At 55.8% G+C, this 56,518-nt stretch carries 56 protein-coding genes, 1 tRNA gene, 1 other RNA gene and 2 pseudogenes (2 of these 60 running past the window's edge); 24 read left to right on the top strand and 36 right to left on the bottom strand.

Annotated elements, in window-relative coordinates; all coding sequences use genetic code 11:
- The 3 genes from NY406_RS10575 to NY406_RS10585 form a co-directional block, all read right to left on the bottom strand.
- Positions 1 to 137, bottom strand: partial view of a cyclase family protein gene (locus NY406_RS10575; RefSeq protein ID WP_260534254.1) — the beginning only. 517 nt of this gene lie to the left of the window's left edge; the window shows 137 of its 654 coding nt (coding positions 1-137); its start codon is at positions 135 to 137; the stop codon falls past the left edge of the window.
- A gap of 23 nt (positions 138 to 160) precedes the next feature.
- The gene (locus NY406_RS10580; protein WP_260534256.1) at positions 161 to 757 is read right to left on the bottom strand and encodes an acyloxyacyl hydrolase; all 597 of its coding nucleotides are present in this window, start codon (positions 755 to 757) and stop codon (positions 161 to 163) included.
- A gap of 77 nt (positions 758 to 834) precedes the next feature.
- Positions 835 to 1,551, bottom strand: coding sequence for an alpha/beta hydrolase (locus NY406_RS10585; RefSeq protein ID WP_260534258.1), 717 nt, complete (start codon positions 1,549 to 1,551; stop codon positions 835 to 837).
- A 188-nt stretch (positions 1,552 to 1,739) separates the two neighbouring features.
- Here NY406_RS10585 and NY406_RS10590 point away from each other — a divergent pair, with 188 nt between their 5' ends.
- The gene (locus NY406_RS10590) at positions 1,740 to 2,255 is read left to right on the top strand and encodes a septal ring lytic transglycosylase RlpA family protein (RefSeq protein WP_260534260.1); all 516 of its coding nucleotides are present in this window, start codon (positions 1,740 to 1,742) and stop codon (positions 2,253 to 2,255) included.
- Between the two features lie 22 nt (positions 2,256 to 2,277).
- On the opposite strand, the gene NY406_RS10595 is transcribed toward NY406_RS10590, so the two are convergent.
- Together NY406_RS10595 and NY406_RS10600 are read right to left on the bottom strand one after the other, a co-directional pair.
- On the bottom strand, positions 2,278 to 2,982 hold the full coding sequence (locus tag NY406_RS10595; RefSeq protein ID WP_260534262.1) for a UPF0149 family protein: 705 nt from the start codon (positions 2,980 to 2,982) through the stop codon (positions 2,278 to 2,280).
- 26 nt (positions 2,983 to 3,008) lie between these two features.
- Positions 3,009 to 3,368, bottom strand: a complete 360-nt coding sequence (locus tag NY406_RS10600; protein WP_260534264.1) for a GNAT family N-acetyltransferase — start codon at positions 3,366 to 3,368, stop codon at positions 3,009 to 3,011.
- A 272-nt stretch (positions 3,369 to 3,640) separates the two neighbouring features.
- Between NY406_RS10600 and NY406_RS10605 the strand changes: the two genes are divergently transcribed.
- The 9 genes and pseudogenes from NY406_RS10605 (at position 3,641) to NY406_RS10645 (ending at position 14,755) form a co-directional block, all read left to right on the top strand.
- Positions 3,641 to 3,811 (top strand): hypothetical protein, encoded by a 171-nt coding sequence (locus NY406_RS10605; protein ID WP_260534266.1) that lies wholly within the window; start codon positions 3,641 to 3,643, stop codon positions 3,809 to 3,811.
- 57 nt (positions 3,812 to 3,868) lie between these two features.
- Positions 3,869 to 4,171, top strand: a complete 303-nt coding sequence (locus NY406_RS10610; protein ID WP_260534268.1) for a CsgG/HfaB family protein — start codon at positions 3,869 to 3,871, stop codon at positions 4,169 to 4,171.
- Positions 4,172 to 4,585: 414 nt separating this feature from the next.
- Complete coding sequence (locus tag NY406_RS10615) at positions 4,586 to 5,584, top strand: vWA domain-containing protein (protein WP_260534270.1); 999 nt, start codon at positions 4,586 to 4,588, stop codon at positions 5,582 to 5,584.
- Between the two features lie 35 nt (positions 5,585 to 5,619).
- Positions 5,620 to 6,594: a vWA domain-containing protein gene (locus NY406_RS10620; RefSeq protein WP_260534272.1), complete on the top strand. Its 975-nt coding sequence runs from the start codon at positions 5,620 to 5,622 to the stop codon at positions 6,592 to 6,594.
- A 126-nt stretch (positions 6,595 to 6,720) separates the two neighbouring features.
- Positions 6,721 to 7,008 carry a hypothetical protein gene (locus NY406_RS10625; protein ID WP_260534274.1) on the top strand — a complete coding sequence of 96 codons (288 nt, stop codon included), beginning with the start codon at positions 6,721 to 6,723 and terminating at the stop codon, positions 7,006 to 7,008.
- A gap of 192 nt (positions 7,009 to 7,200) precedes the next feature.
- Complete coding sequence (locus NY406_RS10630; RefSeq protein WP_260534276.1) at positions 7,201 to 8,529, top strand: Clp protease N-terminal domain-containing protein; 1,329 nt, start codon at positions 7,201 to 7,203, stop codon at positions 8,527 to 8,529.
- Positions 8,530 to 9,147: 618 nt separating this feature from the next.
- The gene (mnmG, locus tag NY406_RS10635) at positions 9,148 to 11,013 is read left to right on the top strand and encodes a tRNA uridine-5-carboxymethylaminomethyl(34) synthesis enzyme MnmG (protein ID WP_260534278.1); all 1,866 of its coding nucleotides are present in this window, start codon (positions 9,148 to 9,150) and stop codon (positions 11,011 to 11,013) included.
- A 45-nt stretch (positions 11,014 to 11,058) separates the two neighbouring features.
- Positions 11,059 to 13,455 (top strand): DNA polymerase domain-containing protein, encoded by a 2,397-nt coding sequence (locus NY406_RS10640; RefSeq protein WP_260633799.1) that lies wholly within the window; start codon positions 11,059 to 11,061, stop codon positions 13,453 to 13,455.
- A 77-nt stretch (positions 13,456 to 13,532) separates the two neighbouring features.
- Positions 13,533 to 14,755 (top strand): annotated as a pseudogene (locus NY406_RS10645) (FprA family A-type flavoprotein).
- Between the two features lie 63 nt (positions 14,756 to 14,818).
- Here NY406_RS10645 and NY406_RS10650 read toward each other — a convergent pair.
- The 4 genes from NY406_RS10650 to dnaA form a co-directional block, all read right to left on the bottom strand.
- Positions 14,819 to 15,112 carry a DUF721 domain-containing protein gene (locus NY406_RS10650; protein WP_260534280.1) on the bottom strand — a complete coding sequence of 98 codons (294 nt, stop codon included), beginning with the start codon at positions 15,110 to 15,112 and terminating at the stop codon, positions 14,819 to 14,821.
- The gene (gene recF, locus NY406_RS10655) at positions 15,109 to 16,221 is read right to left on the bottom strand and encodes a DNA replication/repair protein RecF (RefSeq protein WP_260534282.1); all 1,113 of its coding nucleotides are present in this window, start codon (positions 16,219 to 16,221) and stop codon (positions 15,109 to 15,111) included. Before recF ends, NY406_RS10650 begins: the two co-directional genes overlap by 4 nt.
- Before the next feature lie 11 nt (positions 16,222 to 16,232).
- Positions 16,233 to 17,357 carry a DNA polymerase III subunit beta gene (gene dnaN / locus NY406_RS10660; protein ID WP_260534284.1) on the bottom strand — a complete coding sequence of 375 codons (1,125 nt, stop codon included), beginning with the start codon at positions 17,355 to 17,357 and terminating at the stop codon, positions 16,233 to 16,235.
- A 273-nt stretch (positions 17,358 to 17,630) separates the two neighbouring features.
- Positions 17,631 to 19,112: a chromosomal replication initiator protein DnaA gene (gene dnaA, locus NY406_RS10665; RefSeq protein ID WP_260534286.1), complete on the bottom strand. Its 1,482-nt coding sequence runs from the start codon at positions 19,110 to 19,112 to the stop codon at positions 17,631 to 17,633.
- A 404-nt stretch (positions 19,113 to 19,516) separates the two neighbouring features.
- Between dnaA and rpmH the strand changes: the two genes are divergently transcribed.
- From rpmH to rlmD, 7 genes are all read left to right on the top strand, one after another.
- On the top strand, positions 19,517 to 19,678 hold the full coding sequence (rpmH, locus tag NY406_RS10670; RefSeq protein ID WP_260534288.1) for a 50S ribosomal protein L34: 162 nt from the start codon (positions 19,517 to 19,519) through the stop codon (positions 19,676 to 19,678).
- Positions 19,679 to 19,738: 60 nt separating this feature from the next.
- On the top strand, positions 19,739 to 20,179 hold the full coding sequence (locus NY406_RS10675) for a ribonuclease P protein component (protein WP_260534290.1): 441 nt from the start codon (positions 19,739 to 19,741) through the stop codon (positions 20,177 to 20,179).
- A gap of 80 nt (positions 20,180 to 20,259) precedes the next feature.
- Positions 20,260 to 20,595 (top strand): membrane protein insertion efficiency factor YidD, encoded by a 336-nt coding sequence (gene yidD / locus NY406_RS11350; protein ID WP_411267111.1) that lies wholly within the window; start codon positions 20,260 to 20,262, stop codon positions 20,593 to 20,595.
- Positions 20,501 to 22,258 (top strand): membrane protein insertase YidC, encoded by a 1,758-nt coding sequence (gene yidC / locus NY406_RS10685; RefSeq protein ID WP_260534292.1) that lies wholly within the window; start codon positions 20,501 to 20,503, stop codon positions 22,256 to 22,258. Before yidD ends, yidC begins: the two co-directional genes overlap by 95 nt.
- 6 nt (positions 22,259 to 22,264) lie before the next feature.
- Complete coding sequence (locus NY406_RS10690; RefSeq protein WP_260534294.1) at positions 22,265 to 22,864, top strand: phosphatase PAP2 family protein; 600 nt, start codon at positions 22,265 to 22,267, stop codon at positions 22,862 to 22,864.
- Entirely contained in the window at positions 22,861 to 23,781 is a 921-nt protein-coding gene (locus tag NY406_RS10695) for an ROK family protein (protein ID WP_260534296.1), read from the top strand. Before NY406_RS10690 ends, NY406_RS10695 begins: the two co-directional genes overlap by 4 nt.
- A gap of 20 nt (positions 23,782 to 23,801) precedes the next feature.
- The gene (gene rlmD, locus NY406_RS10700; protein ID WP_260534298.1) at positions 23,802 to 25,241 is read left to right on the top strand and encodes a 23S rRNA (uracil(1939)-C(5))-methyltransferase RlmD; all 1,440 of its coding nucleotides are present in this window, start codon (positions 23,802 to 23,804) and stop codon (positions 25,239 to 25,241) included.
- A 131-nt stretch (positions 25,242 to 25,372) separates the two neighbouring features.
- On the opposite strand, the gene fsa is transcribed toward rlmD, so the two are convergent.
- The 3 genes from fsa to ffs form a co-directional block, all read right to left on the bottom strand.
- Positions 25,373 to 26,041: a fructose-6-phosphate aldolase gene (gene fsa / locus NY406_RS10705; protein ID WP_260534300.1), complete on the bottom strand. Its 669-nt coding sequence runs from the start codon at positions 26,039 to 26,041 to the stop codon at positions 25,373 to 25,375.
- A 9-nt stretch (positions 26,042 to 26,050) separates the two neighbouring features.
- Positions 26,051 to 27,103, bottom strand: a complete 1,053-nt coding sequence (locus NY406_RS10710) for a 1,9-bis(guanidino)-5-aza-nonane synthase (protein ID WP_260534301.1) — start codon at positions 27,101 to 27,103, stop codon at positions 26,051 to 26,053.
- Positions 27,104 to 27,303: 200 nt separating this feature from the next.
- An RNA gene (gene ffs, locus NY406_RS10715) (signal recognition particle sRNA small type) lies at positions 27,304 to 27,402 on the bottom strand.
- Between the two features lie 220 nt (positions 27,403 to 27,622).
- On the opposite strand from ffs, the gene trpS reads away from it, so the two are divergent.
- From trpS to argS, 3 genes are read left to right on the top strand one after another with little or no spacing between them, the layout of a single operon-like run.
- Positions 27,623 to 28,657, top strand: coding sequence for a tryptophan--tRNA ligase (gene trpS, locus NY406_RS10720; protein ID WP_260534303.1), 1,035 nt, complete (start codon positions 27,623 to 27,625; stop codon positions 28,655 to 28,657).
- Positions 28,654 to 29,358, top strand: coding sequence for a beta-phosphoglucomutase family hydrolase (locus tag NY406_RS10725; RefSeq protein WP_260534305.1), 705 nt, complete (start codon positions 28,654 to 28,656; stop codon positions 29,356 to 29,358). Before trpS ends, NY406_RS10725 begins: the two co-directional genes overlap by 4 nt.
- A gap of 12 nt (positions 29,359 to 29,370) precedes the next feature.
- On the top strand, positions 29,371 to 31,026 hold the full coding sequence (gene argS / locus NY406_RS10730) for an arginine--tRNA ligase (RefSeq protein WP_260534307.1): 1,656 nt from the start codon (positions 29,371 to 29,373) through the stop codon (positions 31,024 to 31,026).
- Between the two features lie 34 nt (positions 31,027 to 31,060).
- Here argS and nadD read toward each other — a convergent pair whose 3' ends face one another.
- The 11 genes from nadD to NY406_RS10785 form a co-directional block, all read right to left on the bottom strand.
- A complete protein-coding gene (gene nadD / locus NY406_RS10735; protein WP_260534309.1) occupies positions 31,061 to 31,648 on the bottom strand; it encodes a nicotinate (nicotinamide) nucleotide adenylyltransferase in 588 nt (195 codons plus the stop codon).
- Positions 31,645 to 32,577 carry an outer membrane protein assembly factor BamD gene (locus tag NY406_RS10740; protein WP_260534311.1) on the bottom strand — a complete coding sequence of 311 codons (933 nt, stop codon included), beginning with the start codon at positions 32,575 to 32,577 and terminating at the stop codon, positions 31,645 to 31,647. The genes nadD and NY406_RS10740 overlap by 4 nt, the downstream gene beginning before the upstream one ends.
- Positions 32,578 to 32,832: 255 nt before the next feature.
- Positions 32,833 to 32,905 (bottom strand) — tRNA-Ala (locus NY406_RS10745).
- Between the two features lie 94 nt (positions 32,906 to 32,999).
- Positions 33,000 to 33,545, bottom strand: a complete 546-nt coding sequence (locus NY406_RS10750) for a F0F1 ATP synthase subunit delta (RefSeq protein ID WP_260534313.1) — start codon at positions 33,543 to 33,545, stop codon at positions 33,000 to 33,002.
- Positions 33,546 to 33,563: 18 nt separating this feature from the next.
- Positions 33,564 to 34,091, bottom strand: coding sequence for a F0F1 ATP synthase subunit B (locus tag NY406_RS10755; RefSeq protein WP_260534315.1), 528 nt, complete (start codon positions 34,089 to 34,091; stop codon positions 33,564 to 33,566).
- An 85-nt stretch (positions 34,092 to 34,176) separates the two neighbouring features.
- Complete coding sequence (atpE, locus tag NY406_RS10760) at positions 34,177 to 34,398, bottom strand: ATP synthase F0 subunit C (RefSeq protein WP_069811102.1); 222 nt, start codon at positions 34,396 to 34,398, stop codon at positions 34,177 to 34,179.
- 99 nt (positions 34,399 to 34,497) lie between these two features.
- Positions 34,498 to 35,535: a F0F1 ATP synthase subunit A gene (locus tag NY406_RS10765; protein ID WP_260534317.1), complete on the bottom strand. Its 1,038-nt coding sequence runs from the start codon at positions 35,533 to 35,535 to the stop codon at positions 34,498 to 34,500.
- Positions 35,536 to 35,544: 9 nt separating this feature from the next.
- Positions 35,545 to 35,937 carry a hypothetical protein gene (locus tag NY406_RS10770; RefSeq protein WP_260534319.1) on the bottom strand — a complete coding sequence of 131 codons (393 nt, stop codon included), beginning with the start codon at positions 35,935 to 35,937 and terminating at the stop codon, positions 35,545 to 35,547.
- Positions 35,934 to 36,233 carry an AtpZ/AtpI family protein gene (locus tag NY406_RS10775; RefSeq protein ID WP_317618653.1) on the bottom strand — a complete coding sequence of 100 codons (300 nt, stop codon included), beginning with the start codon at positions 36,231 to 36,233 and terminating at the stop codon, positions 35,934 to 35,936. Before NY406_RS10775 ends, NY406_RS10770 begins: the two co-directional genes overlap by 4 nt.
- 41 nt (positions 36,234 to 36,274) lie before the next feature.
- Positions 36,275 to 37,264: a UDP-glucose 4-epimerase GalE gene (gene galE / locus NY406_RS10780; RefSeq protein WP_260534323.1), complete on the bottom strand. Its 990-nt coding sequence runs from the start codon at positions 37,262 to 37,264 to the stop codon at positions 36,275 to 36,277.
- Between the two features lie 142 nt (positions 37,265 to 37,406).
- Positions 37,407 to 37,634: a DUF2188 domain-containing protein gene (locus NY406_RS10785; protein ID WP_260534325.1), complete on the bottom strand. Its 228-nt coding sequence runs from the start codon at positions 37,632 to 37,634 to the stop codon at positions 37,407 to 37,409.
- 117 nt (positions 37,635 to 37,751) lie between these two features.
- Here NY406_RS10785 and NY406_RS10790 point away from each other — a divergent pair, with 117 nt between their 5' ends.
- The 3 genes from NY406_RS10790 to pgeF are packed head-to-tail and all read left to right on the top strand — an operon-like array spanning position 37,752 to position 40,118.
- Complete coding sequence (locus NY406_RS10790) at positions 37,752 to 38,786, top strand: helix-turn-helix domain-containing protein (protein WP_260534327.1); 1,035 nt, start codon at positions 37,752 to 37,754, stop codon at positions 38,784 to 38,786.
- A gap of 12 nt (positions 38,787 to 38,798) precedes the next feature.
- The gene (locus NY406_RS10795; protein ID WP_260534329.1) at positions 38,799 to 39,299 is read left to right on the top strand and encodes a hypothetical protein; all 501 of its coding nucleotides are present in this window, start codon (positions 38,799 to 38,801) and stop codon (positions 39,297 to 39,299) included.
- 48 nt (positions 39,300 to 39,347) lie between these two features.
- Positions 39,348 to 40,118, top strand: a complete 771-nt coding sequence (pgeF, locus tag NY406_RS10800) for a peptidoglycan editing factor PgeF (protein WP_260534331.1) — start codon at positions 39,348 to 39,350, stop codon at positions 40,116 to 40,118.
- Here pgeF and NY406_RS10805 read toward each other — a convergent pair.
- Positions 40,102 to 40,311, bottom strand: a complete 210-nt coding sequence (locus NY406_RS10805) for a hypothetical protein (protein ID WP_260534333.1) — start codon at positions 40,309 to 40,311, stop codon at positions 40,102 to 40,104. The two genes, pgeF and NY406_RS10805, sit on opposite strands and share 17 nt — an antisense overlap.
- Before the next feature lie 217 nt (positions 40,312 to 40,528).
- Here NY406_RS10805 and bchU point away from each other — a divergent pair, with 217 nt between their 5' ends.
- On the top strand, positions 40,529 to 41,545 hold the full coding sequence (gene bchU / locus NY406_RS10810) for a bacteriochlorophyllide d C-20 methyltransferase BchU (protein ID WP_260534335.1): 1,017 nt from the start codon (positions 40,529 to 40,531) through the stop codon (positions 41,543 to 41,545).
- 157 nt (positions 41,546 to 41,702) lie between these two features.
- Here bchU and NY406_RS10815 read toward each other — a convergent pair whose 3' ends face one another.
- From NY406_RS10815 to NY406_RS10870, 12 genes and pseudogenes are all read right to left on the bottom strand, one after another.
- A complete protein-coding gene (locus NY406_RS10815) occupies positions 41,703 to 42,998 on the bottom strand; it encodes an acetyl-CoA hydrolase/transferase family protein (RefSeq protein ID WP_260534337.1) in 1,296 nt (431 codons plus the stop codon).
- A gap of 148 nt (positions 42,999 to 43,146) precedes the next feature.
- Complete coding sequence (ftsZ, locus tag NY406_RS10820; RefSeq protein WP_260534339.1) at positions 43,147 to 44,451, bottom strand: cell division protein FtsZ; 1,305 nt, start codon at positions 44,449 to 44,451, stop codon at positions 43,147 to 43,149.
- A 46-nt stretch (positions 44,452 to 44,497) separates the two neighbouring features.
- A complete protein-coding gene (gene ftsA, locus NY406_RS10825) occupies positions 44,498 to 45,823 on the bottom strand; it encodes a cell division protein FtsA (protein ID WP_260534341.1) in 1,326 nt (441 codons plus the stop codon).
- Between the two features lie 14 nt (positions 45,824 to 45,837).
- Positions 45,838 to 46,758, bottom strand: a complete 921-nt coding sequence (locus NY406_RS10830) for a cell division protein FtsQ/DivIB (protein WP_260534343.1) — start codon at positions 46,756 to 46,758, stop codon at positions 45,838 to 45,840.
- 36 nt (positions 46,759 to 46,794) lie between these two features.
- Positions 46,795 to 48,213: a UDP-N-acetylmuramate--L-alanine ligase gene (murC, locus tag NY406_RS10835; protein WP_260534345.1), complete on the bottom strand. Its 1,419-nt coding sequence runs from the start codon at positions 48,211 to 48,213 to the stop codon at positions 46,795 to 46,797.
- Between the two features lie 12 nt (positions 48,214 to 48,225).
- Positions 48,226 to 49,320 carry an undecaprenyldiphospho-muramoylpentapeptide beta-N-acetylglucosaminyltransferase gene (gene murG, locus NY406_RS10840; protein WP_260534346.1) on the bottom strand — a complete coding sequence of 365 codons (1,095 nt, stop codon included), beginning with the start codon at positions 49,318 to 49,320 and terminating at the stop codon, positions 48,226 to 48,228.
- A pseudogene (locus tag NY406_RS10845) lies at positions 49,317 to 50,545 on the bottom strand (FtsW/RodA/SpoVE family cell cycle protein). Before NY406_RS10845 ends, murG begins: the two are co-directional and overlap by 4 nt.
- The gene (murD, locus tag NY406_RS10850) at positions 50,542 to 51,939 is read right to left on the bottom strand and encodes a UDP-N-acetylmuramoyl-L-alanine--D-glutamate ligase (RefSeq protein WP_260534347.1); all 1,398 of its coding nucleotides are present in this window, start codon (positions 51,937 to 51,939) and stop codon (positions 50,542 to 50,544) included. Before murD ends, NY406_RS10845 begins: the two are co-directional and overlap by 4 nt.
- Before the next feature lies 1 nt (position 51,940).
- On the bottom strand, positions 51,941 to 53,047 hold the full coding sequence (mraY, locus tag NY406_RS10855; RefSeq protein WP_260534348.1) for a phospho-N-acetylmuramoyl-pentapeptide-transferase: 1,107 nt from the start codon (positions 53,045 to 53,047) through the stop codon (positions 51,941 to 51,943).
- 7 nt (positions 53,048 to 53,054) lie between these two features.
- Positions 53,055 to 54,479 (bottom strand): UDP-N-acetylmuramoyl-tripeptide--D-alanyl-D-alanine ligase, encoded by a 1,425-nt coding sequence (locus NY406_RS10860; RefSeq protein WP_260633800.1) that lies wholly within the window; start codon positions 54,477 to 54,479, stop codon positions 53,055 to 53,057.
- Positions 54,480 to 54,488: 9 nt separating this feature from the next.
- Complete coding sequence (locus NY406_RS10865) at positions 54,489 to 56,027, bottom strand: UDP-N-acetylmuramoyl-L-alanyl-D-glutamate--2,6-diaminopimelate ligase (RefSeq protein ID WP_260633801.1); 1,539 nt, start codon at positions 56,025 to 56,027, stop codon at positions 54,489 to 54,491.
- Positions 56,027 to 56,518 carry the end of a penicillin-binding protein gene (locus tag NY406_RS10870; RefSeq protein WP_260534350.1) on the bottom strand. It continues 1,464 nt past the right edge of the window, so only the last 492 of its 1,956 coding nucleotides appear in the window; its start codon lies off the right edge, out of view — the gene reads right to left on this strand; it ends in the stop codon at positions 56,027 to 56,029. Before NY406_RS10870 ends, NY406_RS10865 begins: the two co-directional genes overlap by 1 nt.

A 56,518-nucleotide genomic window follows, 5' to 3' on the forward strand; every position in this document is an offset into this window, starting at 1 on the left:
TGCGAGGAGAGTTGCAACCAGCGCTCGCCGAAGCCATCGCGACCGACCGAATGGAGATCGGAGAACTCTGGCCGGGGTGTCCCCGGCCAGAGCGGCATGGCAGGCGAAATCGGATGGCTCAGGTCAACGATGCGCACGGGATATCTGATCTGGTGATCCGTCAGTAGAGCAGCGAGTAGCTCAGCACTACGGCGTTGCTGTTGATGCCGCGGTTCGGTTCGCTGGTGCCCGCGTTTGACAGGTGGCGAAAACGGTAGCCAAGGGTGATGGCACTGTTCTCGGAAACGGCAACCTGAGCGCCAAGGCCGAACTGGTTCAGGAAGTTGAACCCGGCATCACCCTGCTCCCGGCTGTCGATACTCAGGTACATCGGACCGGAACCGATTTCGCCGACCAGCTTCACCGAAGGCGCGATCGGGTGAAGATAGCGGAAGAAAACATTCAGACCGGTCTCGACTCCTGATTCAGGTTCGGTGACGGGATTGCAGAATGGTTCGAGCGCAAGCTGGAGCGTCCCCTTGCTGTCTCTCATGCCGAACACGGAGTTCATGTTGAAGCCAAAGCGCACAAAGATCGGCACCGCGTTGAAATCAGCGTGGGTGAACTTCAGATGCCCCCATGCGTAGCCGGAGCCGATGGCGATTTCGTCGAGATAGACGCCGTCGTGAGTATCAGCGGGCGCGGCATCGAGCTTGACGGGGATGAAACTGCACGCGAGCAGCAGAGATATGAATAACCGGAACAACTTTTTTTGCATGGCGTTATGAGTTTAGTCGTTTTAGGCGGATACGGTTGGCGACAAATCTGACGACGGCATCGACGGCGGTGTTACGTTCACAATCGCAGAAAATCTGATGGTCGGTTTTTTTCAAACCAGATGATGGTCTTGGCCTCATGCGGAGTCGCGATTGCGCGCGTCAGGATTTCGGCGCTCTCGGGAAGCACGACGCTTTCGTGGCGGGCTTGCAGAATCAGCGCTGGCGCGTGGACGCGACCGGTGATCCGCATCGTCTCTTCCTGGAGATCGAACATCGACAGAATGGTTTTTGTGGGAGCCCATTCATATTGTTCCGGAGTGATTGCATTATCGGGATCGGCAAATTTCGCCTCCAATTCCCAGCGGTCAACAAAATGACTGACGAGCGGAGCGAGAAAGCGGAACGGCCGTCCGGGGCTGAGCAGAGAGTTCAGCCTGATTGGCGGCGTGGCAAGAATGATCGAATCGACCTGCTCCGGATGCCTCGCGGCGAGGTGCAGTGCAAGCAGCGCACCCATGCTGTGGCCGAGGACAACCGTCTTGCCATCGATTCCAGTCAGCGTTTCGAGCGCTTTCTCGGCATCATCGAGCCACGCTTGCCAGGTTACGCCGCGCAACTGATCCGGCGAAGCAGCGCCATGGCCGCGCAACAACGGCGCGGCAATCTTGAGATCGAAACGGCCAAGTGGGCCGAACAACTCCCGGACGCTTTCGAGGTTCGCCGTGAATCCGTGAAGGATCAGGATTCCTGTCAAACGCCTTTCCGGCGGCTCATTTGTAACCCGATTCGTCATGCTGCAAAATTGCTGTTCACTGCGTAACAATGTGCTGCAAAAGAGCTTGCAGACATACGGCAGAAAATTCGGAGTTCGGAAATATACAAGGGGTTCAGGAATATTCTGCTGAAATGGCTATTTTTTGACGGAAATGATAGCAATACCATGCCGATATGCAGCCCCCGATCATCACAGACAGACAAACGATGAAAACGCAAAAACGGATTGGCGCCTTTCTGCTCATGACGCTCCTGACTCTTCAGGCCTGCTCGACCTACAAGGGCACCACGACCACGTCACGCACTCCCCAGCAAATATCGCCTGAAGAGGCTTACCGGCTTGGCAAGCTCAAGAACAAGCCCTATCTCATCGACGGGCGCCTTTACGTCCCCATGAGCTTCGATCAGGTCTACGGCTACGAAGAGACCGGTCTTGCTTCGTGGTACGGCCAGGAAACGCTCGACCAGCACAACGGACAGCCCACCGCCTATGGTGAAATTTTCGATCCCGGCCTTCCCAGCGCTGCTCACAAATATCTGCCCCTCCCCATGATCGTCAGGGTCACCAACCTTGAAAACAACGTTTCAATCATCGTCCGGGTTAACGACCGAGGGCCCTTTGTCGATGGCCGGGTGATCGACCTGAGCATGGAAGCCGCCAAACAGCTCGGCTTCTACGGCAAAGGCACGGCCAGGGTGAAGATCGAGTCGGTGTACCGCTGAAAAGAATGATGAATCATTCTTTTCAGCTTCCGCAGCACTTTTTGTACTTCTTGCCGCTGCCGCACGGGCAGAGGTCGTTTCTGCCTGGGTTCTCGGATTTTGGCTGTTTTGCGTCCGGCTTTTCCCGGCGATGACCGGGTCTCCAGAAATCCCTGATTTCAAGCACCGCTTCCGGAATCAGCTTCCACAGTTCGTACTCTTTCTCCTCGTCCAGGTTGAGCTTTTCGCGCAACAGGCCGGAAGCTGCGGAGATGGCGAAGACCGTCTTTGCGCCCTTTTCATCTTTCAGCAGAGATTTCCATGAATCTTGCCTCATGTTCATCCCCTCGATGAATCCGCGGCACCAAAGCCGGGCAGCTTTACGCTGGTCTTCATCGTTGTTAAAGGTAGTCAGATTTGGCAGCGGCGCATAATCCTCGGGACTCTCTTCAAACTGATGCGAAAGCGCGTTCATCATCTGCATGATGAGGCCGGTAATCCGCTCCTCCTGCTTGCCGGACTGAAACGCCGGTGATTCGTCGGAGCCGGCGGCCCCCCAGACGTGCGGCAGCCACTCCTCCGGCAAAAGCCTATCCGGCCCGATAATCATGGAGGTCATAAAGCCGTCGAGCGCGTCAAGGTTCATCGGATGTTTCAGCCCGGATTCATGAAGCAGGAAATCCTCTAGCTCTTCGTACTCCTGCGGGGTCAGCTCGTTGTTCGATTTATAGTGAAAGTTGTCAGACATAATATGCTCTGATGAAAGTTGTCGATTTATGATGCGGGACCGCTGGCCATGAATGCTTCGTGGAACGTCACCATACCTTGCGGGCTCTGCCCCTCGAACGGAAGGGCGAAAAAGACCTCCGGCAGCACCGACACCGGCCCGAGGCCGAACCATCCCGTTGTTCCATCTGACATGCTCACTGACGAGAAGGCGATGTGCCCGACTACCCGTCCGCCCAGCTCCGCTACCAGCGAAATGGCTAACGCTCCGGCGGCGCGCAACGCCTCGATGATAAACTGCTCGGTATGATTGCTGATTTCGAGCGTCGCAAAAGCTTCTGTAGTTCCATCGCTGATCGCGCGAAAGTCTTCCCGCGTTTCTTTCCTGATAATGATGTCCGGACTCATGGCGTCTGGAGGTGATTCAGCCGTTCATAAAACGGCGATAGCGGCCGTCAAGCCTGGTTGTGTGCCGGTCAATATACCAATATCCTCCGTTTGTCCGGCAAGACCCGCGTGCCGGCGGGCATTTGGCAACCGCAAAAAGCGCTCGGGCAAAAGCGTCCGGGCCTGCTCACCGAGGAACTTTGCGGCCATTGCATTTCCTTTTGTGTGTGACAGTTTGCTTGTGCTTCGCATCTGAAAGGCAACCCTCATCGTAACTCCCAAGGAGATTCAGTATGAAGATCAAAGCGCTGCTTCTTTTTCTGTTGTTCTGTACCATCGCGGTTGCCCAGGATGGATTTGCCAGGGGAAAAACCCGGCTTGGAGTCTTGAGGGTTACCAATCACTCCACGGCGGCATGGTGGGCCGGCGGAGTCGGCATCGACCAACCGTTTCCGCGTGCTTGAAAGGAAAGAGCTCGATGCAGTACTCGATGAACAGGAGGACGGCAGGACAAGGCCTACATGGCGGTCGATCTGAAGGTGATCGATGTGGAGACCGGCGAGATTTATGACGCCAGGACGGTCGAGGCGACCTCGAAATCGAGTGGCGTCAGCGTCGGCGTGTACCGCGACGGCTTTGGCGGTCACCTCAGCGAGTACAAGAACACTCCTGTCGGCAAAGCGATCCGCGCCTGCATCATCGAAATTACCGATTATCTGCAATGCTCGCTCGTGGAAGGCAAGGACAGCGGCTGCATGGATGAGTACAACCAGAAAGAGAGGAATCGCCGGGAGAAGACCAGAAACGCCATCGACCTCGAATAACTGCGGGTTTGACTAACAGCTCCACCGATAATGCCCCCTGAATCCTGACAGAAAATGAAAATATCGGCAGGATAGCGGAAGCGAGGACACAGTGCATTATCCCTTTTTTCCAGAGCCTGTCTTGGCTTTGCTGTCGAGACAGCCTCAAAATGACAAGCCCCTGATAAATTCATAAAATGGCAGCCGCAAACGATGCGTCTCTGATCGAAAAACGGAGCGATGAGCGCATGCTCCACTGCATGCTTTTGCCATTTTGCATGATCAATCGTCCGGGGAATTGTCCGTGATCGCCTCTGAATGGGATTCCATCATAACGCAAAATAATTCAGAATTCCGGGTTGGTGCAGCCTGTGCATGGATGGATGCTGTGGATATGCGAGGGATTTTGCATCTTCAGAAAAAAGCGGCCTGGAAATGAATTCTTTATTCACCATTGTCAGCGGCATCCGGTTCGATGAACCCTGGTGGCTCTTGCTGCTGCCGCTGGCCGTTGCCGGTTCGGCGGTTTACCGGTTGTTCTGGCGGAAGAACCGACCGGGCGTGCTGTTCCCCTCGGTTTCAAAGCTACGCAGCTCGGGATTTGCCGCGCTTTCACTCTTCTCGAAATTTCCCGAATGGCTGCACTGGCTGGTGCTGGTGCTGATAGTGCTGGCACTCTCCGGCCCAAGCGCACCGTTTCCGCCCTCCTCGCGCGACACCGTCGGAATCGACATTATGATTGCACTTGACGTCTCGGATTCGATGAACACGCCTGATTTCGGTGGCAAAAGCCGCTTCGCAGGTGCACGCACCGCGGCGATGCGCTTCATCGACAACCGCCCGGCCGACCGTATCGGACTGGTGGTGTTCAGCGGCGGAAGCTTTACGCGCTGCCCGCTGACGCTCGACCACGAAGTACTTGGACGACTGGCAGAAACCGTTTCACCAGGCTTTTTCGATGAGCCGGGCACAGCGATTGGCACGGCAATCCTGACGGCGACCAATCGCCTCAAAGCCTCATCATCGAAAGAAAAAGCGCTCGTGCTGATCACCGATGGCGAAAACAACGCCGGAGAGGTCACTCCGGAAACGGCGGCCCGGCTTGCGGCCAACCATGGAATCAGAATCTATACGGTTTTCGCAGGCAAAGAGGCTCGTGCATTCGAGAACACCAGCAATACAGCATTGAACAGAAAAGGGCGAAGCGAGCTGGAAACCGTAGCCCGCATCAGCGGAGGACGCATGTTCAGCGCCGGAGATGTTTTCGGATTGATGAAAAGCTTCCGGGATATTGACCGCCTCGAAAAAACACGCCTGAAAGGCAGAATGCCGAGCCGTACTATGGAGCTGTATCCGTGGCTGCTTTTGTCGGCGTTGTGCCTGCTGCTTGCTGAACAGGCTCTTTCGGCAACCCGTTTTATCAGGATTCCCTGACTATGTGTTTTTCACGACCAGGTTACCTCCTCCTTTTGTGGCTGCTCGTTCCGCTTGCGGTTCTGGTGTTCTATGGAGTTCGGCGCAAGCTCTCGGCGTGGGCAAAAATCGACGCCACAGGTGGAGTATCAGGAATCTTGCCTGCCGTGAGTGCCAGGAAGCTCGCGCTCCGCAGGATTATGCTCCTGCTCTCCGCCGCGCTGATGATCGTGTCAATTGCTGGCCCGCAACTGTGCAGCGGCCAGAAACCGGTGCGGCAGAAAGGAATCGATATCATTTTCATGCTCGATATTTCCAACTCCATGCTCGCGCGGGACACCGCTCCCGACCGGCTGACGCGCGCCAAGACAGAGCTGCTTCAGATCAGCCGCAGCCTTGGCGATGGCCGAAAGGCGCTGCTGCTGTTTGCGGGAACGCCCGTCGTGCAGTGCCCGTTGACAGATGACAAGGAGGATTTCGAAATCCTGCTCGATATGGCGACGCCAGAACTGATCACAACGCAGGGCACCGATTACCGCCGGGCATTCGACGCGGCACTGAAGCTTACGAATTCGGGAGGCGAACTGTCGGGCAACGAAACCGTAATGGTACTAGCGAGCGACGGGGAAGACCATGGAAACGATCTTGGCGATATTGCCACCACCATGAAAACCCGAGGCGTGCATCTCCATGTCATTGGCCTGGGAGGCGTTCAACCCGTATCGATACCAACGCCTGGAGGGCCAAAACGAGACCGGCAGGGAAAAATCGTCCTGACCTCCTTCCGGTCGGAACGGCTTGCCAGCCTCATCAAAACGGTGGATGGGAAATTCTACTACAGCCGTCCCGATGCTCCGGTGCACGATGCCGTCGCTGACGACATTGCCGCTGAGGCCGCCGACGCGAGATGGATCATGGCACCGGGACAGCGCGTGCCGGTGCACGGCGAGACCATCCTTGCCGCTTTGCTGCTGTTCGTGTCGGGGTCGATGATGACCGATGTTCGACGTCCACCCAAACAAAGCGCCTGAACTTGCCCGCCGGAAGATGCCGGAGCTGGCATCTTGACGGAAAGATTGTTAAATTCCTGGAAGCCAGAGCTGTTGCGGCTCTGGGCGTCTCACTCTTTTCATTACACCAGAAGAATACGCATCGATATGGAGCAGCAAGCATCGGGCCAGAGAATTCTCGATCCCATCGAACGCGCCAAACTTGGCGTGAAGGTTTTCAATCTGCCCTACAGCCAGGCCGAAGCGCTCATCGACGACTACGTGAGCGGCAAGAATTACGATCAGGCAAGCGTCGATTATTTCAAGGATCAGGTGGCCACACAGATCCACATCCGCGAAAAGGGCGCCGAACTTCTGGTTACCGGCGGCGAGATCATCAAACTCATCACGCGCTCTTTCATGCAGAACCTGCCAAAGAGTATTGATCGCGGTTAAGCCGGGCCGAATGCTTTCCTGATATAAAGACGTGCCCTGAAATCAGGAGCGCGGCACATTACATTCCTGATTTCACGGTGTGACGTTTTTGCTTTTTTGACGGTTATTATGATGACAAGGCGCGGCAGGCCCAGCTCTTGAGCTTGTCGCTACTATGAAAAACGTACCGAAAACAGCAAGAAACAATCAACCATGCACTTCGATCCGAACAAATTTACCGTCAAGGCGCAGGAAGCCCTCCAGGCAGCGTCAATGCTGGCGAGCAGCAAGCAGAACCAGCAGATTGAACCAGAGCACCTGCTGAGCGTCATGCTTGGCGATCATGACAACATTGCCTGTCAGATAGCGCGAAAACTCGAAGCACCCATCGATACGCTCCTCAGTGTCGTCGATCGGGAAATCGACCGCATTCCCAAAGTTACCGGAGCTTCAGCAACCGGGCAGTATATCTCCAGCGATCTCGGCAAGGTGTTCGACACCGCCCTCAAGGAGGCAGAACAGCTCAAGGACGAGTACATCAGCTCCGAGCATCTGTTCATCGCAATGAGCGAAGCGGGGGTCAAAGTCTCGAAGCTCCTGAAAGATGCAAAAATCGACCGCAACGCCATTCTCAAGGTGCTCACCTCATTCCGCGGCTCCCAGCGTGTAACCAGCCAGAATGCGGAGGAGAGCTATCAGTCACTGAAAAAATATTCGCGGAACCTGAACGATCTGGTCAGAAAGGGTAAACTCGATCCGGTGATTGGCCGCGACGACGAAATCCGCCGCGTTCTCCAGATTCTGAGCCGCCGAACCAAAAACAATCCGGTGCTCATTGGCGAGCCGGGAGTCGGCAAAACAGCCATCGTCGAAGGCATCGCCCAGCGTATCGTGGGAGGCGACGTACCGGAGAACCTCAAGTCGAAGCAGATCGCCGCGCTCGACATCGCGGCACTGGTGGCAGGAACCAAGTTCAGGGGAGAATTCGAGGAGCGACTGAAGGCACTGGTCAAGGAGGTTCAGGCCTCCGATGGCGAGGTAATTCTTTTCATCGACGAGCTGCATCTCCTTGTCGGGGCAGGATCGGCGGAAGGCTCGATGGATGCGGCCAACATCCTCAAGCCCGCGCTGGCAAGAGGTGAATTGCGCTGTATCGGTGCGACAACACTCGACGAATACCGCAAGCACATCGAAAAGGACGCAGCGCTTGAACGACGCTTCCAGACAGTCGTGGTCGATCAGCCAAGTGTCGAGGACACCGTGTCGATCCTGCGCGGACTGAAAGAGAAATACGAAATCCACCACGGAGTGCGCATCAAGGATGCCGCGCTGGTGGCGGCCGCAGAGCTCTCTAATCGCTACATTGCAGACCGTTTCCTGCCGGACAAGGCCATTGATCTGATCGATGAAGCCTCCTCACGCCTAAGGCTTGAAATCGACAGCGAACCCGAAGAACTTGACCGCATTAATCGAGAACTTCGCCGACTTGAAATCGAGAGAGAAGCCCTCAAGCGGGAACTCGAAGCGAACGGCAGCGTCTGAACGTCCCCATATGGTGCGATGCAGTACCATGAGGCGGCTGAACCCCCTTGCAGCCGCCTCCGCATTGAAGGGGCTATCCGTAGGTTATTCTACATCCCGCAACTGAACACAGAAAAACAGGCCAATCGTTTTTACGATTGGCGCACACACGCTCTCGTCGTTCAGCTGCTCAGACTCGTAAAGGTCATCATTACTAAAAAACAAATCCTTTAAATTAATTCCAGTTATCGGCAATAGCCTATCATGGTATTCAGAATACCCTCTCACTTATGCTGACCTCTTTAACCATTTTTTACTATAATCAAACTTTTGCCAACCGGAACGAGCTGATAACCTGACCGAATAGCCAAAGTATTCTAAGCTTGCAAAAAAAGGACGACTGACTGGCAAGCAAGCACTGATGTCGTCAAAAATGGCCCGACAATCCTGGATGAGGTTCAGTATTGCAACAATCAGATTATGCGATATCTTCAGGAAGCTGCCGGCGAGTCACGAAATCCAATTAAAATATTATTTTAATTATACTTAGATTAGAATAATATTATTTGAGCCACCCGCATTTAAATAGTTATTTCAATAACCCTATTTAGTTGTTTCACGTGAAACAACTTTTTTTTCATGTATGATGTCATAGTTGTCGGGGCTGGGCATGCCGGCTGTGAAGCAGCACTCGCCGTCGCACGTGGTGGACTGCACTGCCTTCTCATTACCTCTGATCTCTCGGCGGTTGCTCGCATGTCTTGCAACCCAGCGATTGGTGGCGTAGCCAAAGGGCAAATGACAAGGGAGATCGACGCACTTGGCGGCGAAATGGGCAAAGCTATCGATGCTACAGGCATCCAGTTCAGGCTGCTCAACCGCAGCAAAGGCGCGGCAATGCACTCGCCCCGCGCCCAAGCGGACAAGACACTGTACAGCCTCTACATGAGAAGGGTTGTCGAGCATGAGCCAAACATCGACCTACTGCAGGATACGGTCATCGGCGTGTCAACCACCTCGGGTAAGTTCAGCTCCGTCACGGTTCGATCTGGCCGGGCAATAAAGGCTAAAGTAGCGATCCTTGCCTGTGGTACCTTTCTGAACGGTCTGATTCATATTGGTATGGATCACTTCCCCGGTGGTCGCAGCACGGCAGAGCCACCCGTTGAGGGGTTGACCGAATCTCTCGCGTCACTCGGGTTTTCTTTTGGAAGGCTCAAAACTGGCACCCCGCCGAGAATCGATTCAAGAAGTGTCGACTACAACATTGTCACTGAGCAACCCGGAGATGTCGATCCGGTACCATTTTCCTTTTCTTCAACAAGCGTTGCCAACCGAAACCTTGTCAGTTGCTATCTGACCAAGACAACAAAACAGACGCACGACATTCTGCGAACCGGCTTTGAACGCTCTCCGCTTTTTACCGGCAAGGTACAAGGTGTTGGCCCACGATACTGCCCGTCAGTCGAAGACAAGATTTTCCGCTTTCCGGACAAACCGAGCCACCACATTTTTCTTGAGCCCGAAGGCGTCGATACCATCGAAATGTATGTCAACGGGTTTTCGACATCTCTGCCCGAAGATATTCAAATCGCAGGCCTGCGATCGATCCCCGGGCTTGAAGAAGCAAAAATGATCCGACCAGGTTATGCCATTGAGTATGACTTTTTCCACCCGTGGCAGATCAGATCCACGATGGAGACCCGACCAGTTGAAAACCTTTTCTTTGCCGGCCAGATTAACGGGACGTCCGGCTATGAAGAGGCTGCTGCTCAGGGCCTCATGGCGGGGATAAACGCGGTTCGCAAGATTCTTGGGAAAGAGCCGATCGTTCTGGGGCGCGATCAGGCATATATCGGCGTACTTGTCGATGACCTGATAACCAAGGAGACCAGAGAACCTTACCGCATATTCACCTCATCAGCAGAGCATCGCCTGATCCTCCGGCACGACAACGCCGATCTGCGGCTACGCAAAATTGGCTACGATTGCAATCTGGTCTCCTCAGACGATCTGCATCGAACTGAATCCATTATCAAGCACGTTCAACACTGTCTTGACGTGATGAAAACGACCAAAGTAACGCCGGCGGAGATCAACACGCTGCTGATAAACAAGGGCCTACAGGAACTCAACGCCCCTGCAAGCGCGTTGAGTTTAATCAAGCGCCCAGGCATCGGGCTCCAGGATATTCTGGATCACTCTCTATCCGTTCGTTCCGCTGCGGAAGAGTTGTGCAACGACCCAAGGATTGCCGAGCAAGTGCAGATCGAGATAAAGTACGAGGGTTATATCAAGCGAGAACAGCTTGTCGCCGACCGTATAGCTCGTCTTGACTCTTTACAGATTCCAGATAATTTTAATTATGAGTCACTGAATTCCCTTTCAAGCGAGGGAAGGGAAAAGTTCCTGAAACACCGCCCGGCCACCATCGGGCAAGCATCAAGAATTCTCGGCATCTCCCCGTCTGATATTTCAATTCTCATGATCAGGCTTGGTCGGTAAGACTGTTTCACGTGAAACATTTATTCAATCTTGCACTCTGGTACTATGAACAACATTGTCGATTTTTCTCTCGGAAATGAACTGCTTTTCGGTAAAGACCCCGAGGAGAACATTGTTGGAGCGTACCAGCGTAATGATTCGCAAATACGATTATTCATCAGAACGGCGGATGTCGTAACCTGGCGGGACGAGCCATTCTATCCATTCTTCTTTCTCTCGGACAATGAACTGCTTGACGGCTTTACCCCTTTTGACAAAGAAAAATTCTGGCTGATTCCGCTCGACGGCACAAACTACTACCGGCATCTCGCCATCTTCAGAAGCTGGAAAAATTATCGTGCGGCGCTCGACTTTGTGAACTCCAGCTCTCAGGGCTTACCTTCAAGTAGTGATTCACAATACGGTTCAAGCATTAACAGCCATTTGACCTACAGCCGGGGCGATGCCATCAGCCAGTATCTCATGCAGACAGGTAAAACCCTGTTTAAGGGAATGCTTTTCGATGACATTTATCGCTTACAACTCGACATTGAAACCTATTTCCGCCCTGACAGGCAGGACGGCAACAGGAAAGGAATTGGCGAAGACCCGGTCATTATCGTCTCGCTCAGCGACAACCGCTCGTGGGAGCACGTCATTCACTCGAAAGGAAGAAGTGAAAAGGCACTTCTTGAAGAGCTGGTTGCAATTATTCGCGAAAAAGACCCTGACGTCATCGAAGGACACAATATTTTTGGCTTTGACCTGCCCTATCTGCAACGCCGTTGCGAACTTAACGGCGTTCGATTCGCTATTGGACGTGATGGGCAGATGCCGCGCTCTTACCCTTCGTCCATACGCTTTGCTGAACGGTCAGCGGATTTTCAGTTTTTCGATATTCCCGGAAGGCACGTCATCGATACCTATTTCCTCGTCCAGAACTACGATACATCGAAACGTATTCTTCCAAGTTATGGGCTGAAAGCCGTCGCCAAATTTTTCGGATTCGCCTCCCCGAACAGAACCTACGTCAGCTACAAGGATATCGCTTCGACCTGGGACAACAATCCCGAGACGCTGCTCGCCTACGCGCTCGACGATGTGCGTGAAACCCGTGAAATCGCAGCCTTGCTCTCCGGCACCAATTTCAGCATGACCAGCATGGTGCCCTACACCTATGCTAACACATCGAGACTTGGTCCGGCAGCCAAGATCGAAGCGATCCTGATTCGAGAATATCTCAAGCGAAAAGTCTCTATTCCCCGCCCATCCATTGGCCAGCAACATACCGGTGGTTTTACCGAGGTTTTCATCAAGGGCATTCTCGGCCCGATAGTCTATGCCGACGTTGAATCACTCTACCCCTCGATCATGCTCTCGTACGGAGTCTGCCCGAAAACCGATATCCTGAAAGCATTTCCGGCAATCCTCAAGGATCTTCGTGATCTGCGCTTTGCGGCCAAAAAACGCGCACAGGAGGAGAGTGAAGCCGGCAATCGGTCAGTTGCCTACAATTTCGACGCCATGCAGTCGTCGTTCAAGATCATCATCAACGCCATGTACGGTTATCTTGGTTTCAGCAGTGGCATTTTCAACGATTTCGAAGAGGCTGACCGCGTCACAACCAAAGGTCAGGAAATAGCCAGATCGATGATCAGAGAGTTCGAATTGCGCGGCGCTCAGGTAATCGAGGTCGACACTGATGGTATCTTTCTGGTGCCACCGCCCCATGTAATTTCTGAAGACGATGAGCGCCGTCTTGTCGAGGAAGTTTCTTCAACCATGCCAGCAGGTATCAGAATTTCTTTCGACGGGCGTTTCAGGAAGATGATCTCCTACATGAAAAAGAACTACGTATTGCTCGATTATCACGACAAACTGAAACTGAAAGGATCGGCCTTTGTAAGCCGAAGCGGTGAAAAATTCGGACGTGATTTCATCAGAGAAGGATTTATTCTCCTGCTCAAGGACGACATCCAGGGTCTTCACGATCTGTACGTCCGGTATCGTGACGATCTTTTAAACCATCGTCTCGACATCACCGATTTTTCAAGAACAGAATCGATGAAAACCTCACTCGATCAGTACGCAGCCGATGTTCGTTCTGGAAAGCGTTCAAAATCAATTACTTACGAAATAGCTCTTCGCCAGGGTCTCGATATTTCAAAAGGCGATCGCATGACCTATTACATTGCCGGAACAGGTAATCCCGCGAACTTCGTTGACAAGGGACGACTCGCTGAAGAGTGGAAGAAGGAACAACCTGACGAAAATACCGGTTTCTATCTGAAACGTCTCGATGAATTCGCTCAGAAGTTTCTGCCGTTTTTCAAGCCACAGGATTTCAGCACGATCTTTTCGGCTGATACCCTGTTTGCCTTTTCTCCCGAAGGAATCGAGATTATTCGTGAAATTCGTCTTCTCGATGCACAGGATATTTATAGTGACGATACACTTTTTTAGAATTCCTTATTTTTAAACTTTTTATGCAATAAAAAATTATATAATCAAATCTTGTCAACCATTATCCTTAATATTTTATGATAGACGACAAAATACTTACGATTACCGATGATGTCTCCTGGATTGGCGTGCTCGATCCGGGTCTTATCACCTTCGATATCGTCATGGAAACCAAATACGGCACCACTTACAATTCTTACTTCATCAACGCCGAGAAAAAAACGGTTGTTGAGACGACCAAGGTTAAGTTCTGGCCGACCTATCTCGAAAAACTGACGAAAGTGGTCAATCCTGAAGAGATCGAATACATCATCGTCGATCACACCGAGCCCGACCACTCGGGTAACGTGCACAACTTGCTCTCTGTTGCCCCAAACGCCACTGTGGTGGGCAGCGGCAACGCCATCAAGTTCCTGCGTGACCAGACCGGCCACGACTTCAAGCATCTTGTAGTCAAGCATGGCGACAAACTCGATCTCGGCAACAAAACGATCCACTTCATTGGTGCACCAAACCTGCACTGGCCTGACACGATCTACTCCTGGCTTGAAGAGGATCGGGTACTCTTTACCTGCGACTCCTTCGGCTGCCATTACTGCAACGAAGCGATGTATGACGACCTCTGCGGTGATTTCGACGACGCTTTCAAATACTACTTTGACGCAATACTGAGGCCATTCAGCAAATACATGCTTCAGGCGATTGAAAAAATACGTCCACTCGACATCGGTGTCATTTGTCCTGGTCACGGACCAATCCTGAGATCCGACTGGAAAAAATATGTCGATCTTTCACAGCGTTATTCGCAGGCAGCCATCGCGATGCCAAACGAAAAAGTATTCTCATCGCATACGTCTCCGCATACGAAAACACCTCTGTGCTGGCGCAAAAGATCGCCGAAGGTTTGCGGTCAGCGTGTGACTTCAATGTCGATGTGTGTGACATCGAGAACATATCGGCAGAGAAACTCGAAGAGAAGATCGCACACTCGATGGGAATCATTATCGGTTCTCCTACTATCAACCAGAACATCGTTCACCAGATCTATAGCATCTTTGCCGTGCTCAATCCGTTGCGCGACCGTGGCAAACTCACCGCAGCGTTCGGCTCATACGGCTGGAGCGGTGAAGGAGTGAAAATCATCGAGAACAATCTGGCCAACCTCAAGCTCAAGGTGTTCGACCAGAACGTGATGATCAAGTTCCAGCCTCACGAGCCTGAATTCGAGCAGTGCAGGGCATTCGGAAAGGCATTTGCTGAAAAAATGATCGAGATGTATAATCTTACCTGTAATATCTAAGATATTATTATATATTATCTTAGAATAATTTTGGAACGCTGTCGAACAAACAGCGTTCCTTTTTTACTTGAAGATGATCGTTCTGATCATTTGATAACCGATTGCTTTGTTGAGGCGTGCTACAATGTCTCTTTTCCGGAAATTGAGTTCCATCCGCCACGATGGATTTCTGACCTTCACGTACAAATCGCCCTCTTTCATCTTTTCAACCGTGGTCACCCGCGCGATTGCTTCTCCGACAACACCGTCCCATAACTGAAGTGTTTTATACTCTTCGTATGCTTCGGTCATGCCTATTTTTCTGCAAACATCCGACATGAGTGAACCAAGCACTCTGGGTGATTTCTTTTTTGTCATCGCTCCTTGCTTGACATGTGCCTGTAGTCATCGATTGAAAAGGCTGTAATCCCGTTTCCATCCCTTTTTTCCGTCGATGTGATAATGACCTGTCCTTTCGATGAGAGCGTGTCGAGCATAAGTGCCGACACCTTTGCGTCCAGTTCACTAAACAGATCATCGAGCAGCGTTACCGGCATCTCTTCAGAGTGCTCATGCAAGTATGCATGCAGGGTCATCTTCATCGCCACGAGAAAAGCCCTCTGCTGCCCCTGAGAGGCGTATTTTCGTATCTCCCGGCCATTGAGATGCAAAAGCAGGTCATCGCGGTGCGGGCCTGCCAGCGTTTGCCTTCTAAGCAACTCCTGCCGTTTCAATGAGCGATAACGAGCGCTGAAAAGCACCTGCATCTGTGCTTTTGGAACCTCTCTTTCATCGTGGTGAAGCGAGGATTGATAGGCTATTTCGCTCTTCGTTCCTTCGGGATGCCAGCGATACACGTCGTCGAGCATCTTATTGAAACTGCTGATAAATCGCTCTCTCGCCTTTACGATCTCAACGGCATGATCGACGAGCTGATCGGTCAGCACCTCCAGAGCTGTTTCAACGGTTGCTGGATCGTTATAGGACGCCAGTAAGGCGTTGCGTTGCTGAAGCACTCTGCGGTACTGCATGAGGTCTGACAGGTACTTCCGGTCATACTGGCAGATAGCAGTGTCGATGAAGCGGCGCCTTTCGGCTGGACCACCCGTGATGATGACCAGTTCCCGTGGTGTGAAAGTCACGCACGGGATAAGGCCGATATGTTTCGAAAAGGTCTGAAGCTCCTGATCATTGACCAGAATCCGCTTCTCTTTTTGCGGCGTATAGGCTACCACAACCTTGGTTTCACCACCCTGATCGCTTTCAAAAGAGGAGCGTATGGTGAACATCTCCTCCCCGAACATCAGGCAATCCCTGTCGCTGTTTCCACTGAATCCTCTGGTCAGCGCGCAATAGTGGATCGCCTCAAGAATGGTTGTTTTGCCCGAGCCGTTACTGCCGTGAATATCGGTGATGTGCAGACCCGGTTGGAACTCCAGAAGCCGGTGGTTCCTGAAATTCTCAATAATGATGGACTTGAGCCGCAAATCACTTCAATTCAGTTATTGATTCTGACCGGCATGACCAGAATCATGAGATCTTCCGGTTTCTCAGAGCTTTTCGGTTTGAACAGCACCGCGGTTTTCGGTGAATTCATCTCGATTAGAACCTCGTCGGTATCAATGTGTGAAAGCGCTGCCTCGACAAACTTCGTGTTGAAGCCGATGGTGATCTCCTCTCCGGTAAACGAACAGGCTAGCTCTTCCTGGGCAGACTCTCCTTCGCTGGCGTTTTCAGCCATCACCTTGATCTGTGAATCCTGTGCGCTGATCTTCAGGTCGCCGATGCTTGAAAACCGTCCAACCCTTTTGACCGAATCGTGCAACAGCGACCGGTCCGTGACGAGCTGCTTGTCGTTTTCAACCGGTATTACCGCCTCGTAATTGGGATACGGCTCGACAATGAGCGCTGACTCCAATTCCATGGTAGCAGTTTTGAACTTGACATTCCGGCGCTCCGAGTCGATCGTCATCTTCACCTCTTCGTTTGTCAGCATTCTCTGAATGATTGACAGTACCCTTGCCGGCACAACGATCTTCTGCTTTTCAGCTACTGCCACCGCCGCCTTCTTCCGGCAGCGAACAAGCCGATGGCCGTCGGTCGATACGGCGGTGATGTGCTCTTCATCGAACTCGAACAAAACACCCATCATTGCCGGGCGCATCCCATCGACGCTGCACGCAAAGAGCGTCTTGTGGATCATGTCCTGCAACTCGTTGGGCTGAAGCTCAATCGAGAGATCGAAATTCCGCTCCTGACTTTCCGGTTTGGTGGTGAAGGTGCACGGAATGCGATAACGACCCTTGTCAGTGGCAATATGAATGGTGCCAAGTTCACCGATCGACTGACGTTCGATGTCGAATGTAACATCAGTTTCGTACATGCTGCGCAGAAAATCCTGCAAGGTTCTGGCGCGAATGGCGATGTTACCCTTGTCGGTCGAAGCCACATCACAGTTCGTGGTGATCGACAGCTCACCGTCAGTAGCGTACATGGTGAGCATCCCGTTTTCAAGGGTCATGTTGATATTGTCGAAACGGGCATCCAGTGACTTGGCTGGCACAGCAAGAATAACCTTGTTAGCAGCTTCCTGTAGTCGTTTGATGGTCGTATTGAATTTCATCTTCTTACAATCTTTATTCTTTTATATGAAAGATTTGTTGTTGTTGTTGAGTTTGTGGAAATCTTGACAGAGGAGCAAAGAGACTTATTAAAATATTATTCTATAATGTCTTATGTTCTTAATTTCTCTTCTGACTTCTGTGGACAGGATGTGTGTTTCCTTGCACAGGGCGGTTGATGGTTTGTTGGTGATTTCATGCCGTAACGCCGCAGTGTTGATAACTCCCCTGAAATCAAGATTGCGCCAACAGGTTTTGAACAGGTTATACACAGGCTACATCGACATAATTTCAATTCTTTTTCTCAGCTCCTCGATTTTCTTTCGTTCTTCGCTGGAGGATCCGATTTTCTTCTCGATGGTGTTCAGGGCGTGGATGACTGTTGAGTGATCGCGTCCGCCGAAGTGGAGGCCGATGGTCTTGAGCGAGGAGTTGGTCATATCCTTCGACAGGTACATGGCAATCTGGCGTCCGACAGCGATCTCCTTTTTTTTCGATTTGCCTTTCAGGTCGTTCGAGGTAATCGAAAAATAGGAGCAGACCGCTTTTTCGATGGTCTCGAGAGTCAATTGCTTAGTGTTGTACCGGATGATGTCCTTGAGCGTCGATTTTGTGAACTGAAGGTCGATCTCCTGGTTGTCGAGCGAGTGGGCCGCCAGCAGCTTGACGATGCACCCTTCGAGTTCCCTGACGTTGTTGGTGACGTTGGTTGCGATAAACTCGATAACTGCCGGATCAAGATTTACGCCGCTCTGCTTGAGCTTGCTCTGGATGATCGCCTTGCGGGTCTCGTAATCCGGGGCCTGGATGTCGGTGGAGAGGCCCCAGTTGAAACGGGAAATGAGACGGTCTTCGATTCCCTTGATCTCCTTGATCGGTCGGTCTGCTGAAAGGATGATTTGCTTGTTGGACTGATGCAGGGTATTGAAAATGTGGAATATCTCCTCCTGGGTCTTTTCCTTGCCCGCGAAAAACTGGATGTCGTCGATAATCAGGACGTCGATATTCCGGTAGAAGGCCGAAAACTCCTGGATTTTACCGTTCTGGATTGCGTTGACGAAATCGATGGCGAACTTTTCGCTTGATACGTACAGCACGGCGTCAGTGATGCGGTTTTCAAGCACCGAGTTGCCAATAGCCTGCATCATGTGGGTCTTGCCGAGACCCACACCGCCGTAAATGACTAGCGGGTTGAAGGCATTCTGTCCCGGGTTCTGGGCGATCGATTTGGACGCGGCAAATGCCAGAGAGTTGCAATCTCCGCGGATGAGCGTTGAAAAGGTGTATTTTGGATTGAGGTTGCTTTCGAATCTGGCTCGCCCCATTTCAAATCGTTCACGGCCAGATGACACCTTCTCTGCGGCACCTTCCGGACGTTCCGCCCTTTCTGCAGGCGCAGCATCATTCTGATGGGGCAATTCGATGGTCACTGGCTGACCTTGCGATTTGTCCATCACAATGGAGTACATCAGCTTCGCTTCCGGCCCGATCACCTGGCGGAGCGCCTGCTTGACGTGCACCGAGTAGTTTTCTTCGATCCACTCGTAGAAAAACTGGCTCGGCACCTCGATGGTCAGTTCGCTTCCGGAAAACGAGAGGGGCTTGATCGGCAGGAACCAGGTTTTGAAGGCCAGGCTGTTGATGTTCTCCTCGATCAGGCCGAGACACGCGCTCCACACCTTTTCCGCGAATGGCTTGCCATGCGTCGGGGTTATTTTCAGTTGTCCTGGAGCTTCTTTCTGGATCGTATCGGGCATGTGAGTTGAGCGGGAGAGTCGCTGTTTTGGTGATTCATCAACATTTTCTGTTTACAAGGTACTGTTTTCAGTGGACAAAAAACAATCCCGCCACCGATTTTGCCTGCAGATCAAAAGTGGTTCATAAACCGATTTTTCAACATCGTATCTCTTTTTTTTATTTAGTTATTGATTGTGTACGGAAAAGTTGTCCACATGTGTTGATGGCTTGACGTGGCGCTGCTTGTGGTGTTTTGGTGGGTGGGAATATTTTTATCCACAAGTTATCCACAGTGTGGAAATCTGCTTGAAGTAGGGTTGTTGACAAGTGTTTGGGTGTTAAGTTTTCTTGTTTATCAATGAGTAAAATGATACATTAAACGTCCTGTATTTTTAATCAATCATTTGAGAGGAGTTTTGAGGAGATGAAAAGGACTTTTCAGCCGAGCAACAGGAAAAGGCGCAACAAGCATGGCTTCAGGCAGAGAATGGCTACCAAGAACGGACGCAAGGTTTTGTCTGCCCGTCGCGCCAAGGGCCGTCACTCCCTGAGTGTCAGCAGCTCGATGGGTTCGTCGAAACGGTAACGTACAGGCCGGAAGGGAGCCATGCTTCGACTTCCGGACTGTTCTGCGTGCATGAACGGCATGCTTTCGGAAAAACGCTCAAATGCCCTGCCAAAAGCCGAAATAGTCCGGGGAAAAAGCACCATTTCCCGTCTTTTCAACAAGGGCGCCCGTTTAAAGGGAGGTTCGCTCCTGCTGATCTACTCTTTTACGCAACTGGTCGATCAGGCCCCTGGAATACCGGTCAGAGTGCTGTTCACGGTTGGCAAAAAGCTTGCCCCGAGAGCTGTTGACCGCAACAGGATCAAACGCCTGATGCGTGAGGCTTACCGGCTCGAAAAAAATATTTTGACCAGAGCACTTGCTTCTGGAGCCGGGAAAGTTGATTATCAGGTGATATTGGCGTTTTTATACCGGGGCCGTGCCGATGCTATTCCGGCGCTGGAGAGGTTTCAGGCTGAAATACGGCACATGCTAAAAAAATCTTCTATCGAACAGGCTGCCGCAGGCGCAGGAGGGTGACAGGGTTGAATAATACGGGCAATCAACGGAATAACGGGACGGAACACAGCGACAGCACCCCTGGTCAACTGCTGAACTTCGTGCCGATTTTCCTGATAAAGTTTTACCAGACGTTCATATCACCGCTTCTCGGGCCGTCCTGCAAGTACCACCCCACCTGTTCCAACTACGCCATCGATGCATTCCGTCAGCACAACCTTTTCTATGCTACATGGCTGACCGTCTGGCGGGTGTTGCGGTGCAATCCGTTTTCAAAAGGCGGCTACGATCCCGTCCCGCCGAAAAAAAGAGATCTGAAGGTAATTCAAACGAGTCGAAGTAATGGACAGAAATTCGGTGATAGGGTTTGCCCTGATTGCTGCGATCATGATCGTGTGGCTACAGTTCATGAAGCCGGAGCAGAAACTGGAACTTGAAAAGGCGGCGACTCCACGAGAGGCGGTTCAGAAACCCTCTGCAAATGGCGCTCCGGTGGCTTCTGCTCCAGAAACCTCAATGGAGAGTCTTGGCGCTTTCGCCCAAGCCTCGATGGGCAACGAGCAGACCATCACCGTTAACAGCGATCTGTTCACGGCTGTGCTCTCTTCAAAAGGCGCCACACTTAAGTCGCTTGTGCTCAAAAAGCATCTCGCTGTGAATGGCAAGCCATTCAACCTGGTGTCTTCGAAAGACAAGGGTGCGCTTTCCATGCTCTTTCTGAGCAATGACGGCAAGCGAATCGATACCCGTGACCTCTATTTCAGAAGTCTTGACACCAAAACCTCGGAAACGGTAACCGGCCAAAAGAAGCTCTCGGTCAGCTATGTGCTCGATGTGGATGCAAATCGCAGCATTCAGGTGACCTATACCTTTACCGGAGACAGCTATGTGGTTGATTACGATCTCAAGCTCAACGGTTTTGGTTCTACCATCGCAGGCAACGAGTATCAGCTCAATTGGGATGGCGGCCTGGTATACTCCGAAAAAGATAAGGTTGACGAGTCACACAATGCTCTCGCCAGCGCCTACCTCGGTGGCGGTCTGCTCAAGCTCGACGCCAGTGACGCCAAGAAGTCCTATCAGGAGGAGGAGTCGGGCAAGGCCGAGTGGGTTGCCGTCAGGAACAAATATTTCGTTGCGGCACTCATCCCGCAGAGGACAACCGAAGGAGTTTACCTGCAAGGGAAGAAGATGGCCGGAAGCGAGTTTGAGAACTATGTGACTGCTCTGAAGATGAGGTTTCCGGCAGGTCAGAACCTCGTCGATGACCATTACCGGCTCTATGTCGGGCCTCTCGACTACAACACGGTGAAGTCCCTGCACGTAGGGCTTGAAAAAATCATGGATTTTGGCTGGGACTGGCTGACTCGCCCCTTCGCCGAGTATCTCATCCTGCCGATCTTCAACTGGATGAACAAGGTTGTGACCAACTACGGTCTCATCATCATCATCTTCGCCTTCCTGATCAAGCTGGTCACCTGGCCACTGTCGCTCGCTTCGACCAAGTCGATGAAGAAGATGTCGGCTTTGCAGCCGATGATGCAAGAGCTTCAGGACAAATACAAGGACAATCCTGCCAAGCTGCAAAGCGAGCTCGGTCGTATCTACAAGGAGGCCGGTGTCAATCCGCTCGGCGGCTGCCTGCCAACCCTGATCCAGATGCCGCTGCTCTTTGCGATGTTCTATGTGTTCCGCTCGTCGATCCAGCTTCGCCAGCACGGTTTCCTCTGGGTAAAGGATCTTTCCGTGCCGGACTCGGTGTACAATTTCGGTTTCGCCCTGCCGCTTTACGGCGATCACATTGCCATCATGCCAATTCTGATGGCTGTGACCGTTTTCTTCCAGCAGAAGATTACTCCGACCGCCCAGTCCAACGAGCAGATGAAGATCATGATGTGGATGTTCCCGGCCATGATGCTTCTGTTCTTCAACAACATGCCGGCGGGTCTCGCTCTGTACTATCTGATGTTCAACATCTTCAGCATCGCGCAGCAGGTCTACATGAACGCCACCGTCACCGAAGAGGACAAAGCCGCTGCTGCCATGCAGGTTGCCGCGGCCATGAAACCGGCTCCGAAAAAGGGAGGAAAGAAAAAGTAACCCACCATGGGCGGTCTCGAACAGGCGGATGCGTGGCTTTTCCAGCTCCTGAACCACGGTTTGGCTCACCCGGCGCTGGACGACCTGATGCTGTTCCTGACCAGCCCGAAGCACTCTGCCCATATCCTGGTGCTTCTCGCACTCTTCATTCTTGTCAGAAAGGGGAAAAACGCGTTTTTCGTCATTCCCCTTTTTCTTTTCGCTGTCGGCATCACCGACTACACCGCATCCGGTATCATGAAACCGCTCTTTCACCGCATCCGCCCCTGCTTTGCTCTCGAAGGGGTGCGCCTCCTCGTCGATCAGTCACACTCCTCCTGGTCGTTCGCCTCCTCCCACGCGGCCAATTCGACGGCCATTGCCGGTCTTGTGTGGCTTTTCTTCTGGCGGGGCGACACGGTTGATAAAGTCTTCACTGTGGTTGTGATCGCTTACGCCTCGATGGTCGCCTTTTCCCGGATCTACATCGGCGTGCACTATCCGGGTGATGTGCTTGGCGGTATCGTGATCGGCATCGCCGGCGCGGCGCTGATCTACACGGCGTTCGCCTGGTTCGTCAAGAACGTGGTGCACCGGCGGGCGATGCAGAACGGAAGAGTGGAATGAATCGCTGGGGCATCGATCTCGGGGGTACCAAGATCGAGGGGGTGATCCTCGACGAAGAGCTGCGTCCCGTTGTCCGCCACCGCATCCCGACGGAGCAGGAAAAGGGTTACGGCCATATTCTGATGCAGATCAAAAGCCTCGTCGAAACGATGGCCGAGAAGTCGGGCCTCGACCTGCCGGAGCGGATCGGCATCGGCACGCCCGGTCGCGCTGACGGTGGGGATGGCGTCATCACCAACTCGAATACCGTCTGCCTGAACGGAGTGCCGCTCTTGCGCGATCTGCAAGAGGCGCTGCGGATGGAGGTGGTGATCGACAACGACGCGAACTGCTTCGCGCTCGCCGAGTCGATGCTCGGCGCGGGGCGCGACGAGATGGCCCGGCCCGGTGCGGCAGCGTTCGGCATCATCCTTGGTACCGGCGTGGGCGGCGGGATCGTCCGCGATGGCCGGATTATCCGGGGAGCGCACGGCATCGCCGGAGAGTGGGGGCACAACCCGGTGCCGGGCGAAAACGCGAAATGCTACTGCGGACGGCGCGGCTGCGTCGAGACGGTCATCTCCGGCCCGGCGCTCGAACGGCACTACGCGGCCCTCAGCGGGCGCAAAGCCTCACTGAAACAGATCGCCGCTTCGACGGGGCGCGACGACTTCGCGCGGCAGACCATCGACCGGCTGGTCTCGAAATTCGGCGTGGCGCTGGCGGCGGTCATCAACATTCTCGATCCGGACCTCGTCATTATCGGCGGCGGTGTGGGCAACATCCGCCAGCTCTACACCCCTGAGACGAGGCAGATGATTGCTGCCAATGTCTTCAACCACTCGTTCGACATCCCGCTCCTGCCGCCGCTGCTTGGCGACAGCGCGGGCGTCTTCGGCGCGGCGCTGCTTGCCGGGCCACCACTGCATTCACGATAATTGTATCAACGCACACTCCATTGGAACAACAGGAAATCCGCTACAGAAAAGGCGACATCATCGAACTGACTATCACCGACCACGCCGAGCGCGACAAGTGCTTCGGCAAAACCGCCGAGGGGATGGGCGTGATGGTCTCCGGCATCCTCGCGCCTGGCGACCGCGTTTCGGCGCAAGTTTACAAGGTCAAGTCGCGCTACCTCGAAGCGAGCGCCATCGAGGTTTTGTCGCCGTCGCCGGATCGCGTCGAGCCGGTCTGCCCGGTCTTCGGCTCCTGCGGCGGATGCAAGTGGATGCACGTCAGTTACGAGGCGCAGCTCCGCTACAAGCACAAAAAGGTGACCGACTCGCTCGTGCACATCGGCGGCTTCGAGAACCCCAACGTCCTCCCGGTGCTCGCCGCCCCTGAGCCGTTTCACTATCGCAACAAGGTGGAGTTCTCCTGCTCCAACATGCGCTACCTGCTCCAGCGAGAGATCGACAGCGACGAGCTGTCGAAGCCGAAGCACTTCGCCCTTGGCTTTCACGCGCCGGGCAACTTCGAAAAGGTGCTCGACCTTGATACCTGCTACCTCGCCAAGGAGTGCATGAACAAGGTGCTGAATGTCGTGCGCGACTTCGCCCTCGAACGCAGCCTTGCGCCCTACGCCGCCAAGGCGCACGAAGGCTACCTGCGCAACCTCATGCTCCGCTACAGCGAACGCCATCGTCAGCTCATGGTCAACATCGTCACCTCGTGGTACGAAAAGGAGGTCATGCTGGCGCTGAAGGCGCGGCTCGAATCGGCCATGCCGGAGCAGTTGATGACCTTGCTGAACAACGTCACCACCCGCAAGAACACCGTCGCCACTGGCGAGCGGGAGTACATCATCAGCGGCGACGGCTACGTCACCGAACGGCTCGGCGACCTCGACTTCAGGATTTCCGCCAACTCTTTCTTCCAGACCAACACCCGCCAGGCCGAAACCCTCTACGACCAGATCATCGCCGTCGGCGGCATCACTCCGGCGGACACGGTTTATGACCTCTACTGCGGCACCGGCACCATCACGCTCTACCTCGCCCGCCACTGCAAGCAGGCGATCGGCATCGAGGTGGTTGAGAGCGCTGTCCGCGATGCGCAGATGAACGCAGAGCTGAACGGCCTCTCGAACACGGTCTTCTTCCAGGCCGATCTCAAGAACTTCCATGCCATGCAGGAGGCGCTCGAACCCTACGCCAAACCCCGCATCATCGTCACCGACCCCCCGCGCGCCGGAATGCACCCCAAAGCGCTCGACACCATGCTCAAACTCCAGCCCGACCGCATCGTCTATGTTAGCTGCAACCCTGACAACCTCGCTCGCGACGGCAAAGAGATCGCCGCCCGAGGCTATCGCATGACGTCAGCCCAACCGGTAGACATGTTTCCGCAGACGAATCACATCGAGACCGTGGCCTGTTTCGAGCGGGCAGAATAAATCCGGGCAGGACGCGTCCCGAAAGCTTTGAGCGGGACTTATTGTCTTGTCAACTGCCAAACTTTCAACAAAAAAAGCCGGACATGCAGCACACATCCGGCTTTTTTTCACATACATGAGGCCTCCGCGCCTTACGGAGTCATCACCCCGGCGTCTTCCATAAACTTCTCCAGTCCCTTGTCGGTCAGCGGGTGGTTGGCGAGTTGTTTGATGACGCTGTACGGGATGGTGGCGATGTCGGCACCGACCATCGCCGATTCGACAACGTGCAGCGGGTTGCGCACGCTGGCCACGATCACTTCGGTGAGGTAGCCATAGTTGTCGTACATCGTGACGATCTGCCTGACCAGCTCCATGCCGTTGGTGCTGATGTCGTCGAGGCGTCCGACGAACGGGCTGACGAAGTCCGCGCCAGCTTTGGCGGCAAGCAAGGCCTGCGTTGGCGAAAAGACCAGCGTGGCGTTCGTCTTGATGCCGTTCGAGGAGAAGTGCTTGATCGCTTTGAGGCCTTCGACCGTGAGCGGGCACTTGACGACGATATTCTTGTGAATGGCCGCAAGCTCCTCGCCCTGGGCGATCATCTCCTCTGCTTTGAGCGTGGTAACCTCGGCGCTGACCGGGCCATCGACGATTTGGCAGATTTTGGCGATGTGCGCCTTGAAGTCGGCGTAGGTGAAGTTGGCCGGATCTTTGACGATTTTGGCGATCAGCGATGGATTGGTCGTGACGCCGTCGAGCACACCAAGTTCATTGGCTGCTTTGATTTCGTCGAGACTGGCGGTGTCGATAAAGAATTTCATGGGGCCTCCTCAGGCGTTGACCGGTTTTGCGTCGAGCATGGCGTTGAAGTTACGTGCGGGGCGGCCCTCCCAGTTGCGTTTGTGATAGGCGTAACCGGCGATGAGCGGCATGGCGACGGTGGCTTCGGCGAAGACCATCTGCTCGTAAACCGTGTCAACCTTGCCCCACGAGCTGGCCTCCTTGAGGGTCGAGCCGGAGAGCGCGCCGTCGCGTTCGTCGGCCACGGTGATCTGCACGGCGTAGGTGTGCATCGAAACATCTTCGTAGCCAAGCACCTCAGCCGCAACGACGATGTCTTGCGTAAAGTTCTTCGGCACGCCGCCGCCGATCATGAAGATGCCGGTCTTGTCGTTCTCGATCTTGATTCTGGTCAGCTCGCGGAAGTCCTTGACCGAGTCGATGGAGACATGGTTATCGGGGTTGTGCCACTGGTGGTGCACCAGGCCGAATCCGGCGGAACAGTCCGAGAATGCCGGGCAGAAGATCGGCACGCCTTTCTCGTAGGCTTTGTAAACGATGGAGTTCTTGTCGAGCCCCTTCTCTTCGATGTACTTGCCCATCTCGACGATGAATTCGCGCGACGAATACGCGCCGGGCTGCATCGAGTTGGCGATGATCGCCATGGTGTCGTCGCAGACGCGGAGTTCGTCCTCGTCGATGTAGGTGTCGTAGATGCGGTCGATGGCCAGCTCGCGCAGCTCGGCGTCGTCGGCGAACTGCGAGCCTTTCCAGTGCTTGAAACCGAGCGCCTCGAAGAAGTCCTGATCGACGATGTTTGCGCCGGTTGAGACGATGACGTCAACCATGTTGTGTTCGAGCATGTCGATGATGACCTGCTTCAGGCCGGCGCTGATGAGCGAACCGGCGATGGTGAGAATGACGGCGCACTCCTTGTCTTTCTGCATCAGATCGACGATAGAGGCCGCGCGGGCCAGGTTGCGAGCCTGGAACGCCATGTCGGCCATCTCCTCGATCATCGGCACGACGTTGTGCTTGGTGATGCCGATGTGCTTGATCGGCTCTTTCAGAAATCCTGCTTTCTGCATCGAACGCTCTTTCATAGGTAGCTCCTGTACTATTTTAAGTGCTTCTGTTTGGTTGTAATGCTGGGCTGACGAGCGGGAGAGTGTTGTCCCTTACGGCACATCTCCACCTGCTCTCTCAGAATAAAACAATCAGCTATAAGCCTCAATTTCGGGTTTTCGATCCCGATTTTCAATCTCAGCCTGAATCTGTTTGCTGATTTTTCACAATAAAAAAAGGAGAGCAAGCTGACTATATCACACACTCACATTACCGGATGCTGCTTCCTTCCGGACCTGACATGGTTGGGCAAGAGAATGCTGTATAGGACTTACTCTCCTAAATCTGCTATGTTCCTGTTTTTACCAGCGCCGTTCAGTCGGCCCAAGTAAAAACAGGCTTCTAATATAGCGTTCTGAAGTTAAAATACAAAAACAAAGCTTTTTTCTTTGTGGCAACTGTTATAACTTCGTAACCGTCCCGGAGAATTGCCTCCGGCTTCAGCCATCTCATTGTCACGCAACGTTCGTCAGAACAGGAGCCAGAACCCCGACGCCATGTCGATACAAAGGATTTTAAGCGGGATGCGGCCTACCGGCAAGCTGCACCTCGGCCACTACACCGGAGCACTTGAAAACTGGATCGCGCAGCAAGACCTTCTCCATCCCGACGGAAGCCGGGCTTACGAGACCTGCTTTCTGATTGCCGACTACCACAGCCTGACCACTTCGCTTGATACGTCGAGCCTGTATGCGCACTCTATCGACATGCTTGTTGACTGGCTCGCGGCAGGCGTCGATCCCGAAAAAAGCCCGGTATTCCGGCAGTCGCAGGTCAAGGAGCACGCCGAGCTGTTCCTCATCTTTTCAATGCTCATCACCACCGCGCGGCTCGAGCGCAACCCGACGCTCAAGGAGCAGGTGCGCGATCTGAACATGGAGTCGCTGGTCTATGGCCATCTCGGCTATCCGGTGTTGCAGGCGGCGGACATTCTGCTCTACAAGGGCAACGTGGTGCCGGTGGGCGAGGATCAGATCCCGCACGTGGAGATCACCCGCGAGATCGCCCGCAAGTTCAACAGCCACTACCAGCATCCGGCGCTCGGCGACGTCTTCCCCGAACCCGCGCCAAAGATCACGAAGTTCGCGCGGCTCGTCGGCCTCGACGGCAAGGCGAAGATGTCCAAGTCGCTCGGCAACACGATTCTGCTGAGTGACGGCCCTGACGAGGTGCTCGCGAAGATGCGCCCCGCCGTGACCGACACGCAGAAGGTGCGCCGCAACGATCCGGGCCGCCCGGAAGTGTGCCTGGTTTACAGCTACCACCAGAAGTTCACCGGCGAGGCGCAGCTGGCCGAAATCGAGACGGGGTGCCGCTCCGGAGCGCTCGGCTGCGTTGACTGCAAGAAGATGTGCGCAGCAAACATTTCGGCGGAGCTGGCCCCGATTCTCGAACGCCGCAAGCACTACGAAGAGCGGCCTGAGATGGTCAAAGAGATTCTGCACGAAGGCGAAACAAAGGCACGAAAAATTGCCGGAGAAACCATGAAAGAGGTCAGGGAAGCGATGAACCTCGGGGAGAGTAACGCATGATGATACGAAACGATAACGGCCCGAAAGCGTTCATTTTCGACATGGACGGCGTGTTGGTCGATAACATGAGAATGCACGCCCAGTCGTGGGTTGATCTCTTCGCCGACTACGGCCTGTCGGGTCTCGACCCGGAGCGCTACCTTGTCGAAACCGCCGGTATGAAGGGCCTCGACGTCTTGCGCTACTTCCTCGATCCGTCGATTTCGCCCGAAGAGGCAGACAAGCTGACGGAGCTGAAAGACATGCTCTATCGCGTGATGAACCGCGATGCCATCGTCGCGATGCCCGGCCTTGAAGCGTTCCTCGACCGCGCCGCCAATTCGGGCGTCCGGCTCGGTATCGGCACCGGCGCGGGGCCGAAGAACATCGACTACGTGCTCGGTCTGACCGGCCTGACGCCGCGCTTCGAGGCGGTGGTCGGCGCGCACATGGTCAAGCACGGCAAGCCGCATCCGGAGACCTTCCTGCAGGTGGCCGAACGCCTTGGTGCTGATCCGTCCTCATGCATCGTCTTCGAGGACGCGCTGCCCGGCGCGGAAGCCGCCGCCGCCGCAGGCATGAGCTGCGTGGCGGTTACGACGACCAATCGGCCCGAGGCCTTCGCTGCGTTCGACAACGTCATTACGGCCATCGACCATTTCGAAGGCCTCATGCCCGAAGCCTTGCTGGAGCTTTCCAGTGCCGTCAAAACCATGTCTTAACGATTCATACCGATGCGAGCTTTTTTCCTCCCCTTCATTCAGGACGCCCTGCACAAAGCGGGCATCGAGACCGACAAGGAGATTCAGATCGACAAGCCGAACGACAAGAGGTTCGGCGATTTCTCGACCAACATCGCCTTCCTCGTGGCTAAAGAGGCCCGGAAAAATCCGCGCGAACTGGCCACGCAGTTGATCGGCCTGTTCGCATTCCCGGAAGGCACGGTCACGAAAACCGAAGTAGCCGGGTCGGGCTTCATCAACTTCCATCTCGATCTGGCCTTCATCATGCGCTCGGCGCAGGAGGTTCTGGCAAAGGGCGAGGCGTTCGGATGCAATGAGTCGGGAAAGGGGCTGAAGGCGATTGTGGAGTACGTCAGCGCCAATCCGACCGGGCCGCTCACCATCGGGCGCGGACGTGGCGGCGTCTTGGGCGACTGCATCGCGAACCTGCTTGAAACGCAGGGCTATGAGGTGACGCGCGAGTACTACTTCAACGATGCCGGACGCCAGATGCAGATTCTGGCCGAATCGGTGCGCTACCGTTATCTGGAAAAATGCGGTCAGGAGATCGAGTTCCCGGAGACGCACTACCAGGGCGACTACATCGGCGAAATTGCCGGGATGCTCTTCATCGAGCACGGCGACGAACTGGCCTCGACCGAAGAGCTGACGATTTTCAAGGAGACCGCCGAAGCGGTCATCTTCAGTTCGATCCGCAAAACCCTCGAACGGTTGTCGATCATGCACGACTCCTTTTTCAACGAGCACACGCTTTACCAGTCGCACGAAGGTAACCCGTCGGCAAACCAGTGGGTGATCGACGCGCTTGAAGCTAAGGGCTTCATCGGCAACTACGACGGCGCGACCTGGTTCCTGACCACCAAGCTTGGTCAGGAGAAGGACAAGGTGCTCATCAAATCTTCTGGTGATCCGAGCTACCGCTTGCCCGACATCGCCTACCACGTCACCAAGTTCGAGCGCGGCTTCGACCTCATGGTCAACGTCTTCGGCGCGGACCATATCGACGAGTACCCCGACGTGCTCGAAGCGCTGAAAATCCTTGGCTACGACGCCTCGAAGGTCAAGATCGCCATCAACCAGTTCGTCACCACCACGGTCGGCGGCCAGACGGTCAAAATGTCAACCCGCAAGGGCAACGCCGATCTGCTCGACGACCTCATCGACGATGTGGGCGCGGACGCCACTCGCCTGTTCTTCATCATGCGCGGCAAGGATTCGCACCTGAACTTCGATGTCGAGCTGGCCAAGAAGCAGTCGAAAGACAACCCGGTCTTCTACCTCCAGTATGCTCATGCGAGGATTTGCAGCCTCATGCGCATGGCCGAAAAAGAGGTCAGCTTCGACGAGTCTGCGGCAACAGGCGAAGGACTAGCGCTGCTTTCGAGCGAAGCAGAGATCGATCTGGCATCCGTGCTGCTCGACTTCCCTGACCTCATCCAGTCCAGCCTGCGTCAGCTCGAACCGCAAAAGATGGTGGAGTATCTCCACACGGTCGCCGAGCGCTACCACAAGTTCTATCAGGAGTGCCCGATTCTGAAAGCCGACGAACGCGTTCGAACAGCGCGTCTGGAACTGTCACTCGCGGTGCGTCAGGTGCTGCAGAACGGCTTTAGAATTCTCGGCATTTCTGCGCCGGAATCGATGTAATCTTGGCATTAGAGTGCGGCCTGCGTGGTGCAAATCAGGCGCGATACAGGCTGTGCGATTCGATGTATGCCGCGATGGATTGCGGGACGAGGTGCGAGACTGGCTGACCGGCGGCGGCGAGTCGCCTGACCTCCGTAGCTGAGACTGGCATGTCGAAATCGAAGAGCATCGCGGTCGGTAGAATCCCGCCGCACGATGCAGCGGCAAGCTTGGCGCCAGAACGTCCAAACACCGCAATGTCACAAAGTTTGGTGATCGCCTGCGATTCCCGCCACTGCGGTATCTGCCTGTAACTGTCCTCCCCCACGAGAAGTACAAGATCGTCGCCCTGATGAAGCGCCGCGACGTGTCGCAGAAGATCGATGGTGTATGAAGGTCCCGGCTGCTGTAACTCCCAGTCGCTCATTTCAGCAAACTTGCCGGCAGTGTTGAGCTCAGCGACGAACAGACGGGCCATGGTGGCCCGGTCATCATCTGAAGCGTCAGCGGGAGCTTTGAAAGGATTTTTGGAAACCGATACCGTCAGCCGGTCAAGCCCTGCAAGTTCTCTTGCAAAGAGGCACAGGGCGAGATGACCGTTATGCGGCGGATCGAAACTTCCTCCGAAAACAGCAGTTTTCACTCTTTCGATTTCGGATCGCGCTTGTTTGAGTAGTGGGCGGTAACTCTTTTTGCGGCAGACTCAACCAGCTTGGCCTTGCCCGGGTAAAGCTGCTGGAAGGCCTCTATCGACTGGCGGGCTTCAAACCAGTTCTGCTGCTTGATCTCCGAGTCGATCTTGCCGATCCATGCCGGTTCGAGCCATTTGGTATCGGGGTACTGGTTGATAACCACATCGTAGAAAATCTCTGCGGCCCGGTACTTCTTCAGTTTGAAATATTGCCGGGCGATCGAGAAGCGGTTATCGGCAAGCTTCTCCCGGAGCGCAGGAATCGCCTGCTGGCTGTATCGCGCAGGCGATTCCTGCGAGAGTATTGCCATTGCGGCCTCGTATTTCTGCCGGTAGGAGGCGTTTTTCGGATTGACCTCCATCAGCTTTTTATACATCTCGGCATCGCTGGCTGCCTGTCTGGAATCATCGGACGGATACTGGTCAAGGTAGGTGGTGAATTCGTTGATTGCCTTGACGGTGTACTCCTGGTCAAGCTCATGGAATGGAGAGAGCTTTTCGTACGACCTGGCAAGTTGAAACTGCGCATTCCTCGCATAGGGCGAGTCTGGGGTCTGCTGAAGCAAGCGCCTGTAGGTGTCAGCAGCAAGGATGTACTCTTTCTTTTTGAAATAGGACTCGGCCAGAGCGTTAAGCACATCGTCTTCAAGATCGGTCGCTCTCGTCGAAAACATCAGGGACTCAAGGATGACGATCGCATTGTCGTACTTCCGTTTTGCGATCTTTTCGGTGGCTTCTCGGTAGCGCTGCTCAGCCGGAGAGGCCGTTATTGCGGCAGTTTTCGCTGGTTTCGATGACGAGCAGGATGAGAGCGACAATGCAAGACAAAGCAGACCAGGCAGAGTTCTGAGCACCGACTTTTTCATGACCGATTGAGACATAGAGACTCCCTTAAAGCAAGTGAAAAAATGACAATCCGATTGTGCCTGACGGCAGCACGCAAAACTTACGTGAACCAGTGCAAGAGCAGGAAGAAGCTGATACCGTGGGTTGGCGAGTTTTCGGCTGATCTTGCAAACCGGATGATTTGATTCCTGCAGGTAGTCCACGCTTTGGCAATCCGATTCGACTTTCGAAGGAACACCCGAAAAAAGTTCATGCGTTCGCAGAAGAAAACAATATGCTGATTTCGTTTGTGGAGCTTAGGGGAGTCGAACCCCTGACCTTCTCATTGCGAACGAGACGCTCTACCAACTGAGCTAAAGCCCCAAATGTGGAGCAATTTACAGCTATTCCAATCTTTTCACAAACGCAAAAAAAGCCCGCTCAACGACAGGCTTTTTTTGAACATAATGCTACGGAATCAAGCCGGTTCGGCGACCAGTGAATGCTTGAGCATTTCAAGCTGATGGCTGATACTGCCGTCAATGATCGTGTCGCCGATTTTGACGGTTACCCCGCCGATCAGGTTCTCGTCGAGCAGCATCTTGGCACGGATTTTCTTCCCGGTACGAATGGAGAGGCTGTTGACCAGCTCTTTAGCCTGCTCGTCGCTGAGCTTGACTGCGCTTTTCACATCGGCGTTGATAACGCCATTGCGTTCGTCGATCAAGGCGTTGAATTCGGAAATTACTCCGGCAAGAAGAGCGGCCCTTTTCTTGTGAGCGAGCAGCTTGATGAAGACCATCGTTTTCTCACTGATCTTGTTCCTGAAAATTTCTTCGAGAATTTTCGATTTGAGATCGACATTGATCAGCGGGCTTTTGAGAGCCAGCACGAGCTCATGACTTCCAGAGAGCACTTCCTGTATTTTCTGCAGGTCTTCGGTAACTTTTTCCAGAAAGTTGCCTTCAACGGCCACTTCGAGCAAGGCCACCGCATATCGACGGCCTGCAATTGCACTTGACATAGTTCCGAGGTTTTATTATCAGTTACGATTGGAGGCCATTTCCTTGATCATATCGTTGACCACCGCTTTCTGCTTGTCCGCATCGAGAGTGGTACGGATAATTTTCTCGGCGCCTTTTACCGCCATATCGGCGACCTCGTTTCTGAGCACATCCAGTGCGCGGCGCTTCTCCTGCTCAATCTCTTCCTTGGCGGAAGCAATCATCTTGCGGGATTCATCTTGGGCTTTCTCGGTGAGATCGGCGCGAAGCCTGTCCGCTACCTCCTTGGCTTCCCTGATGATTTTGTCAGCTTCGGCATCTGCCTTGGCCAGCAAATCCCGGTTTTTCTTCAGGATCGACTCGGCCTCGTCTTTTGCCGCGTGAGCACGATCAATGGCTGATTGAATGCCTTTGGCCCGCTCTTCGAGCATCGACAGGATCGGCCCCCATGCAGTCTTACTGAGAATAACAAGAACGATCAGAAAAGTAAGAGCTGTCCAGAATATGAGGCCAGGATTCGGGTTGAGAAGCCCGCCTTCGAGCAGAATAATCCCTGACGTTAGCATGAACGCAGTCCTTTAACAGTTTGATAAAAAACCGTCTGCGGTTTCAAATAGATACTGCAGACGGATTAAGCTATGGCACGATGCATTACTTCAGGGCGAGAAGCACGCAGATAACCTCACCGAACAGCGCAACACCCTCGATAAGAGCGGCGGCGATAATCATCGTGGTACGGATGTCCGAAGTCGCCTCAGGCTGACGGGCAGTGCCTTCAGCTGCAGAAGCAGCAGCGTTACCAATACCAAGACCTGCACCGATAGCTGCCAGACCTGCGCCGATGCCCGCACCCAAATAACCCAAACCTTCCATCTTTAAATTGCCTCCATTGATTGTTGTTGTAAAATGAATGCTACTCCTTGTAGCAGTTCTAAAAAAGATAAAGGAACTTCTTTACGCCACCAGGTCGTCTCAGTGATGACCGGAAGCTTCAAGCTCATGACCGTCGTGACCGCCTTCATGCGCCGTTGCCAGACCGATGAACAGTGCGGAAAGCATGGTAAACACGAACGCTTGCAGGAACGCCACAAAGAGTTCGAGCAGATAGATGAAGATCGCGAACGGTATCGAAACCGCCACAGCCACGATGTAGCTCTTCAGAATGAAGCTGATGAAAAACAGGCTGAGAATGATGATATGGCCTGCGATCATGTTCGCAAAGAGTCGGATGGTCAGAGCGAACGGCTTGGTGAACTGTCCGAGAATTTCGATTGGCACCATGATAATCCAGAGCGCCCAGTGCGTACCGGCGGTCAGGTGCTTCATATAGCCCACGATGCCATGCGCCCTGAAGGCCGAAACCTGGGTGACAATAAAAGTGAAGGTCGCCAGCGTCAGCGTGACGTTGATGTTGCCGGTCGCGGTCGCGCCATAAGGGATGAGGCCGAGCAGATTGCAAACCAGAATGAAAAAGAACACTGTCAGCAGGTAGGGCAGGAACTTTTCGTAACCGTGACCGATGTTGGGTTTGGCGACGTCGTTGCTGATAAAATCGACCAGTGACTCGAAAACGTTGGCAAGACCCTTCGGCGCCTGATTTGCGGACATCTTCTTGACGCTTGCGCCAGCAGCGCTTGCGATAACGACCAGCAGGATCGCGGCAAGCCAGATCATCACGACATGCTTGGTTATCGAAATGTCGTAACCGGCAACTTCGATGCGGGGCAGATGCACCTCTCCGAATGGCTCAAATTCGAAGGTGTGGTTATCGAGAATATGATGCATGATGAGGTCACCCGGCTTCTCGTCACCGCTCTCGGCATGGGCAGCCTCAGCCTTCACGGGTGCGGCTGCGGGAGGCTCGACGCTTGCCGGAGCGACCGGAGCCGCCGGCGCAGTTGCCGCTACAGGGGCATCATTCTGACCGGTAGTTGCGAATACAGGACTATTCAGGCTCAGGAGTACAGGCACGACCAGTGCCAGAATTCTTGAAATCGCTTTCTTTCGCATACCGTCTTGTCAGTTTTTTGCCGCGTTTTTTTTCAGTTGATTCTTCTTCTGGTAAGCGAGAATCTCGAGTACCAGGTAAATACAGTAAAAAGAGATGAAGGATACCACGAAATCGATCGACTTGACCATACCCAGCAGATTGATGACCAGCACCAGCGCCATAACGATCAGAAGTCTGAGGGCCACGCCGCCGAAAACGACCAGCGTGAAAATCTTCGACTCTTTGTCAAATCCGTACTCAAAGAGCAAGTACCCCGTGAGGCTGTTGAGAACGACCATGAGCCAGGCAGCGAAAACCGAGTTGATGTCGATCGGATACCTTGCCGAGCCCCAGTAAACAACCCCCCATAAAATGACCGACAAGATAAATAACTTTATAAGAAAATCAAACAAAGCCTTCATGTCCGGCGATCCTTTTCGTGGTTTCGAGTGTGTTGATGTAAACGGTCATGCTCGCGGTCTGCCTGCCGAAGGGTCTTCATGAGCACAAGGGCCATGCCAACCATGCCAACAAGCACTCCGGCCAGCAGAAACAGAGGTGAGGTTCCAAACTTCGAATCCGCCCAATAACCGAGGAAGACGAAAAGTGCGAAACTCGCGGCGATCTGAACCCCGATCCCGAGATACTCCGATAGCGCCCTGACCGATCCTCCAAACTGCTCGGAGAATTTATCCTTTTTCCTGTCATTATCTAACATGGTCATCTCCTTTGGAGGCATGAGCCGCTATCGGGGAATAGCTATTGCCCGCCGGAATCAGCGTTAACATCCCGGTAAACATTCCAGGTCGATTCAACCAGCGTACCGAGATTGCTGTACTGCGGAACCCAGCCGAGCAACTCGCGGGCCATGGCGGAGGTCGCCACCAGGTTGGCCGGATCGCCCGCACGACGTGGCGCGAACTCCGCCGGAATCTTTTTGCCCGTCACGCGGCGGGCGGCTTCGAGCATTTCGAGCACGGTGACGCCAGTTTCGCTGCCGAGGTTGACCGACAGACTTTCGTCGCTCTCGATAACCTGCTCGAATGCGAGTACGTGCGCGGTAGCGAGATCGTTGACATGAACGTAGTCGCGGATGCAGGTGCCGTCCCGAGTCGGGTAGTCGGTGCCGAACACCGAGAGCATCGGCCTTACGCCTGCCGCGACCTCCATGATGACTGGTAACAGGTTGGCCGGATTCCTTTCCAGCCCTCGGATGCGTCCGCGCACATCATATCCGGCGGCGTTGAAATATCTGACCGCTGCGAACTTCAGCCCCTTGAGCCGGTCATACCATTCGAGAATCCGCTCGATTTCAAGCTTGGTGAAGCCGTAGTAGTTCTCCGGCTCCTTGGGATGATTCTCGTCGATGGGCAAATAAGTCGGGCTGCCGAAAATGGCTGCCGAAGAGGAGAAGAGGAAGCATTTGATGCCGTTTGTCACCGCCTGGTTGATGGTGCCGATCGTACCGCAGATGTTGTGAACGGAGTACTCTTCCGGCTTCTGCATTGACTCCCCGGCAGCCTTCCGCGCCGCCAGATGAACGCATCCGTCAAACCCGCGATTCATCACCTCGGCCAGCATTTCCGCATCGAAAATATCGCCACGCACGAACTCCGCGTCACGGAACAGATTCTCCTCTCGCCCGGTGGAGAGATTGTCGAACACCGTAACCTTGTAGCCCCGGTCGAGAAACTCGCGAGCCACATGACTGCCGATATACCCTGCGCCGCCGATAACGAGAATTTTCATGCCTGAATGTTTCATACGGGGTTCATACACGATCAAACTCAAAGATAACACTTCCCGCCGGAACATCAGGGCTGCTCAGAGCTTCTCTGTCTCTTGCGTCCTGATGAAACCAAGAAATAGAGCTTTTTTTAGACAAAACAGCCTATCCCCGAGGCGGATACGGGTCGTTGCCGTGACTGTCCTTGCCTTTGATTTTACCATCCTTGTTGTGAATGACCAGCTCCGTATGCTGGCGAGTGCTCAACTCCCGCGCCCTGTCGATAGCTGGCTGTTTGGTGTCGAAAAGATTGGATGCTCTCGATGAGCCGCTTTGTTTGACTTTCCAGCCGCCCTTCGGATTCGGCACCACATGGGTCGATTTCTTGTTCATCAAGATAATTGTCTGAATTCAAAGGATCATTTGAACGGTTATGCTTGTTGACAAAAGTTATAATAATTAAGTTATTGTCAACAACAAGCACCACCAATCACCACACAGAGACCAGCCATGATGCCCAATTTTGGAGAACGGCTCTGCTCTGCGCGAAAGATGGCCGGAATGTCGCTGCAGGAGCTTTCCAACAGGATGGAGAGTCCGGTCTCAAAACAGGCGCTCAGCAAATACGAGCAGGGAAAAATGCAGCCAGACAGCCCCGCGCTGCTTTCGCTCTCATCGGCGCTTGGCGTCAGGCCCGACTATTTTTTCAGAGAACCGTCCCAATTGAGCGCCATCGAGTTCAGGAAACATGCGAGTCTGCCGAAAAAGGAGCGGGCTCGAATCGAGGCAAAAGCGCTCGACATGCTCGAACGGTACCGCGAACTTGAATCCTGCCTCGGCCTCGCTTCATCGTTCGTCCATCCGTTTCCGGATGCGGCGCTTGCAACTTTCGAGGATGCCGGAAGCTATGCCGAAAAGCTTCGCCAGGCATGGAATCTCGGTATCGACCCCATTCCCGATGTTGTCGAAATGCTTGAAAGCTATAACGTCAGAGTCATCATGCTCGACGCGCCGGACGGATTCGATGGTCTCGCCGCGTGGTCGGGAAATATTCCGGTCATCGCGTTCAACCAGAATCGCGATGTCGTCCGCCGCCGCTTTACCGCGCTGCACGAGCTGGCGCACCTGCTTTTCCGGTGCGAGGCAACAAATCCTCGCGAGAATGAAAAACTCGCCCACGCCTTCGCGGGAGCATTTCTGCTTCCGAAAGAGTTGTTTCTCCGGGCTTTTGGCGAAAAGCGCACTCATTTTACCGAGAGAGAGCTTCTCGATATGAAAGAGTATTTCGGTATCTCGGTTGCTGCGATCATGGCCAGAGCCAAAGGACTCGATGTTATCAGCGATTTCACCTACAAGAATTTCTGCATTGCCTGGTCAAAACACAGGATCAAAGAACCCGGAGAATACCGCTCCAGGGAGGAGCCTGCCCGGTTCAGGCAGCTTCTCGACAGGGCGGTTTCGGAAGAGGTGATCACGATGAGCAAAGCTGCGGCCCTTGCAGGAAAATCGTATCATGAGTTGAGCGAGGAAATGTCATTCATCTAACCCCAGCATGACGTGAATGTCGCGATACATGACGCCAACATTCTGATCGATATTGTGAAGCTCGACCTTGCCGATACGCTGTTCTCGCTCGATCTCAGCATGAGGACAACCGATGCTGTCTGGGCCGAGCTTTCAGGCGACCAGAAAAGCTTGCTTCAACCATTTGTTGACGGAAATCTGCTTGCAATCGATTCATTCACTGCTGAAGAAGTTGGCCAGATCGTGAGTTATTCGCAGAAACATCGTGCATTGTCATTCGAGGATTGCACGCTGATTGTTGCCGGAAGAGGGCACAACGCACTGGTCATCACCGGTGACAGAAAGCTGCGCACAGTGATCGAAGCCGAACAGCTCGAAGTTCACGGTATTCTGTGGCTGTTCGACAGGATGCTCGATGAATCGGTTATCACGAAGAGTCTGGCTGCCGACAAGTTGCGGGGATTGCGGGCGATGAATCGCCGTCTGCCTGCTGATGAGTTGGAAACGCGGATTGAGCAATGGGAATTCAAATAGAATGCCATAATTTTAGCAAAATACCCTCAGAGTTTTACAACTACAGTCATGCCCCAGCCATCAGCAATCGCCCCCCTCCACCCATTCATCTTCCACACCATACCCAACCTTGTGGCGCTTCAGACTACCCGCACCGGCGGGGTGAGTGCTGCACCGCTGAATTCGCTGAATCTTGGCTCGCATGTTGGCGACGATCTGGCATTTGTGCGGGAGAATTACCGGCGGCTCGGGGCGTTTCTCGGGATCGACGCGGAAAGCATCGTGACGACCGGGCAGGTGCATGGGACAGAGATCGCCGTCGTTACCGAGCCGGGCAAGCTCAATGGATATGACGCGCTTATCACCAACGTCCGCGGACTTTTTGTCGGCATTCTGACCGCCGACTGCTATCCTGTCCTGATTTACGATCGCCGGACAGGAGCATCCGGAGCAGCTCATGCGGGGTGGCAGGGCACGGCGGGACGGATCGCCGAAAAGACCATCAACGCGATGCGCGACGAATTTGGCAGCCGTCCCGAGGACTGCCTCGCCTGGGTCGGCACCGGCATTTCTGGTGAATGCTACGAAATCGGCGGCGAAGTTGCCGCCCGGTTCAGCAGTCGCTACCTCAAGCCGTCGCCCTCCGGCGAAGGTCGGCAACGGCTTGACCTCTCGGCAGCCAACCGCGACCAGCTCGTCGAAGCGGGCATTTCGCCGCCGCAGGTGCAGTGCTCGGAGTTCTGCTCGTTCCGCGACGCCGACCGCTTCTACTCCTACCGTCGCGACAACGGCAAAACCGGCCGGATGCTCACGCTGATCGGACTCAGGAATTCTGACTGAGGCTTCTGACCGCCACAAGCATCGTGCCGAGTTTTTCTTCGAGGGCTTGGAGGGCGGCGATCTCCTCTGCATCGAGGTCTTCCGAGACGACGTCGTAGCTTGAAAACGATAGCAGGGTTTTGCCGAGCTTCTGTTCGAGGGAGCGGATCTCTTCGAGCTGCTCCGGGGTTAGTTTGGAGAGGCTTGATAACATGATGACCTCCTTTGTTTATGTGCCTTCTGCGAGCCAGAAAACGCGGTTGACTTCAATCCAGAGAACATCCCGCCCATGCGGACGGTTACAACGATTTATTGGACGCGCTGTTGGTTAACAGCTCTTTTTGGGATAAATTGAGTGTCAAATTATTGTGCGCCAGCACTCGCTGTTTTTCTACTCGTCTCTCATATCTAATAAAAGACAATTATCGACAATGAGCAACAATGACCTCCTGAACTACTACCACAGGGCCAACGAGCTGGTCTTCAAGGGCCTCATCGAGTTTAGTTGCATGAAAGCCGCTATCGAACTCGACCTGTTCAGCCACATGGCCGAAGGCCCCAAGGACCTCGCGACGCTGGCAGCCGACACCGCTTCGGTGCCGCCTCGTCTCGAAATGCTTCTCGAGACGCTCCGCCAGATGCGCGTCATCACCCTGAGCGACGGAAAATGGTCATTGACCGAGTTTGCCGATTACATGTTCTCGCCGAACCCGAAAGAGCCGAACCTGCACCAGACCCCCGTGGCCAAAGCCATGGCGTTCCTTGCCGATGACTTCTACATGGGCCTTTCACAGGCAGTCAGGGGTCAGAAGAACTTCAAGGGTCAGGTGCCCTATCCGCCGGTCACGCGCGAAGATAACCTCTACTTCGAGGAGATTCACCGCAGCAACGCCAAGTTCGCCATCCAGCTCCTTCTCGAAGAGGCCAAGCTCGACGGCGTCAAGAAGATGATCGACGTCGGCGGCGGCATCGGCGACATTTCGGCTGCCATGCTCAAGCACTTCCCTGAACTCGACTCCACCATTCTGAACCTGCCGGGCGCCATCGACCTGGTCAACGAAAACGCCGCTGAGAAGGGCGTGGCCGACCGTCTGCGCGGCATCGCGGTGGACATCTACAAGGAGTCTTACCCCGAAGCCGACGCGGTGATGTTCTGCCGCATTCTCTATTCGGCCAACGAACAGCTCTCGACCATCATGTGCAAAAAGGCTTTCGACGCCATGCCGTCCGGCGGTCGCCTGCTGATTCTCGACATGGTGATCGACGATCCGGAAAACCCGAACTTCGACTACCTGAGCCACTACATCCTCGGTGCCGGAATGCCCTTCTCGGTGCTCGGCTTCAAGGAGCAGGCCCGTTACAAGGAGATTCTCGAAAGCCTCGGCTACCAGGATGTCACCATGGTGCGCAAGTACGACCACCTGCTCGTTCAGGCGGTGAAACCGTAAGAGTTCGAAGGAAAAAGATTCCATCACTAGATCTTCACTGAAAAGGCTGCCTTATCGGGCAGCCTTTTCTCGTATAGAAGTTATGCGACCTGTGCTATTCAAAGAGGGCAGGTGCAAGACCTGCCCCTACGTGCTCATCGGCACTTTTCCCGATTCATCATTCGATCAGGCAATTGCTTTTTCGCCCGTACAGTTCGTGGGCTTGGCGGAGAATCTCTTCGCGGAAGTCGGGATGGGCGATGGTGGCGAGCGCTTCAGCTCGCTGGCGGAGGTTCTTGCCGTGCAGGTTGACGATACCGTACTCGGTGACGACGTATTGCACATGCGCCCGCGTGGTCACGACGCCCGCGCCGGGCTTGAGGTGCGGTACGATGCGCGACTCGCCCTTGCGCGTCGTGGCGGGTAGGGCGATGATCGGCTTGCCGCCGGGCGAGAGCGCCGCGCCGCGGATGAAGTCCATCTGGCCGCCGACGCCGGAGAAGTGGCGAATGCCGATCGAGTCGGCGCACACCTGGCCGGTCATGTCGATCTCGATGGCACTGTTGATCGCCGTGACTTTGGGATTTTTTCTGATCTCCTTCGTATCGTTGACGTAGTCCGAACCGAACATCTCGACCAGCGGATTGTCGTCCACGAAATCGTAAAGCTTGCGGCTGCCGACAAGGAAGCTCGCCACGATGATCTCGTTGTGTGTCTTCTTGCAGCGCCCGTTCACCACCCCCTTTTCGACCAGCTCGACCACGCCGTCAGAGAACATCTCCGAGTGGATGCCGAGGTCTTTGTGCCCCGTCAAGGCGGCGAGTGTGGCGTCCGGAATTGCGCCAATGCCCATCTGCAGCGTTGCACCGTCCTCGACGATGGAGGCGATATGCTGGCCTATCTGTCGCTCGATATCGGTCAGCTCGTGCGGCGGCGTCTCCGGCAGCGGATCGTCCACCTCGACCAGAGAATGAATCTTGCTGACATGCAGCAGTCCTTCGCCGTGGGTGCGGGGCATGTTCGGGTTCACCTGAGCAATGACGTGCCGGGCGGTATGCACGGCGGCGCGGGCCGCATCGACCGACACGCCGAGCGAGCAGTAGCCGTGGCGGTCGGGCGGCGAAACGTGCACCAGTGCCACGTCGAGCGGCATGACGCCGTCGTAGAACATCGCAGGCACGTCGCTCAGAAAGATCGGTATGGCGTCGGCATAGCCGCACTGCACCGCGGAACGAACATTCTTGCCGACAAAGAAGGCGTTGAGCCGAAAGCTCTCCTGGAACTCGGGCTGAACGTAGGCGGCATCGCCTTCGGTGTGCAGGCTGACGATCTCGACATCGCGCAGGTGGCTGGCGCGGCTGACCATCGCATCGATCAGCCGACGAGGGGTCGCCGCCGCCGTGTGCAGAAAAACCCTGTCTCCCGACTTGATGGCCATGACGGCCTCTTCTGCGGATATCGTCCGGTAACTCATGATGTTTGAATATTTTTTGAATTGATAGCAGCTCCGGCGCTCTCCTGAAATTCAGACGACCTTCTCCGAAGGGCGGCAAAGCTTCTGGTAGCTGACAAAAACTGGAGACGAGCCGGGAAAAGCGGCTGCGCCCTTCTCCCGGCCTGCATCACTGAAGCGGTGGGTTGTTCTTCCGGCGGAGGTAGGCCGGAGTGTCGGTTGAGCCTTTCTGTATCTGCTCGTCTTCGTCGCTCTGGCCGGGCATGGGGTTCGATCCGCCCGAAGGGCGCGATCCAGCGGTGCTGCACGCGCGACCAATATCGAATGGCTCCTGAATAGAACGGCTTTTTCTGATGTAGGCGGGAATTCTCATGTCCTCGACTACCTGTTCGGGATAGCCGGAGGCTTGGACTGGGCGACCGAAGCCCTTCAGGGGAGGCGCTTTCGGCACAGCCTTCTCCTGCTGTACAGCCAGCGAAGCGGGTTGTCGCTCCTCGCCTGGTTCAGCTCTCTTGAAACCGGTGACGATCACCGTGACCCGGATTTCGCCCGACACCTGCGGCTCATCGACATAGCCATTGATGATCTTGGCGTCGCCGCCAACCTGCTCCTCAATGTAGTTCATGGCGTCGGCAATGTCGCGCATGGTCACGTCGCCCGTGATGTTGACCAGCACGCCCTTGGCTCCGCGCATCTTGACCCCCTCCATCAACGGACTGGTGACGGCGTCCGAAGCCGCCTTCAGTGCCCGGCGCTCTCCCGCGGCGGCGGCGGAACCCATGACCGCGTCACCCGCGCTCTGCATAATGCTCCGGACGTCTGCGAAATCGACGTTGACGTGGCCGTGGTGGGTAATGATGTCGGCGATCCCCTTGACCGCCCGGAAGAGCACGTCGTTTGCCATGTTGTACGCCTCGGTGGCACTGACACCCTCATCGGCGATGCTCAGGATTTTTTCGTTCTCGACGATGATGAGTGTGTCGATATACTTGCGCAGCTCGGTGATTCCGGCGTCGGCGATCCGCGCCTTGATCTGCCCCTCGAAGCTGAAGGGGCGGGTAACGACGCCGATGGTAAGGATGCCCATATTGCGGGCGATGGAGGCGACAACCGGAGCAGCGCCAGTGCCGGTGCCCTTGCCCATACCAGCGGCGATGAACACAAGGTCGGCGCCGCGCAGTTGCATAGCGATCAGTTCGCGATCATCCTCGGCGGCAAGACGGCCCTTCCCCGGATCGGCTCCTGCGCCGAGTCCGTTAGTCGCCTTCTTGCCGATCTGCACGCGGATCGGCGCTTTCGAATTTAGCAGCGCCTGGCGGTCAGTATTGAAGACCACGAATTCGGTACCGCTGATCTTCCGCTCTATCATATTGTTGACGGCATTACCACCGCATCCGCCGACGCCGACAATCTTGATATTGACTCCGCTGCCCTGATCGCTGTCGAAAAGGCCCGGATCGAGTTCGAATGCCATACTCTCTATTCCTTGTTTTTCCTGTCGTTACAGGTAACTATCTCTGCTACAACTGATCCCAGAACTTCTTCAGGCGGTCAACAAACTTCTTTCCTGCTGGCGGGGCATCGGAACTCTGCTCGGGACTCTGCTGAGCTTGCGAAGGTTCCGGAGAAAAAGCAACCGGCTCATGAGTCTGCTCGGTTGGTGTTGGGGCAACCTCTCCATAATCCTGATACAGATTGTTCTGCAGAGAGTGGGCCACAAGGCCCATCACCGTCGCGTACATCGGATTATTGATCGCCTCCTTGATGCCACCCGACACCCCTTCTGGATAACCGGTGCGGACGTCGAGACCGAGAATGTCCCTGGCCAGCTCGCCAGTGCCGGGCAGAAGCGCACCGCCACCGGTGATGATAACCCCGGCATTGAGATAGTCGTAATAGCCCGAGCGCTTGATGATATCGCGCACCAGTTCGAAAATCTCCATCATGCGGGCTTCGATGATCACCGTCAGGGAGCTTTTCGGGAACGACTTGCTCGGCCGTCCCTCAATGCCCTCGATCAGAATTTCCTCCTCCTTGTTGAGCCCCTTCGCATAGGCGCAGCCGTGCTGGATTTTGATCTCTTCGGCCACGTCGTTGAGCGCCTTGATGCCGTAGGCAACATCGTGCGTCACATCGTTGGCCGCGACCTTGATCACCTCGGAGTATCGAATAGCGCCGTCTATATAGATGGCCACCTCGGTGGTGCCGCCGCCGATGTCGATCACCACCACGCCGCTCCGCTTCTCACTCTCCTTCATCACGGCGAGACCGGAGGCCACTGGTTCGAAGGTCATGGCGCTGACTTCGAGGCCTGCCTTTTCGATACACTGCTTGATGTTGCGGATCTTGGTGCGCAGCCCCACAACGATGTAGGCGCTGCCGCGCATGATCGTTCCGGCCATGCCGATCGGATCGAGCACTCCATCCTGGTCATCGACGATGAACTCCTGTGGAATGACATGGATGATCTCGTGGTCGATGTCGAGATAACGGATGTTGGTCTTGGCCTTTTCGAGGAAGCGCCGCACATCGGATTCGTTGACGATGCCCGACTGGTTGACGCTGATTTCGGAGTTGCTGTAGATGCAGTGGACGTGCGCGCCGGAGATGCCGACGTTGACCCCCTTGATCTTGATCGAAGATTCTCGCTCTGCGTCGGCCACCGCCTTCTTGATGGCGTCAACCGTCTTGTTGATGTTGACGACTGTCGCCCGTTGCAGGCCGTCGGAGTTTGCGCGTCCCTTACCGAGGACGTTGAGTTTGCCGACGTCATCTTTTTCGGCGACAACGACGCAGACCTTGGTTGTACCTATATCGAGACCGATTACAATATTGCTCTTCGGCATGAGGAGTTTTGGGTTCAATGACGTTCATCGGGAAGTTGGCCGCTCGCAGGAGGGGCAACCGGCGCCGCTGAAGAATCTGCGGACTCTGCTTCGCTCACGGGTGAGGTAGCGAACACTCTCTGCCGGAAACGAAGATCGACCGAATCGTAACAATCGATACCTTTCTTTGCAACAACCTTTTGCCAGAATATCTCGAATTTTTTCAATTTTTCCTTGAAATTACCGTCATTGCCGATAACAAACCGTATCGGCGAACCAGCCACCGTGAACCAGGTCTGGTTGCCCCGGGCGAGATGAATGCCAGACACCATCATCCTGGCGTAGGCGCTCCGGTCAAAGGCATCGAGCAAGGCGAAAAGGAGACTCCGATCTTTTTCGTTCAGTTGGCGCACTCCTCCAGTCCGCACGCCATAAACCGTTACGAGCCGGAACCGTCCCGAGACTTTCTCATCTGGCAACAAATATCCTTCGGTATCGATAATCAGATTCCGACCCGCGTCAGCGACCAGCGCTGACGGACGCCGTTCTTTGATCCTGACCCGCAGAATGCCATTCAGCTCCTTGCTGATTTGCATCTGTCTGATATAAGATTCCGGTGCAAGTGCCCGGCGGACATCGTCGGTTCTGATTTCGTCCAGATTTTCTCCCTTGAAACGGTTCAGACGGCGCTCGATGCCGGAAGCGGGAATCAGCGAAACGCCACTGACCACCACCCGGTTGACCGTCACTTGCCGTTTCCATTGCGTCGCGTACCACGAGAGTGCCGCAACGGCAATGAGCAGCAGTGTGGCGAAGGCCATCATCACCGGCGTGGTGCTGAAAAGGCGGCGCAGCTTGCCACTGCGAGGGCGCACCGATTCAGGCGCGTCAATGTCCGGCAGTTCCGGGTCCCTCAGTGGCTCCTCGCTCCGCTGTTCATGTTTCGGACGAGCCATGCCGTTTGCTCCTGTTATGCTTGTTAACAGCGAAGATCATGACGCCGATGCGTTTGCGTTGCCACGGCTCTCGGTGCACCAGGCGGCGAATCGCGCGGCCAGATGCGTGATGTCGCCCGCGCCCATGAAGAGGAAGAGCGTGCTTGGCGCGGCCTCCTCCTGAAGCGCCGCGAGCAGCGCGTCGCGCTCTTCGGCGAAGACTACGTTTTTCGCCCCGGCGGTTCTCGATGCCTCGGCCACCAGCTCGCCGGTGATGCCGGGGTAGTCCTCGGCCTTCTCGCGCGACGGGTAGATGCTCGCCACGTAAACTGTGTCGGCGCAGGAGAGCGCCCAGCCGAACTCACCGGCGAACTCCGCCGTCCGCGAGTAAAGATGTGGCTGGAAAACCGCCACGATGCGGTGCTCTTTCCATCCGTCGCGGGCTGCCCGCACGGTCGCCTTCACCTCGGAGGGGTGATGCGCGTAATCGTCGATGACAAGCATTCCGTCAGCACCCCGATACTTGACCTGGAAGCGGCGGCGCATTCCGGTATAGGCGCCGAGACCGGCGACGATCTTCTCCGGCGGCAGGCCGATTTCAAGGCCGACCGAGAAGGCTGCCAGCGCGTTGAGCACGTTATGCCTGCCGGGCACGTTGAGCCGTACGCCGGGGTAGCGCTCGCCGAAAGCCTCGACGGTAAAGGCACTGCCGCCCTCGCCGGGTTCGATCCCGGAGGCCATCACATCTGCGTGCTCCTCGATGCCGAAGGTGGTGTAGCGGCGGTTCAGGCGCGGAATGATACGCCGGATCTCCGGCCAGTCCACGCAGCAGATGACTCGCCCGTAAAACGGCACCTTGTTGGCAAACTCCGCGAAGCAGTCTCGCAGGTTGTCCATCGTGCCGTAGGTGTCCATGTGCTCCGATTCGAGGCTGTTGACAACGGCGATGGTTGGCGTGAGTTTGAGGAAAGCGCGGTCGTACTCGTCAGCCTCGATCACCATGTACTTGCCCTCGCCGACCACCGTGCTTCCCTTGAGGTAGTCCGACACGCCGCCGATCATCACCGTTGGCGACTGGCCCGCTTCGAGCAGCATGGTGGCGACCATCGCCGTCGTGGTGGTCTTGCCGTGGGTACCGGAGACGCAGATGCCCGATTTGTGGCGCATCAGCTCGCCAAGCATTTCGTCGCGCTTGATGACCGGAATGCCAAGCTTCTGCGCGGCGAGAATCTCGACGTTCTTCTCCGGGCGCACCGCCGAGGAGTAGACGACAACGTCGCTCGCGCCGACATTTTCGGCCTGGTGTCCCTGATGGATCACCGCGCCAAGCTCGCGAAGCTTGGCGATCACCTCGCCCGAGGCAAGGTCGGAGCCGCTGACCGCAAAGCCCGATTTCAGCAGCAGTTCGGCGATGGCGCTCATGCCCGCGCCGCCGATGCCGACGATATGCACATTCCTCGTTTTTCCCAGTTCCATGGGGAGCACTCCTTAAGATTTTGATAGCGCGATAATTCTTTCCGCGAGCGTCGCCGCCGCGCCGGGATGGCCCTCCCGGCGGGCCGCCTCACCCATTTGCCCAAGCTTGTCGCGGTCGCGGAAGAGTGCGAGGATTGCCTCGAACGACGCCTCGTCACCGATCTTCGAGTCGTCGATCATGACCGATGCGCCCGTATTGACCAGCGCAAGCGCGTTGTGGCGCTGGTGATCCGCCGCCGCGTAGGGATAGGGAATCAGCACCGAGGGCTTGCCGAGATTGGTCAGCTCGGCAAGGCTCGATGCTCCCGCCCGGCAAAGCACCAGATCTGCGGCTCCGTACGCCTTGCCCATCTCCTGAATGTAGGGGCCGATCCAGCGAGTTGCCGAAGTGCCGACTTCAGCAAGCACCCGCTCGGCGTCGAGCGAGCCGGTCTGCCAGATGAGGTTGATTGTGCCTTCGAGACGGCGGTACAGCTTCAGCACGGCATTGTTGATCGCCCGTGCTCCACGGCTGCCGCCGAACACCAGCAGCGTTGGCAGATTTCGGTCGAGGCCGAAAAAGTCGAGGCATGACTCACGGCTCTCAGTGGGAAACTCCCGCGCCGGATTGCCGGTCACGAACACCGAGGCTTTGCCGCCGAAAAACTTCCGGCTCTCCTCGAACGACAGATGCACCTCGGTTGCCATCCGCGCCAGCAATCGCGTCGTCACCCCCGGAAAGGCGTTCTGCTCCTGAATCAGCGTCTTGCGCCCCGAAAGCTGCGCAGCCAGAAGCAGCGGCGCGCTCACGTAGCCGCCGGTACCCACCACCACATCGGGGCGTTCCCTGAGGATCAAGGCCATTGCCATTGAGAGCGCCTTTGCGAAATCAGCAAGAATAGTGGTGTTGTCCAACAGCGCGCGCGGGGACAGCCCCCGCTTCAGCCCCCTGACCGGCAGCAGCACGAGAGGATAGCCGAGACGCGGCACTTCGGTTGCCTCGATTCCGGCGGAGGTGCCCGCGAAGGAGATGCTGATGCCGGGTACCCGCTTCTTCAGCTCCGCCGCCATCGCTACGCCGGGATAGAGATGACCGCCGGTGCCGCCGCCCGCGAAAAGCACTTTCATAAGGAGCCTCCTTTCGATTCGAGCAGAGCCTGCGCCCGCTCGATGGTTTCGACCTTTTTCCGGTAACGTGAAATGCTGACCAGAAGCCCGATGCCGAGCGAGTTGAAGAGCAGTGCCGTGCCGCCGTAGCTGATGAAAGGCAGCGCCACACCGGTGGTCGGCATGAGGTGGCTGGCCACGGCGATGTTGATGAATGCGAAAAAGGTGATGGCGAAGGTGACGCCGATGGCGACATAGCGCCCAAAAAGGTCGGGAGCGTGCTTGGCGATGATGATGCCACAGGCAAACAGCCCGGAAAAGAGCAGCAGGATAACCAGCGCACCGATGAAGCCGTACTCCTCGCCGATGATGACGAAGACGAAGTCGTTATACGACAGCGGCAGGTAAAGCTCTCGCTGTTTGCTGGCCCCGAGGCCGAGGCCGAGCAGGCCCCCGTTGCCGAGGCCGAGCAGCGCCTGACGCACCTGGTAGCTCAGCTCCTTCTCGCCGCCGCTGAAAGAGACGAGGCGGGCAACACGGTAGGGCGCGGCGATCGCAAAGACCGCCGCAATCGGAATCAGCAACGATGCCGTTGCGAGCAGATACTTGACTCTGATGCCGCCGATGAACATCAGCGTGAAGCCGATGATGGCGATGAGCGAGGCGGTGCTGAAGTTCGGCTCGAGCGCCACCAGCGCAACAACGATCATCAGGAGCACCAGCATCGGATAGTACCCATCATGCAGATCCTTGATATACTCTCTCTTTTCAGAGAGCAGCCGCGAAAAGTGAAAAATGATGGCGTATTTGGCCAGATCCGAAGCCTGGAACTTCAGCGGCCCAAATCCGAGCCAGCGGGCGGCGCCGTGAATGACGTGCGCCAGCTTGAGCAACAGCAAAATAGCCAACAGGCCGATGCTGACAAAAGAAACAATTTGCTCTTCTTTCTGAAGATATGGTAGTCGATGCTGCCAACCACGAAGATCACCACCATGCCAGCAATGGCAAAAGTGAGCTGCCGCCAGAGGAAGTACTGCGGGTCGGAAAATTTCTGTTCCGCCCACCCGGCTCCGCTGCTGTAAACGACGACGACTCCGATGCACATCAGCAGCGCGACGATCAGGAGCAGCAGCTTGCCGGCGATCTCTTCGCCCCGTCCGGTCGAGGGCAGCAGCGACGCCGCCGATTCGGCGGGAGCGTCGTCAAGCTCCAGATCGAAATTCAGCTTAAGGTCATTCAGCTTCATGTCAGCTCCCGGACAAGTTGCTTAAACTGGCGTCCGCGATCCTCGAAGTCGCGGAACATGTCGAAGCTCGAACAGGCTGGTGAAAAGAGCACGCTCGCGCCGGGACGGGCGTGCTGGCGAGCCAGCTCGACCGCCTCTCTGAGTGATCCGGCTGGCAGGACGTTGACGATGCCGTCAAAGGCGTCGGCGATCTTCTGGCGCGACTCGCCAATTGCCACGATGCAGGCGACTTTCTCGCGTACGATGTCGGCGATGACGCTGTAGTCGTTGCCCTTGTCGCGCCCACCCGCGATGAGCACCATGCCCGCCGGAACCGACTGAAGCGCCTGGAGGAGAGCGTTGACGTTGGTGGCCTTGGAGTCATTGATCCAGTCAATGCCACACGCATTTCCGGCGAACTCCTGCCGGTGTTCGACGCCGCCGAATGCCGCGAGTACGAGCCGCATCGTCTCCGGTGCCACACCAGCGGCGAATGCCGCTGCGACCGACGAGAGCACATTGTAGAGGTTGTGATCGCCGCGAAAGCCTGGTTTCATGATCTCGTCAACCCGCATGAGTCGCTCTGTCGAACCCGACGTGCGAATGACAATCTCGCCCTTCGCGACCGAAACGTAGTCGCCGTGCGCGGAGTCAAGCGTCTCGGCCCGCAGGCCGACGCGAACCACCCGGAAGGACCACGGCTCCTGCCGGTCGAAATGGGCGCGCAGGATCGGATCGTCGTGATTATAGATGAGCGTGTCGCCCGAGCCCTGCTGGGCGTGAATGCGGAACTTCGCAGCGGCGTAGGCTTCGATGCTGCCGTCGTAGCGATCCATGTGATCGGGTGTGACGTTGGTCAGTACGGCGATGTTTGGGCGGAATGAAAAGCACCCTTCGAGCTGGTAGCTGCTCAGTTCGAGCACGGCGATGTCCGCCGCCGCCATGTCGAGCACCTTCGACGAAAACGGAACGCCGATATTGCCGAGGCTGAAGGCACGGAATCTCTGCCGTTCGCCCTCCGCCTCGCAGATGCGGTGGATGAGCGTAGCCGTGGTGGTCTTGCCGTCGGTGCCGGTGATGCCGATGACACGAGCCGGACAGAACCAGCTCGCCAGCTCGATTTCGCTCACCACGGGAATGGCTCGCGCGTGCATCTCGCAAATGACCGGCACACGCTGCGGAATGCCGGGGCTGACGATGCACAGCGTCGCTTCGAACACCCGCTCAGAGTGGCCCCCCTCTTCGAACGGCACGCCAAACTGCCGCAGGGTCTTCGCCGCCTCGGGAGTGACCGCGCCAAATTCGCTCACGAATGGCTGCGCTTCGGCCCGCGCGAGCAGACCCGCCGCCGCCACGCCGCTTTTTCCCGCGCCGATCACCGCCGCCACCTTTCCTTTCAGCTTTTCCGGTTTCACGTTATCGCAGTTTCAGGGTCATGAGGCTTGTCAGAAAGAGCAGGATCGAGATGATCCAGAAACGGATCACGATCTTCTGTTCCGCCCATCCCTTCAGCTGAAAATGGTGATGCAGCGGAGCCATCAGGAAGATGCGCCGCCCCTCGCCGTACAGCTTTTTTGAAATCTTGAACCAGGCAACCTGCATCGAAACCGAGAGGGTTTCGACGAAAAAGATGCCCGCCAGAATCGGCAGAAGCAGCTCCTGCTTGATCATGAGCGCGATCACCGCGATAGCGCTGCCGAGCGACAGCGAGCCGGTGTCGCCCATGAACACCTCGGCGGGGCTGGAGTTGAACCACAGAAATCCCACGCACGCCATGACGATAGCCATACTCACCACGGCAACCTCGCCCGCGCCGGAGATGAAGGGAATGCTGAGATAACCGGCATAGACGGCGTTACCAGCCAGGTAAGCGAAACCTCCGAGGGCGAAGGTGACGATGGCCGCATTGCCCGCCGCCAAACCGTCGAGACCGTCGGTGAGGTTGACCGCGTTGGATACCGCCGTGATGATGAAGATCACCACCGGAATGTAAAAGATGCCGTAATCGACCGAGAGCTTTTTGAAAAAGGGTACGGTGGTATCGGAGAGCAGTACTGAAAAAACGGGGTCGTTCCAGGTGTAGAAGCCGATCACGAGGCCGAGCGTCACCTGCCCGATCAGCTTGTAGTGACCGGCAAGGCCGCCCTTGACCTTCAGCACCACCTTCTGGTAGTCGTCGATGAAGCCGATCAGCCCCATCCAGAAAACGGCCAGCATGATGAGCCAGACGTGTGGATCATCGATCTTGGCCCAGAGAAATGCCGAAACTTCAATAGCGAAAATGATCATAATGCCACCCATGGTGGGCACATCCTTTTTCTTGCGATGTTCCGGTGGGGCCTCCTCTTTGATCGGCTCGACGAATTTCGACTTGAGAAAGCGGATGAATCTCGGCCCGGCGAAGATGATGATCAAGAGGGCCGTGATGGCCGCCGCGCTGGCCCTGAAGGTCAGGTATTCGATGACCCTCATGCCGGGAAGACTGTAGAACTCGTTGATATAACGGAGAATGTAATAGAGCATCGTCGGTTCAGATCGAGTGCTGTTGTTTCTGTTTGATAAGGTCGTCCGCCGCCAGTTCAAGCTTCATTCCGCGAGATCCCTTGAAGAGCACCGCATCGCCTGGCTGGACGTACTCCGACAGGAAGCCGCGAAGATCATCCATCGCCTCGAAGTGCCGGAGGCAGCGCTCGCCTGCTTCCCGGCAGATGAGCCGGGCGGCATCGCCGTAGGTGAGGCATGCATCGACCGGCAGCTGGCGAATATACCTGCCGATGTCTTCATGTTCAATGGCCGAATTGCTGCCGAGTTCGAGCATGTCGCCAAGCACGGCGATCCGGCGGCTACGGCACTCGATGGCGGCGAGCGTGTCGAGCGCAAAGCGCACCGAGTCGGGATTGGCGTTGTAGGTGTCGTTGAGCACCACGAGATCGCCATCGTCGAACAGCTCCATGCGCTTCCACCCCTTCGCGGGCAAAAGCGAGCCGAGTCCGTCAGCGATTTTTGCCGGATCGAGGCCGAAGTGCGCACCGACCGCCGAGGCGGCTACGGCGTTGATGACGTTATGCCGACCGACGAACTGCATCGCCACCGGCTGGCGGACTCCGGACTCCGACGAGAGCGTGAACGAGATGCGCCCCACGCGGTCAGCACTAATCTTTTCAGCCCACCACGGGCGATCTGTTCCCGGCTGCGCTCCGTAGCCGATCTTTCTTGATAGAGCGGCTCCTGCAGCAGCAAGGCGGTGGTCGTCGAGATTGACGAACGCTGTGCCGCCATGCGCTTCGAGGTAGCGGAAGAGCGCCGCCTCGGCATCGGCGACCCCGTCGAGGGAGCCGAAAAATTCGAGATGCTCGTGGCCGATGTTGGTCAGGAGCCCGTGTGTCGGGCGGGCAAGCGAGCAGAGGAACTCCATTTCGCCGGGATGGTTGATGCCCATCTCGATCACGGCCACTTCGGTGTTGCGGCGCATCCGCAAGAGCGTCAGCGGCACGCCGAGGTGGTTGTTGTAGTTGCCCTGCGTGACAAGGACGTTGAAGCCGGTCGAGAGCACCGCGGCGACCATCTCCTTGGTGGTGGTCTTGCCGTTGCTGCCGCCAATGCCGATCACCGGAATGTCGAAGCGCTCCCGGTAGGCGGCTGCGAGCTGTTGCAATGCCTCGACCGGATCGTTGGCGACCAGGAAACGGCAGCCGTCGCCCTGATGCTCCGTGCCCTTTTCGGCGAACCATTCGTGCGACACCACGGCCCACGATGCACCGTTGGCGAACACCTCGCCAACGAAGCGGTGCCCGTCAGTGTGCTCTCCCGGCAGCGCGACGAACACCGCACCATCGACTGCCTTGCGAGAATCGATCACCACCACCGGATCGTCGAGCCGGTAGCTCTCATCAACGTCACGGGCCACGATGGTTCCCGTCCGTTCGAAATCGCTGAAGATCAGCGCTCCTTTCATCTTCACTCCCTAGCTTCTTCCATTAACTCGTTTCATTTGCGCAAAACACGCCGCCAGACACTCGCGGTCGGAAAAATGGCGCTTCACGCCCTTGATCTCCTGATACGCTTCGTGCCCCTTTCCGGCCACCAGCAGAATGTCACCCGCACCGAGCTGCTCGACCGCCCGTCGGATCGCCTCGGTGCGGTCGGCGATGCGCAGATGCGCCCGGCCCGCCATGCCTGCCTCGACCTCGTCGAGAATCGCTTCGGGATCTTCATCCCTCGGATTGTCGGAGGTGAGGATGACCCTGTCCGCGAGTTCTGCGGCGATTCTGCCCATTTCGGGACGTTTCTGCTTGTCGCGGTTGCCGCCGCAGCCGAACACTACCGCGAGCTTCGCGTCTGCGGGCGTCACGGCGCGAAGAGCTTCGAGCGCTTTTTGCAGGGCGTCGGGCGTGTGCGCGTAATCGATGATGGCGCAGCGGCTGCGGTCAGCACTCCAGATGCGCTCCATCCTACCGGCAACGGTATCGGCTGCAGCGAGGCCGCACAGCGCGGTAGCGGGATCGATGCCGACGCCGACGCCCACCGCGAACGCTTCAAGCATGTTCATCACGTTGTAGGCTCCCGGCAGTGGCACGTTCATCGCCAACGTCCTTCCTCGGAAAGAGACCTCGGCCTTCGTCCCCTCGACGCTCATATCCAGCACTTTCGCGTCGAAACAGCGGGCGGAATCGCAGAACGGAGCGCCACTGGTCGAGCAGCAGAAAACGAGCTCCGGCGGGAGATTGGCGATCATGAACTCCGCGCGGGGATCGTCGGCATTGACCACGGCGAAGCCGTCATCGTCGAGGCGGTCGAAGAGCAGGCGCTTGGCTTCGGCGTACTCCTCCAGCGTCGGGTGAAAATCGAGGTGCTCGGGAGTCAGGTTGGTGAACACCGCAGCCCGGAAGCGCAGTCCGTGCACTCGGTCGAGCACGAGCGCGTGGGAGGAGACCTCCATCACCGCAGCTATGCATCCGGCATCGACCATCTGCCGGAAAAGCGCGTGAAGCCCCGAAGATTCGGGCGTGGTGCGTTCGAGCGGAATGTCGCGGGTGCCGATGCGGCACAGGCCGGTGCCGATATATCCGGCAGGAAGGCCCGAGGCGTTGAGCATCGAGGTGATGAGTCGTGCCGTGGTGGTCTTTCCGTTCGTGCCGGTCACGCCGATAATCATCAGCTGATCAGATGCGTTGCCGTAAAATGCCTTCGAGAGTTCCGCTAGCGCCTTGCGGGCATCAGGTACGAGGATGTACGTGACCGAATTGCGGCGTTCCGCCGGGAGCTTTTCGCAAACCACCACCGACGCGCCTGCCTCGATTGCGGCGGCGATATAGCGGTGCCCATCAGTGCTGAAGCCGGGTACTGCAACGAACAGCGTGCCCGGCGCAACCTCGCGCGAGTCGCAGGTTACGCCGGTGACGGCTTGCGCTCCGCTCCCGCCCCGGCGTTCAACCAGCGCGCCGAGACCTGCAATCAGATCGTCGAGCAGCACCATCGGCGCTTCTTCGCGGTTTTCTTCCATCACCTGTTCTGAACTCTTTTCGCCAGGCTCACCCTGACCGTTGTCTCTTTCTGTACTTTTGTTCCGGGCGCGATGCTTTGCGAGATCACGCTGCCACCGCTGTTCCCTGAGGGCTCCATCTTCAAGCCATTCCATTCAAGCAGTTTAGCGGCATCGCTCTCGCGCAATCCTTTCAGCTCCGGAACAACCACCGTCGAAATGCGGTCAAGCAACTCCTTTTCGGGGGATTTCATGCTCAGCCGTTTTTGCATCTCCAGAGAGCAGGCCAGCGCGCGGCCGCAGGCCCTTGAAAAAACCGGAGCCGCCACGGCTGACGCATAATACGCTGTCTGCGGTTCATCGACAACGATAATCGCCGCATACTGAGGGTTGTCGTAAGGAAAAAATCCGACGAACGAGGCCACGTAGTAGCGCCATCCCTGATAGCTTCCGTTGTGCAGCTTCTGGGCCGTGCCGGTCTTGCCGGCGACCGGAATCCCCTCGATGGCCGC

Source organism: Chlorobaculum sp. MV4-Y (genome assembly GCF_025244685.1).
In the GTDB taxonomy this organism is placed as follows: domain Bacteria; phylum Bacteroidota; class Chlorobiia; order Chlorobiales; family Chlorobiaceae; genus Chlorobaculum.

Coding starts and splice junctions, on each gene's coding strand:
- atpE (WP_069811102.1), bottom strand. CDS start 34,398: ATGGAAGGTTTGGGTTATTTGGGTGCGGGCATCGGCGCAGGTCTGGCA.
- NY406_RS10725 (WP_260534305.1), top strand. CDS start 28,654: ATGATGATACGAAACGATAACGGCCCGAAAGCGTTCATTTTCGACATG.
- fsa (WP_260534300.1), bottom strand. CDS start 26,041: ATGAAATTCTTTATCGACACCGCCAGTCTCGACGAAATCAAAGCAGCC.
- NY406_RS10590 (WP_260534260.1), top strand. CDS start 1,740: ATGAAAACGCAAAAACGGATTGGCGCCTTTCTGCTCATGACGCTCCTG.
- NY406_RS10580 (WP_260534256.1), bottom strand. CDS start 757: ATGCAAAAAAAGTTGTTCCGGTTATTCATATCTCTGCTGCTCGCGTGC.
- argS (WP_260534307.1), top strand. CDS start 29,371: ATGCGAGCTTTTTTCCTCCCCTTCATTCAGGACGCCCTGCACAAAGCG.
- mraY (WP_260534348.1), bottom strand. CDS start 53,047: ATGCTCTATTACATTCTCCGTTATATCAACGAGTTCTACAGTCTTCCC.
- NY406_RS10770 (WP_260534319.1), bottom strand. CDS start 35,937: ATGAAGGCTTTGTTTGATTTTCTTATAAAGTTATTTATCTTGTCGGTC.
- NY406_RS10595 (WP_260534262.1), bottom strand. CDS start 2,982: ATGTCTGACAACTTTCACTATAAATCGAACAACGAGCTGACCCCGCAG.
- NY406_RS10740 (WP_260534311.1), bottom strand. CDS start 32,577: ATGTCTCAATCGGTCATGAAAAAGTCGGTGCTCAGAACTCTGCCTGGT.
- NY406_RS10695 (WP_260534296.1), top strand. CDS start 22,861: ATGAATCGCTGGGGCATCGATCTCGGGGGTACCAAGATCGAGGGGGTG.
- NY406_RS10750 (WP_260534313.1), bottom strand. CDS start 33,545: ATGTCAAGTGCAATTGCAGGCCGTCGATATGCGGTGGCCTTGCTCGAA.
- ftsZ (WP_260534339.1), bottom strand. CDS start 44,451: ATGGCATTCGAACTCGATCCGGGCCTTTTCGACAGCGATCAGGGCAGC.
- NY406_RS10650 (WP_260534280.1), bottom strand. CDS start 15,112: ATGACAAAAAAGAAATCACCCAGAGTGCTTGGTTCACTCATGTCGGAT.
- ftsA (WP_260534341.1), bottom strand. CDS start 45,823: ATGCCGAAGAGCAATATTGTAATCGGTCTCGATATAGGTACAACCAAG.
- murG (WP_260534346.1), bottom strand. CDS start 49,320: ATGAAAGTGCTTTTCGCGGGCGGCGGCACCGGCGGTCATCTCTATCCC.
- pgeF (WP_260534331.1), top strand. CDS start 39,348: ATGCCCCAGCCATCAGCAATCGCCCCCCTCCACCCATTCATCTTCCAC.
- bchU (WP_260534335.1), top strand. CDS start 40,529: ATGAGCAACAATGACCTCCTGAACTACTACCACAGGGCCAACGAGCTG.
- galE (WP_260534323.1), bottom strand. CDS start 37,264: ATGAAAATTCTCGTTATCGGCGGCGCAGGGTATATCGGCAGTCATGTG.
- NY406_RS10860 (WP_260633800.1), bottom strand. CDS start 54,479: ATGAAAGGAGCGCTGATCTTCAGCGATTTCGAACGGACGGGAACCATC.
- NY406_RS10690 (WP_260534294.1), top strand. CDS start 22,265: ATGGGCGGTCTCGAACAGGCGGATGCGTGGCTTTTCCAGCTCCTGAAC.
- NY406_RS10600 (WP_260534264.1), bottom strand. CDS start 3,368: ATGAGTCCGGACATCATTATCAGGAAAGAAACGCGGGAAGACTTTCGC.
- dnaN (WP_260534284.1), bottom strand. CDS start 17,357: ATGAAATTCAATACGACCATCAAACGACTACAGGAAGCTGCTAACAAG.
- murC (WP_260534345.1), bottom strand. CDS start 48,213: ATGGAACTGGGAAAAACGAGGAATGTGCATATCGTCGGCATCGGCGGC.
- NY406_RS10865 (WP_260633801.1), bottom strand. CDS start 56,027: ATGGAAGAAAACCGCGAAGAAGCGCCGATGGTGCTGCTCGACGATCTG.
- NY406_RS10830 (WP_260534343.1), bottom strand. CDS start 46,758: ATGGCTCGTCCGAAACATGAACAGCGGAGCGAGGAGCCACTGAGGGAC.
- NY406_RS10785 (WP_260534325.1), bottom strand. CDS start 37,634: ATGAACAAGAAATCGACCCATGTGGTGCCGAATCCGAAGGGCGGCTGG.
- NY406_RS10775 (WP_317618653.1), bottom strand. CDS start 36,233: ATGTTAGATAATGACAGGAAAAAGGATAAATTCTCCGAGCAGTTTGGA.
- NY406_RS10625 (WP_260534274.1), top strand. CDS start 6,721: ATGGAGCAGCAAGCATCGGGCCAGAGAATTCTCGATCCCATCGAACGC.
- dnaA (WP_260534286.1), bottom strand. CDS start 19,112: ATGCCCGATACGATCCAGAAAGAAGCTCCAGGACAACTGAAAATAACC.
- NY406_RS10765 (WP_260534317.1), bottom strand. CDS start 35,535: ATGCGAAAGAAAGCGATTTCAAGAATTCTGGCACTGGTCGTGCCTGTA.
- yidC (WP_260534292.1), top strand. CDS start 20,501: ATGGACAGAAATTCGGTGATAGGGTTTGCCCTGATTGCTGCGATCATG.
- NY406_RS10790 (WP_260534327.1), top strand. CDS start 37,752: ATGATGCCCAATTTTGGAGAACGGCTCTGCTCTGCGCGAAAGATGGCC.
- NY406_RS10610 (WP_260534268.1), top strand. CDS start 3,869: ATGGCGGTCGATCTGAAGGTGATCGATGTGGAGACCGGCGAGATTTAT.
- rpmH (WP_260534288.1), top strand. CDS start 19,517: ATGAAAAGGACTTTTCAGCCGAGCAACAGGAAAAGGCGCAACAAGCAT.
- NY406_RS10630 (WP_260534276.1), top strand. CDS start 7,201: ATGCACTTCGATCCGAACAAATTTACCGTCAAGGCGCAGGAAGCCCTC.
- trpS (WP_260534303.1), top strand. CDS start 27,623: ATGTCGATACAAAGGATTTTAAGCGGGATGCGGCCTACCGGCAAGCTG.
- NY406_RS10805 (WP_260534333.1), bottom strand. CDS start 40,311: ATGTTATCAAGCCTCTCCAAACTAACCCCGGAGCAGCTCGAAGAGATC.
- NY406_RS10710 (WP_260534301.1), bottom strand. CDS start 27,103: ATGAAAGAGCGTTCGATGCAGAAAGCAGGATTTCTGAAAGAGCCGATC.
- mnmG (WP_260534278.1), top strand. CDS start 9,148: ATGTATGATGTCATAGTTGTCGGGGCTGGGCATGCCGGCTGTGAAGCA.
- NY406_RS10640 (WP_260633799.1), top strand. CDS start 11,059: ATGAACAACATTGTCGATTTTTCTCTCGGAAATGAACTGCTTTTCGGT.
- NY406_RS10605 (WP_260534266.1), top strand. CDS start 3,641: ATGAAGATCAAAGCGCTGCTTCTTTTTCTGTTGTTCTGTACCATCGCG.
- NY406_RS10675 (WP_260534290.1), top strand. CDS start 19,739: ATGCTTTCGGAAAAACGCTCAAATGCCCTGCCAAAAGCCGAAATAGTC.
- NY406_RS10755 (WP_260534315.1), bottom strand. CDS start 34,091: ATGCTAACGTCAGGGATTATTCTGCTCGAAGGCGGGCTTCTCAACCCG.
- NY406_RS10815 (WP_260534337.1), bottom strand. CDS start 42,998: ATGAGTTACCGGACGATATCCGCAGAAGAGGCCGTCATGGCCATCAAG.
- NY406_RS10585 (WP_260534258.1), bottom strand. CDS start 1,551: ATGACGAATCGGGTTACAAATGAGCCGCCGGAAAGGCGTTTGACAGGA.
- NY406_RS10615 (WP_260534270.1), top strand. CDS start 4,586: ATGAATTCTTTATTCACCATTGTCAGCGGCATCCGGTTCGATGAACCC.